Here is a 45435-nt window from a genome sequence, read left to right as displayed (position 1 = left end):
CGGAGACCTTCGACTCCGACGAATGACCTCGCCGCGGCGACACGCGCGGCGGCCGAGACGCCCCCTGGGTGACATCGCGGCCGACGGGGGTGACCTCTCGGCGGTCAGGCTTCGCGAAGCACGTCCATGGTGCGGTCGCCGAACTTGACCTTGTCGCCGTCGACGAGGGCCGCGGGGCGGCGGGCGCCGAGGGCTCGTGCGGCACCCTGGCGGATCAGGGTGGTGCCGTTGGTGGAACCACGGTCCATGACCACGAGGGTGCCGTCCGCCGCGATCTGGAACTGAGCGTGGGTCTTGGACAGGGACATGTCGCTCGAGGAGAGGGCCACCCGGTGGGCGACCTCCTCACCGGGACGCGGCTCGGGGCCGCGACCGACGATCGCGAGACCCTCCACGACGAAGCTCTGGCCGGTGTCGAACGTGACCCGCCAACGAGCCGTCGCCGCGGGCTGCGGGGCAGGCGCGGGAGGCGGCGGAGGGGCAGGCTGCGCCACCGGTTGCACGACCGGCGGTGCCGGGGGCGCAGGAGCGGGCGGGGGCGGCGGAGCGGGCGGCGCGGGCGTCGGCACGGGAGCCGGCGGCGTCTGACGGGCGACCAGCCCCCCGATCTGGGTCTGCGCGGCCTGTGCCTCCGCCAGGGCCTGAGCGGCGGCGCTCTGGGTCGCGGCGCTCTGGGTCGCGGCGCTCTGGGTCGGCGCGCTCTGGGTCGGCGCGCTCTGGGTCGGGGCTGCGGGGGTCTGCGGCCGCTCGGCCCGCTCGGGAGTCGCCTCGGCCTGCTTCAGGCGCATCGTGGTCAGGTTGACGATGCGGCGCGGTGCCGGGGCCTCTTCCTCGGCCTCGACGACCGCCGGAGGACGTACGTCGACCACGACCGAGCCCGCACGACGGTCGTGCCACCCCTGGCGCCGGCCGCGGTCGTCCATCGCGGCGACCCAGGCGAAGGTGGCGGTCCCGATGCCGAGCGTCGGGATCGTGCAGAGGCCGAGCAGGGCCTGGCGTACGAACGCCTTGCCGACGCCGATCGGGCGGCCCGCGGCCCCGGAGTCATCGCTGACCACGCGCAGCCCGAGGGCCATCTTCCCGGGGGTCTTGCCCCCGGAGCCGGTGAGTACGGTGCCGACCAGCCAGACCGCCAGCACGACGCCGGCGATCAGGCCGACGCCGGGAAGCAGGCTGTCGTTGCGGAAGAAGATCAGCCAGGCGGTGAACCCCGCCGCGGCGAAGATCGCCCACGCGATCACCCGGTCGATGGCGAAGGCGTAGAACCGACGATCCGGCTCCGCGATCGCAGCCTCGGCTGCCGGAGCCGGCAGGCCGGCCAAGCTCATGCCGCCGCCTCCGTACGAAGAAGCAAAGAATACGGACGCGGCGGCCTGAGGCCCATCGTCGCTCGCTGGCGCTCGCTCATGCCGCCGCCTCCCAGGGGGTCGACGGCATGAGCGAGAGCCGCTTGATCATGGGTTGGTCACCCGGATCGTCAGGCTGTCACCGAGGTCGATGACGGCACCCGGCATGAGCTGGACCGGTACGCCGGGACGCAGGTCCTCCGGGCCGAGGCCAGGCTGGACCAGCACGGTGCCGTTGGTCGAGCCGAGGTCGGTGACCACCGCTGCGCCGTGGTCGACCCCGGCACCGGGACGGATCTCGCAGTGGGTCGAGGAGATCTCCTGGTGAGGGCTCGGCACGGTCACCAGCATCGGCTGCTCGGTGGGCGTGAACCGGCTCGCCTCCGGCGCGCGGCCGACGAGGACGACTCGGTCGACCTCGACGCGGTCGCCGCTGGAGAACTCCAGGCGAGCGACCGGGTAGGCGGTCACCTTCGGGGCCTCGGGCTGGCCGGGGATCCCGGCGAGACCGGCGTTGAGATCCTCGCCGACGCCGATGCGGGTCAGACCGTCGTGGTCGTCCTCGTCGGGGTCGGGCTCCTCCCAGATCGGCTCGTCGTGGGTCTCCGGGACGGGAGCCACGGGCGGAGCCGGCGGCGCGGGCGGCGCCGGGAACGCGGGCGGAGCCGGGGGTGCCGGCGGGATCTCGGTCACCGGCGCGTCGACAGGGCTGTCGAAGGGCGGTGCCTCGATCGGGGCGTCGCCCGGCGCGGCATCGATCAGGCCCTCGGCCGGCGCCTCCTCATAAGGAGCGGGCGGCGCGTCCACCGGAGGCGGCGGAGGCGTCGTCAGCGGCGGCGGAGGCGGCATCGACGGCGGGCCGAAGCCGGGCGCCTGGGCAGACTCGGGCTCGTCGTAGGACTCGGGCTCGTCGTAGGACTCGGGCCCGTCGTAGGACTCGGGCCCGTCATAGGACTCAGGCCCGTCGTAGGGCCCCTCGTCGACGGCCTGGAGGACCTCGGTCTCGGCGTCGGGGGCGACGTCGTCCATCTCGGCCACGGGCTCCGGGGAGACCGCGGAGGGACCGAAGGAGGACGCGACGGCAGCGGCGTGCTCGTCGCTGGCGTAGTCGTCCTCGTAGCCGCCGGCAGCAGGCTCCGGGAAGTCCTGGTCGTCGGCGTCATCGGAGGCGGCCGGCATCTCGAACGCCTCGGTCGGCTCGGTCAGGTCGTCGTGACGCGGAGCGGAGGCCTCGCCGGACTCGTCGCCCCGGTTGACCGAGATCGGCTCGTCCTCGGAGTCCGCGTCGAAGTCGGGCTCCGGGCCGAGGTCCGCCTCCGCGTCGGAGTCCAGCTCCGAGTCGGCTTCGAGACCGGGGAGGTCACCCGAGATCGGGATCGGCGGAACGACCGAGAGCGAGGGCGGAGCCGCGACCGGCTCGTCCTCATCGAGAACCTGCTCCTCGGCGGAGTCCAGGTCGTCGGAGTCGGCGTAGGGCTCCTCGGGAAGAGGATCGGTGAGCGGGTCGGCCTGGGCCGGCTCGTCGACGCTGTCGTCGGAGCCCTCCTCGACCGCCACCGGGGCAGGTACGAACCCGGCGCGGCTCTCCGGCGAGTCGTCCTGGGTGGACTCCGGGGCCGGGGGCGGAACCTCCAGTCCCGAGACCCGCAGCAGGCCACCGAGCGCCGTCATCGGCTCACCGGTCGCGCCCTCCTCGCCGAGCGATACGGACATCCTGGTGACACCCTCGAGGGTGCGCTCGACCCACGTCTTCGACGACGAGCCGTCGACCTCGACGGCTCCCTCGCCGGCCTCGAACGAGACCACGGACGGGCCGCGCACGACCGTGCGTACGCTCCCGCCGTCAGGCGTCACGTCCCCGGAGATGAGGACGAAGCCCGGCAACGAACTCAAGCCGGTCGCGACGAGCGCGTCGAGCACCTCGTCGAACCCGGCACCGTCGTCGACGAGCGCCCACAGCGCGCCCGCGCGGCTCTTCTCCGAGGGCGGGAGCAGCACCGTGGCGCTCTCACCGATGATGCCGAACCATGTGCCCGGCATGTAGGACGTGCTTGCGATGGTTCCTTGCTCGCTCATGGCAGCACTCCTAGCTTCTGCTCCATACTCACCCTTTGTTGCTCCGAGTCATACGGGTTCTCCTCGGTCAATCCCATCACATCGACCACGATCGCGGTCGCGTTGTCCCGGCCACCCGCCTCGACCGCGGCGGCGACGAGCTTCTCGGCCGTGTCGCGGGCATCGGTGTCCTCCCCGGCGAGGATGTCGGCGATCTCACCATCCGAGATCATTCCGCTCACGCCGTCGGAGCACAGCATCAGCCGGGCGCCCACGGGCAGAGTCACCTGGAAGATGTCGGGGACTGCCGGGGCCATCCCGCCCAGCGCCCTGGTCACCACATTGCGCTCGGGGTGGTGCTCGGCTTGCTCGCGCGTGATCTGCCCCGAGTCGACCAGCTCCTGGACCAGGCTGTGGTCGCGGCTGAGCTGGCTCAGCGTGCCGTCGAAGTATCGGTAGATGCGCGAGTCGCCGACGTTGAGCAGGATCCACAACGGGCTGCTTCCGCCGTCGGCGATCAGAGCCGCTGCGCAGGTGGTGCCGGACTGGTAGTCCGAGGCCCCGCGCGAGCGCTGCTCGAGCGCGAAGGCCACGATCCGGTCCTGTGCCGCCTGCAGGGCCTCGACCATCGCCTGGCTGCCGGACTCGGACACGTAATGGGTGCCGCCGAGCTTGGCGAACTCCTGGATCACCATCTCGCTGGCGATGTCACCACCGTCGTGGCCGCCCATCCCGTCCGCGACGACGAAGACCGGTGGCTCGGCCACATGGGAGTCCTCGTTGACCTTCCGCACCTGACCGACGTCTGTCGCCGCCCCGTGCGCGATCACTACTTTCCTGGACATCTCGCCCCCTAGGCCTGCCGGGATAGCGTGATGCCGATGGACACAGGCTTCCGCTCGCTCGCAGACCAGTTGCGCTCTTGGCCCACAGAGCGCATCTCACGCCTGCTTCTTGCTCGTCCTGATCTCGCCACGCCGTCCCCTCATGACTCCGGCCAACTCGCCGCCCGAGCAGCCACTCGCACATCCTTGCACTACGCGATGGATGACCTTAACCATCTCGAGCTGATCGTGCTTGATGCCGTTGTCCTCGCGAATCAAACCACCAAAGCCCACTTATCTTCCATGGTGAATGCCGAAGTGGACGCCGCGACACGGGCACTTTCTCATCTGGAGGACACCTGCCTGGTGTGGCAGTCCCTCGATCGCCTGCGCGCGGTGACCGGTGTCGCGGCCCTGCTGCGAGGCTCGCCCGGCACCTCCGGGCTGCAGCCGTTCGCCGCTGACCAGGAAGAAGGCGTACGCAGCCTGCCTGCTGTGTCCGCCGAGGCGCGCGCGATGCTCGAGGCCGTCGACGCCGGCGGCGGCCAGGCCTCCTCCTCCCGCGCACGCCCAGGCGTCTCCGTGGCCGAGGCGGCCGGACCGGCGGAGGAGCTGATCGCCCACGGGCTGCTGGTGTCCTCGGGCGACGGCATGCTGACCTTGCCCGGCGAGGTCGGGATCACACTGCGGGGCGGGCGGACGACGCTCGCCCCCGTGGACGTCCCGCCGCCCCTGCCGACCTCGTCGCGGGCGTCCACGCTGGTCGACCGGGCGGCCGCGGGCGCCGCCTTCGAGCTCGTACGCAACCTCGAGCTGCTCCTCGACGCCTGGAGTGCCGCGCCACCCCGGTCGCTGCGTGGCGGGGCGGGGCTGACGGTCCGGGACCTGAAGACGACTGCCGAGCGACTCCACATCTCCGAACCGGCCGCGGCGTTGCTGGTCGAGGTCGCCTGGGCCTCGGGCCTGCTCGCGCTCGGCACCGACGAGGAGGGCGATCCGTCCTGGATGCCGACCGAGCTCTTCGACCAGTGGCTGCAGCAACCGCTCGCAGCCCGGTGGAGCCACGTGGCGGGCGCCTGGCTGGCCTCTCCACGGCTTCCCGGGCTCGTCGGCCAGCGCGACCCCGCCGGGAAGACCTGGAACGCGCTGGCGCCCGATCTGGCCGGGGCTTCGGCCGTGGGGACCCGGCGGCTGACCCTGGGCCTGCTCGCCGGGCTCCCGGACGGCGAGGTGCTCGCCGCGGGCACCGGTCCCGCCGCGATCGTCACCCGCCTCGCCTGGGAGCGGCCGCGCCGGCCCCGCACCCGCACCGAGTCCCGCGAGGCGCTGGTGGAGTGGACGCTCACCGAGGCGGAGGCCCTCGGGCTCGCCGCGTTCGGAGGGCTGGCTGCGTACGGTCGGCTGCTGGTGGCCGGCGAGGATCCGGTCCCGAGCCTGGCCGGGCTGCTGCCGGAGCCGGTCGACCACGTGCTGCTCCAGGGCGACCTGACCGCGGTCGCGCCGGGGCCGCTGGAGCCCGCGCTGGCCCGCACGCTGGCCGTGGTGGCCACGGTGGAGTCGCACGGCGGGGCGACGGTCTACCGGTTCACCAAGGAGTCGGTGCGCCGGGCCATGGACCGCGGTTGGACCGCCACCGAGATCCACGCGTTCCTCACCGCCGCCTCCCGCACCCCTGTCCCGCAGGCGCTGACCTACCTGGTCGACGACACCGCGCGTACGTTCGGGACGGTCCGGGTCGGGTTCGCCGCCGCCTATCTGCGCAGTGACGACGAGGCCGCGCTGGCCGAGCTGCTGGCACATCCGGCGGCCGATTCCCTGGGACTGCGGCGGCTGGCGCCGACGGTGGTCGTCAGCACCGTCGCGCTCGACTCGCTCCTCCCCCGCCTGCGCGAGCTGGGCCTGGCCCCGGTCGTGGAGGCCCCCGACGGATCCGTCCACGTGGCGCGCCCCGATGCCAAGCGGGCCAAGGCCCGCAACGCGCCGCGCCCCGCGGGCGCTCAGGAGGCCCACCTCACCGTGCGCGCGACCGCGGTGGCCGCACGAATCAAGGCCGGCGACGAGACCGCCGCCTCACGCCCGTTGCCGCCCGAGCCGGCCTCGACCATGGCGATCCTCCATGAGGCCATCGACGCCCGGGAGCAGGTCGTGATCTCCTACGTCGACGGCCGCGGGGTCGCCGGTGAGGCTCGCGTCGAGCCGCTGGGGATCGACGGCGGCTCGCTCGCGGCCCGGGTCGAGGAGGACGTACGTTCCTTCGCGCTGTCCCGGATCAGGAGTGTCCGGCCGGGGTCGTGACCTTCGACTCGGCCTCTGCGGGCTCCTCGGGCTCCCCGGACCTCCGGCGGCCGCGCCAGAGCATGCGGCCACGGGTCTCCCACTGGGAGAGCGCGACGGCAAGGATGAGTGCGACGCCGTAGAAGAGGTCGTTGACCCAGCGCGGCGAGCCGCCGAGCTGGAGGCCCTTGATGCCGACGGCGAGGACGTACATCGCCACCAGCGTGCCCCACACGTTGAACCGTCCGCCCCGGAACTGGGTCGACCCCAGGAACACCGCGGTCAGCGCCGGGAGCAGGAAGCTAGGGCCGACGGTCGGGTCTCCGGCGTTGAGACGGCTGGTCAGGAGGGCGCCGGCCAGCGCGGAGATCGCGCCGCCGGCCATCAGCGCGCCGGTCTGGATCCGGGTCACACCGACGCCGGCGAGCCGGGCGGAGTCGGGGTTGAACCCGGAGGCGTACATCCGGCGGCCGACGGGCGTGCGCTCGAGCACGTACCAGCTCACCAGGGCGACCGCGAACAGGATGTAGACCGGCACCGTCACGCCCGCCCACTGCGTCGTGGCCAGCGTCCGGTAGGACGGGCCGAGGTCGAGGATCTGCTGGCTGCCGGAGACCCACGCCATCCCGGCGAGCAGGATCGAGCTCATCGCCAGGGTCGCCACGATCGGCTCGACCCGCAGCCTGGTGATGACGACCGCGGTGACCCAGCCGATCAGCGCCCCGACCACCAGCACCAGCGGTAGCTGGACCACGATCGGCAGCCCTGCCTTGGCCAGCAGCCAGGCCGACAGGATCGCGGTGAAGCCGACCTGCGCCCCGATCGCCAGGTTGAGCGAGCCGGTGACCAGCGGGATCAGCGCGGCGAGAGCGGCCAGCCCGGTCAGCGCCTCGGCGTCGAGGATCGAGCGCCACACACCGACCTGGAGGAACCGGTCCGGGATCCAGATCGAGAAGACGACGAACATCACCACGAAGATGTAGACGGCGCTGATGTTGCGGAAGGAGAGTGCACGCAGGTTCACGATGGTCCTTGGTCCTTCTGGATCTCGGGGTTGTCGGGCGTCAGGCCGTAGCCCTCGACGAGCAGGCGATGCTCGGTGAGCGCCTCGCCGGCCAGCTCGGCGGCGAGACGGCCGTCTCGCAGGACGAGCACGCGGTCGCAGATCCGCAGCAGCTCCTTGGTGTCCGAGGAGCTCACCAGCACCGCGGTCCCGTTGGCCGCGGCCTGCCCGACCGCCTCGTAGATGGTGGTCTTGGCGCCGATGTCGACACCCTGGGTCGGCTCGTCGAGCAGCAGGACCAGCGGGTCGTCGCGCAACCACCTGGCCAGCACGATCTTCTGCTGGTTGCCCCCGCTGAACAGGCCGAACCGCTGCTCGGTGCGATGCGGACGCACGTCGTACGCCGCCAGCCGGCGCTCCGCCTCCGCCCGCTCCCGACGGGTGCTGATCGCCCCGCCCGCACCTCGGACGGTGCGCATCTGCGGTAGGGTGAGGTTCTCCCGGGCGCTCATCTGCGCGGTGGATCCGTGCCTGGCGCGGTCGCCCGGGACGAAGGCGACCTTGCGCCGGATGCTGGTCGCCGGAGTGGGCGCCAGGACGACCGCTCCGCCGACGGTGAAGCTCCCCGCGTGGGACGGCACCGCACCGAAGAGCAGCGACGGCACCGCCTCCCGGCCCGAGCCGAGCACACCGGCGACGCCGACCACCTCCCCGGCGTGCAGGTCGATGTCGAGGTGCTCGATGGCACCGCCCCGCAGGCCACGGACGCTCAGGACCGGGTCGGTGCTGCGTACGTCCTGGGGTTGGTGGGCCTCGATCTCCGCAGGGCTGGCGCCGGTGATGAGCTCGACGAGCCGGTCGTGGTCGAGGCCGTCGACCGGCTCGGCGGCGACGACTCGTCCGTCGCGCAGCACCACGACCCGGTCGGCGAGCGCCAGGACCTCGTCGAGACGGTGCGAGATGAACATGACCCCCGCCCCGTCGGCAGCGAGACGGCGGACCGCCGAGAAGAGGACCTCCACCTCGGCGCCGTGGAGCGACTCGGTGGGCTCGTCGAGGACGAGCACGTTGCGCGGGTGCGTCCAGCCGTCCAGGGCGCGGGCGATAGCGACGATCGCCCGCTGGCCGGGGGTCAGGGACGCGACCGGCACGGTGACGTCGAACGCCTCCCCGAAGCGGGAGACGAGCTTCGTGGCCCGGCGACGCTCGGCCCGACTGTCGTGGGGGCGCAGTCGGGCCGAGCCGATCAGGTTCAGGTTCTCGACCGCGGTCAGCGCGCCGACCAGCGCGAGATCCTGATGGATGAAGTGCAGCTCGGCTGCCTCCTCGCCGGCCGACGCGGGCAGCTCGACGGTGCCGCCGTCGGCGGCGTACCTGCCTGCGAGGACCTTCACCAAGGTCGACTTCCCGGAGCCGTTGTGGCCGAGCACGGCCACGATCTCGCCGCTGCGGACCTCGAGCGAGACGTCGTCGAGGGCCCGCAGGCCCGGGAAGTCCTTCACCACGGAGGTGACCCCCACCAGCGGGGGACCGCCCGACTTCTTGGCTGACATCACTCAGTCGACCAGCCAGGTCTTGGCGAAGAGCGTCTCGAGGTCCTCGACGGCCTGGTAGCCGACGGTGGCGTCCTCCGGGAGGTTCTCGGCGTCGGTCACCCGGGTCAGGGTCGAGGCGCGCACCTCGGTCGCGGGCCACTCGTACGCGTCGCCGTTCATCTCCCGCAGCAGCTGGTCCAGGACCGTCCACATCATCAGGTTGAGGTCGACCGAGAGGGTGGCGTCCTGGTCGCCGGCGCCGATCTGCTCGTAGTTGGGCGGCGAGGTCCACATGCCGATGCCCTTGGTCTCGATCCCCGCCAGCTTCAGCTTCTGCGGCAGGCCGATCTGCACCTCGTCGACGGCGGCGATGAAGTACTCCGTGTCCGGGTTCGCCTGCAGGTCGCTGACCACCCGGTCGGCCGCGGTGGAGCCCAGCTCGGCGATCGGGATGTCGACGGTGCGCAGCGTGCAGTCGGGGCAGAGCTCCTTCATCTTCGCCTTCGCACCCTCCAGCTCCAGCGGCGAGAACGGGAACTCGGGCACGTTGTAGAAGACGTACTCGCTCGCGCCCTCCGAGCGCACCACCGCGGCCGCGGCCAGCGCCGCGCCGTTGGCCTTCATCCAGTCCGGCCCGTTGAACGCCTCGGGCAGACCGTGCTCGACGGTGTTCATCACCGACCCGGAGGCGATCGGGATGCCCTTCTCCTCCAGCGCCTTGGTCTGCGACTCGAAGAAGACCGGGTCGAGGGTGATGTTGATGACGCCGTCGGGGTTCTTCTCGACCACCGTGTTCATCGCGGCGTTGATGCTCTGCGCGTCCCGGCCGACCTCGACCCGCTCCAGCTCCAGGCCGAGCAGTTTCGCCGGTGCCTGGAGGTTGCCCCACATCACCGCGCTCACCGGGGTGCCGACGTCGAGGTAGACGACCTTGGTGCCTTTGGCGATCGGTTTGGAGAGCGGCTCGTCGATCAGCAGGCCCTTCTCCCCCTCGCCGTTCCACGGCTCCAGGTAGGCCTTCGCGGCCTCGACGTCGGCGTCGGCATCCGCACCTCCGCCTCCGCTCTCGCTTCCGCAGCCGGCGAGCAGCAGCGCTCCCGCGGCCAGCGCCGCGTACATCCGTTTCGTTCTCATCATCCGTAGTCCTTGTCTCAGGTGGGTCTGTGTGGGGCCCGAGAGGCGTTCAGAAGGGGTACGCCTGGATCTGCGACTGCACCGTGACCCACTGGGTCTCGGTGAAGGCGTCGATGTTGGCCTCGTGGCCGCCGAACCGAGCACCGGTGCCGGAAGCGCCGATGCCCCCGAAGGGCGCCTGCGCCTCGTCGTCGACGGTCTGGTCGTTGACGTGCACGATCCCGCTGGGGATCCGGTCGGCGAGCTCGTAGCCCGCGAACGGGTCCGTGGTGAGGACCCCGACCGAGAGCCCGTACTCGCTGCGGCGGACCAGATCGATCGCCTCGTCCACGGTCTCGAACCGGGTCACCGGCGCGACCGGCCCGAAGATCTCCTCGGCGAACGCGGGATGCTCCGGGGTCACCGCGGACAGCACCGTCGGCTGGTAGAAGAGGCCCTGGTACGTCCCGCCCGTCTCCAGCCTCGCCCCGGCCGCGATCGACCCGGTGACCAGGGCGTGCACCTTGTCGCGCTGCCCCGCGTCGATGACCGGACCCAGAGGTACGCCGGTCGTGGGGTCGCCCACGGGGATGGCCGCGGCCTTGGCGGCCAGGGTCGCGACGTACTCGTCGTGGATGTCGGCGTGGACGAGGTGGCGGCCAGTGGTCATACAGATCTGGCCCTGGTGCAGGAAGGAGCCCCAGGCGCCGGCGGAGGCCGCGGCGGTGATGTCGACGCCGGGCAGCACGATCATGGCGTTGTTCCCGCCGAGCTCGAGATGGGCCCGTTTGAGAAGGCGTCCGGCGCGCTCGCCGATGATCCGTCCGGCCCCGGTCGAGCCGGTGAAGGAGATGACCGGGACGTCGGGGTGCTCGACCAGCGCCGAGCCTGCCTCGACCCGTCCCGGGACGACGGCGAAGAGCCCCGCCGGGAGCCCGGCCTCCTCCAGGAGCGCGGCGAGGAACAGCCCGCCACCGACGCTGGTGCGGGGGTCGGGCTTGAGGACCACGGCGTTGCCCAGCGCGAGCGCCGGGAAGACCGAGCGGGCGGCCAGGATCGCCGGGAAGTTGAACGGCGAGATGACGCCGACGACGCCGACCGGGCGCCGCCGGGCGACACTCAGCCGCGGGTGCGAGGACTGGAGCAGCCGGCCGTACGGCATCAGCGCGGTCGCGGCGGCCTGGTGCAGCTCGGCGGCGACCAGCCCGGCCTCGAAGGAGGCCTTGCCCTGCCCGGAGCCGGCCTCGCGGACGAGCCAGTCGACCAGCAGCTCCTGGTGCTCGGCCAGGATCGCGGCGGCCCGGCGCATCACCTCGGCGCGCACCTCGGCCGGTCGTGCCGCCCATTCTCGCTGTGCCTCGACCCCCAGGCTCACCGCCTGGTCCACGTCGGCGGCCTCCCCGGACGCGACCTCGGCGATCACCTCGCCGGTGGCCGGCGCGGACACCTCCAGCGTCCCGCTCAGTCTCACCCAGCCCCCGACGTACGCCCTGCCGGTCCACTGGTCCTGGTCGAAGAACCCCATCCCACTCCCTCGTCTACATCTGGCGACGACAGCCTCTGGTGGCCGTCGCCGCGTCGACGCTACGGTGGGTCGCCGCCGTCTGAACCGACGATTTGTGCACGGCGCCGGGCGGATACGAGCGTGACCGGCATCACGTTCCGTAGGCTCTTGTCAGGCCCTGGGAGGAGGATGAGATGAGCGCCGTGGTCGAAGTCGACAGCGCCGACGCCTGGCAGTCGGTCGTGAGCAACTGCTTCGTGCCTCTCGCCTGCAACGACGTCGAGCCCGGGTTCACCGGCCGGATGGAGCACACCCAGCTCGACGACGGCATCGCGGTCGCGCTCGCGACGTCCTCGGGCCACAGCTCGACCCGCACCGCCAGGCTCGCCCGCGGCGCTGGCGGGGACGACCTGCACCTGTCGCTGCAGCGTTCCAGCACCGGCACGGTCTCCTCCGGATCCCGGACCGTCGCCGTACGTCCCGGGTCGGTGTCGGTCTACCGGGTCGACGCCCCCTATCTCGTGGACTACTCCGCGCCCCACCAGCAGCAGCTGCTGGTCCAGGTCTCGCGATCGTCGATGCGGCTGCCGAGCGGGATGCTCGGCGAGGCCGCGGACCGGGTCGCGCTCCCCCGGGTCCAGGAGGCACCGGCGGCGCGTGCCCTCTTCTCCTATGCGGCCGCACTCCCCGAGGCGGAGAGCCCGGCCGAGGTGGCGACCGTGGTCCGTGACCTGGCCGCGGTGATGATCCACTCCGCCTTCACCAGCGCCCCGGTCACCCCGCACACGACCGCCGGGCTGCACCACACCGTGCGCCAGCACCTGCGCGACCATGCCGCTGACCGCACGCTGACCATGGACGAGGTCGCCCGCCGCCATGGTGTGTCCAGGCGGCGGCTCTACCAGGTCTTCGAGGAGTCCGGCAGCTCACCGGCGGCCTATCTCCGCTCCGTACGCCTCGCCGTCGCCGCCGAGATGCTCTCGGCAGCGCGTCAGCCTCCGGGCGGCATCGGCGCCGTCGCGTACGTCTGCGGGTTCAACGACCCGCTCACCTTCACCCGCGCCTTCCGGCGGGCCTACGGCGTCACTCCTCGGGAGTGGCGTGCCGGAGACCGCGCCGCCTAGATCCAGGGTCCTAGGCTGGTCCGGTGAACGACGGCCCCCTGATCGTCCAGTCGGACAAGACGCTGCTGCTCGAGGTCGACCATGCCCGGGCAGGTGAGTGCCGTAAGGCGATCGCACCGTTCGCCGAGCTCGAGCGGTCGCCGGAGCACATCCACACCTACCGGCTGACCCCGTTGGGACTGTGGAACGCGCGCGCCGCCGGGCACGACGCGGAGCAGGTGGTCGACACGCTGCTGGAGTTCTCCCGCTACCCGGTCCCGCACTCCCTGCTGGTCGACGTCGCCGAGACGATGGCCCGCTACGGCCGCCTCCGTCTCGAGAAGAACCCGGCCAACGGGCTGGTGCTGGTCTCCTCCGACCGGGCGGTGCTGGAGGAGGTCATCCGGGCGAAGAAGGTCGCCGGGATGCTCGGATCCCGGGTCGACGAGGACACCGTCGTCGTCCACCCCTCCGAGCGCGGCAACCTCAAGCAGGCGCTGCTCAAGCTCGGCTGGCCGGCCGAGGACTACGCGGGCTACGTCGACGGCGAGGCGCACTCGATCGCGCTGGACACCACCGACTGGACGCTGCGCCCCTACCAGTCGGAGGCGGCCGAGTCGTTCTGGCACGGCGGCTCCGGCGTCGTCGTGCTCCCCTGCGGCGCCGGCAAGACGCTGGTCGGAGCCGCCGCCATGGCGCACGCCCAGGCGACCACGCTGATCCTCGTCACCAACACCGTCTCGGCGCGGCAGTGGAAGGACGAGCTCGTACGCCGCACCTCACTGACACCGGACGAGATCGGCGAATACTCCGGGTCGGTCAAGGAGATCCGGCCGGTCACGATCGCCACCTATCAGGTGCTGACCACACGCCGGAAGGGCGCCTACCCGCACCTGGAGCTGCTCGACGCCCGCGACTGGGGGCTGGTCGTCTACGACGAGGTCCACCTCCTTCCCGCCCCGATCTTCCGGATGACCGCCAACCTGCAGGCCCGCCGCCGGCTCGGCCTGACCGCCACGCTGGTGCGCGAGGACGGGCGCGAGGGTGACGTGTTCTCCCTGATCGGGCCCAAGCGCTACGACGCGCCCTGGAAGGACATCGAGGCGCAGGGCTGGATCGCCCCGGCGGACTGCGTCGAGGTGCGGGTGACGCTGCCCGCCGACGAGCGACTCGTCTACGCCACCGCCGAGCCCGACGAGCGCTACCGGATCGCCTCCTGCACGCACCACAAGATCGACGTGGTCAAAGAGATCGTCGCGTCCCACGCCGGCAAGCCGACCCTGGTGATCGGGCAGTATCTCGAGCAGCTCGACGAGATCGCCGCCTCGCTGGACGCTCCGGTGATCGAGGGCAAGACGTCGGTCAAGGAGCGACAGCGGCTCTTCGACGCCTTCCGCTCCGGCGAGGTCGACCTGCTGGTCGTCTCCAAGGTCGCCAACTTCTCCGTCGACCTGCCCTCGGCCGAGGTCGCCATCCAGGTCTCCGGCGCCTACGGCTCCCGCCAGGAGGAGGCCCAGCGCCTCGGGCGGCTGCTGCGTCCAGGCGACGGCAACAAGACCGCGCACTTCTACACGATCGTCTCCCGCGACACCGTCGACGCCGACTTCGCCCAGAACCGTCAGCGCTTCCTGGCCGAGCAGGGCTATGCGTACCGGATCGTCGACGCCGACTCCCTCGACGACCTCACCTCCTGACCCTGGGTCGAATCGATGGCCATGGCCGGATGCGGCCAAGTCGGTGCACGCGGAATGTGACGCACGCCATACTCAGTGAAGCGTTTCAATTCCTCGATCTCAGGAGTCAGCGTGCGCCGACACATCGCCGGGCTGGTCACGGCCACCCTCGCCGTCGTCCTCTCCCCCGCACTACCCCCACTCGCCGCCAGCGCCGTCCCATCGACCGAAGACGTGGCGTCGGGCTCCGTCCCCGTCGTCGGCGAGCTGCGTACGAATGCGCTGGTCGATCCGCTCGGCATCGCGACGGCCGCCCCCACCCTGGGGTGGCAGCTCGACTCCGACCGCCGCGGGGTGACCCAGAAGGCGTACCAGATCCGGGTCGCGTCCTCGGAACGACGGCTCACCTCGCCGGATGTTTGGGACAGCCGGAAGGTGAGGTCCGGGCAGTCGGTCGACGTCCGGTACGCCGGGCGCGCGCTGAAGCCTCGCACGGACTACGTGTGGTCGGTGCGGGTCTGGGACGACGAGGGTGTCGCTTCCGCGTGGAGCGATCCGGCGACGTTCTCGACCGGCCTCGGCGAGCAAGCGTGGACGGCGGACTGGATCGGCGCGGAGACTCCGGAGCTGGGCGCGGAGTGGACCGACTACACGATCGAGTTCACCGCCTCCGACATCGGCGGAGCCCTCGGCGTCTACTTCCGTGGCGAGGACACCGAGAACGCCTACATGTGGCAGTTCAGCGAGTCCGACGACGCGCTTCGTCCGCACGTGAAGCGCAACGGCGGCTACTCCGTCCTTCCCGCGAAGCCGGTGCCGAACGGCTTCGACTTCGCCGCCGAGCACGACTATGCGATCACCGTCGCGGGCGACACGATCACGACCACGATCGACGGCCAGCAGCTCGACCAGCGCACCGACGCCACCTTCGCCGGGCCCGGGGTCATGGGCTTCCGCACCAGCGGCGCCGAGCACGGACTGGTCCATGACGTGACCGTCACCAGCGCCGGTGGCACCGCCCTCGTGGACACCGACTTCCCGACCGGCGACCGCACCTTCACCGCCGGCACCGTCACCGCCGACGGGCTCAAGGTCGACAGCGCCGGCGGCGAGGCGTGGCTGCGCGGCGACGACGCGGTGCCGCTGCTGCGCAAGGAGGTGGACCTGGGATCGAAGAAGGTCTCCCGCGCCCGGGTCTACGCCTCGGCACGCGGCGTCTACGAGCTGCGCCTCAACGGCAAGCGGGTCGGCGACGCCGAGCTGGCGCCCGGCTGGACGGCGTACGACAAGCGCATCGACTACCAGACCTATGACGTGACCGAGCTGGTGCGCTCGGGATCGAACGTGTTCGGGGCCGAGGTCGCGCCCGGCTGGTACTCCGGCAAGGTCGCGATGTTCGGCACCGACGTCTACGGCACCGCCGACTCAGTGATCGCCGAGCTCGTCGTCGACTACTCCGACGGAACCAGCGAGGTCGTGCGCACCGACGACAGCTGGCGTACGACGGGCGGGCCGACCCGCGAGGCCGACCTCCTCGACGGCGAGTGGTACGACGCCGGCCGCGCGGCCGAGGTCGACGGCTGGGACCGCGCCGGTTTCGATGACCAGGGCTGGAACCCCGTCGCCGTCAGGGACGAGCCGACCGACGTGCTCGAGCCCCAGACAGCCGTGGACGTACGCGTCACCGAGGAGCTCGAGACCGCGAAGCGGATCGACTCCCCCACCGACGGCGTCTACCTCTACGACCTCGGCCAGAACATGGTCGGTCACGTCCGCCTCACCGTGCAGGGCGAGAAGGGCCAGACGGTCACGATCCGCCACGGCGAGGTGCTCAACCCGGACGGCACCCTCTACACCGCCAACCTCCGCAGCGCGAAGGCCACCGACACCTACACCATCGGATCGGACGAGCCGGAGACGTACGAGCCGTCCTTCACCTTCCACGGCTTCCGCTACGTCGAGATCTCCGGACTCGAGGAGGCGCCCGACGCCTCCGACATCGTGGGCGTCGTGGTGGGCACCGACGGCGACCTGGCCAGCACCCTGGACACCAGCTCGGACCTGGTCGACCAGCTGCACCGCAACATCGTGTGGGGCATGCGCGGCAACTTCCTCTCCATCCCGACCGACACCCCGGCGCGCGACGAGCGGATGGGGTGGACCGGCGACATCAACGTGTTCGCCCGGACGGCGGTCTACAACATGGACTCCGAGTCGTTCCTGACCAAGTGGCTGCAGGACCTGCGCGACACCCAGCGGGCCAACGGATCGCTGCCCGGCGTCGCCCCGGTCGTCCCGGGCCGCTTCGACGGCGGCTACGAGTCGGCCGGCTGGATGGACGCGGGCGTGCACGTGCCGTGGACGCTGTGGCAGGCCTACGGCGACACCGGCGTCATCACGGAGAACTACGACATGATGAAACGCTACGTCGACTTCCTCGACGCCGACTCGACCGGGCACATCCGCTCCGCCGGCGGCTATCTGGACTGGCTCAACCTCGACGACCCGACGCCCGCGGACGTCCTGGACACGGCCTTCGTCGCGAAGAGCACCCGGGAGTTCGCGCAGATGGCGAAGGCCATCGGCAAGGACGCCGACGCCGACGCCTACCAGGCCCGTTTCGAGGCGATCCGGGCGGCGTACCAGCAGGCGTTCATCACCGCCGACGGCTCCGTCAAGGGCGACAGCCAGACCGCGTACATCCTCACCCTGACCAACGACCTCGAGCCCGAGGACCGTCGCGACGCGGTCTACGACCAGTTCGTGCAGACGCTCGAGCGGCGTGACTACCACCTCTCGACCGGGTTCCTGGGTGTCGACGGGCTGCTGCCCGCGCTGACCAAGGCCGGCCGCACCGACATCGCCTACCGGCTGTTGCAGCACGAGGACTACCCGTCGTGGGGCTACGAGATCGGCAAGGGTGCCACCACGATCTGGGAGCGCTGGAACTCGATCAACCCGGACGGCACGTTCAACGACGTCGGCATGAACTCCTTCAACCACTATGCCTACGGCGCCGTCGGCGAGTGGATGTATCGCACCATGGCCGGCATCTCGGCCGCCGAGCCCGGCTATCGCAAGGTGAGGATCGCGCCCGAGCCCGGAGACGGTGTCGACGACGTCGACTACAGCCTGCAGACCCCGTACGGCACGGTGAAGAGCGCCTGGGCGACCGACGACGGGCCGATGACCCTCGATGTGACCGTCCCGGCGAACACGACCGCCGAGGTCCGGATCCCGGCCGCCAACCGCTGGGCGGTCACCGAGAGTGGCTCGCCGATCGAGGACTCGTCAGACATCGAGTTCGTCCGTGAGGACGAGGGCGTGGTCGTTCTCGAGGTCGGATCCGGAGACTACGACTTCGCGGTCGCTCCCGTGCTCGGGGACCTCGGCGCCGCTCGGGCGGGGGCTGCCGCGACGGCTGCGCAGGTCTCCGCCTTGAACCTCGACGGCCCCGCTGGCCGTGCCGCCGAGCGCGACCTCACGAAGCGGACCGCGCTGCTGCGCGGCGAGATCGCCGGAGCGTGGGACCTCGCCGCTCGTGGCGCCGAGGAGGAGCGGGTCGCCGAGGAGGTCCATCGTGCGCTCGCGGCAGCCGCGAACCTGGACCGCGCCGTCCAGATGTACGCCGAGAACGGCATGCTCACCGACGCGACCGCGGCAGGTCTGCGCGATCGGCTGACGGCGATCGAGAAGAGCCTCTCGCGGGCTTCGGCCAGGCTGGTCGGCGCGGTCGCCACGCTGCAGGTCCCCGGCGACGAGGTCCTCCCCGGCGACGCCGTCGAGGTCACGGTGCGGGTCGACAACTCCGGCAAGCAGTCACTGAAGGAGGTGAGCTCGTCGCTCGAGGTGCCGGACGGGTGGACCGCGGCTCCGGTCGGTGACCCCGCGGAAACCGTCCCTGCCGGTGGCCAGGTCGAGCACACCTACGAGGTCACGGTGCCCGACGACGCATCGGCGGGTCCCGTCGAGCTGACCGGTGCACTGTCGTACAGCCGCTCCGGTGGCACCGCGACGCTCCCGCTCGGAGGCACCCTCCTGGTCGGGTCCGGCGTGCAGATCACCGCGACGTCGAGCGTCCCGGCGTCGATCGACGGCGGACAGACCGCGACCGTCACCACCACGCTGCACAACCGCAGCGATGTCACCCAGCGCGGCGAGCTGTCGCTGACCGGTCCCGCCGGCTGGTCGGCGGAACCGGTGGGCTACGAGATCCCGGCCGGCCAGGACGCCGACATCGACGTCGCGGTCGTCGTGCCGCAGACGGTCGTCGGCGGCCCGGTGTCCCTGACCGTCGCGACCGGAGCGACCCCGGCGGAGCAGGCGGCGGCCACCGTGACCGTCGGACTCGCGACGCCACCGTCGGACTCGACCGACCACGTCGACCTCGGCGAGGCGACCTCGGAGACGGCACACGGGCTGACCGCCTCCGAGCGGTCGGGGACCAACCAGGAGGCCGGACTGACCCGCCGCTACACGCACTCCTCCTACCCCGGCGGCTGGTTCGAATTCGACGCCGCAGTGCCGACGGACGGATCGTTCGTGGTTCGCATCGTGGAGACCTTCGACGGCGCGCGACGCAAGACCTACGACGTCGAGCTCGACGGTCAGGTCGCACACAGCGTCGACCTGACTCGCACCAGCGGCGGGCAGGGCACGATGACCCACCAGTTCCTGGTGGAGCCCTCGGCGCAGACCACGGACGGCTCGGTGCGGCTCCGGTTCCGGGACACCGGCGCCGACTACGACCCCTCGGTCGCCGACGTGTGGGTGGTGCCGGTGGCGTGAGCCTCATCCGAGCGCAATGACGCGCAGCTGGTGAGGTGGCGGACAGTTCTGCACCCATTGATCACGGCACTCCCGACACAACAGATAGGTGTGGGTGCACCGGTCATCGGGACAGAGCACGGTCACGGCGTACGCCGCCACCTCGCCACAAGGCTCCGCGTCGCTGTCCGGGCTGCCACAGCTGCACTCACAGGCAGGCCGCTCGCCGAGCTCCTCCTCGAGCCGCTCGATCTCCTCGTCGATGGTCGTGCTGATGGTCATGACATCTCCTCCGTCTGGATCGGATGTCGTCCTCACCACCACCTAAACAGAGACCACCGACAGTTCTGCCTCGTGGATCGTGGTCTCGAACCCGTGATCGGGCCGCGAGCCTCCGACCGGGCTCAGCTGCACGACGATCCCGGTCGCCACATCCAGCGCTATGTCGTACGCCTCGGGGTAGACCGTGCCCGCCTGCGGCTCCCACCCCGGGGCGCCGTCTCCGTACTCGAACCAGTCGGTGACCCGGGACCACAGCAGCGGACAACAACCGCACCGCGGCTCGTACTCCTCCCCGGGCGCCGCCCTCGCCCACCAGGTCTCCCGCCCTGCCCTCGGCTCCGAACGCAGGTCGCTCAGCGCCACATCGACCGAAAGCTCCTCGGGATCCAGCATCGAGACGAACAGGTAGTTGTTCCACATCGGGTCGTCGATGTCGTGGGTGCAGGCCCGCGGCCGGCTCTCCACGAGACCGTCGGCGCGCAGGACCGGCTCCGGATCGACCACCGGAGCCTCGCCCCTGACCACCCGATCCCCGGCGGCGTCGCGCACGCGGAGCCAGCCAGGTCTGCGCAACCAGCACTCGACGTCGCCGTCGTCCCGCGTCCGCCAGGTGAAGTGCAGAGCGGAGAAGCGCCACGGCGACGACCGGGCGAGCGCCCGGAAGGTGTCCTCGGTCAGCGGCACCTCAGCTTCCATCGGACCCACCCTCGTCGAGCCAGCGGCCGTTCCGCATCAGGTGGCGTCCCTCGAGCTCGTTCGACTCGCGCCAGGCCTGGATCTTGGTCGGCCGCACGCGGATCAGACTGTCCGCCCAGTCGCTCGGGTCGCCGCCCTGCTTCTCGGCGTAGATCTCCAGGACCCGCTGCGGCGTACGCTCCATCGGCTCGACCTCGGCGCGACCGTCGACGATCACGACGTCGCGCAGCTCGCCGAGGGCCAGCCGGACGACCGGGGAGGCGGTGAGATTCCGCTGGGTGCGCGCTCCGCCCATGCTCGCGATCCAGATCTCGCCCTCCCACCACACGAACGAGATCGGCACCAGCCACGGCTGGTCGTCGTGCGCGGAGGCGATCCACAGGTCGACGTCGTTCTCCAGACGGGTGCGGGTGTCGGAGAGTCTCTGGGCGAGGGAGCGAGGGTCAGCCATGGCCGCACCCTAACCGTCCGCCCTGCCGGTGGAACGGCCATTTTCCAGACACCGACCTGGAAGGATGAGCGCGTGGAGACCTGGGACTTCGAGGCCGAGCTGTGGCCGTGGAAGGACGAGACCGACGCCTGGATCTTCGTGACCGCGCCACCTGAGGTCACCGAGGAGATCCGCGAGGCGTCGATCGCGACCGGCCCGCCCCGCGGCTTCGGATCGGTGAGGGTCGAGGCACGGATCGGCACGACCACCTGGCGGACCTCGGTCTTCCCGGGTCAGGATGGCTATGCGCTGCCGATCAAGAAGGACGTACGCCGCCGCGAGGACCTCCAGGTCGGCGACCGCGCGCTCGTCTCGCTCACCCTCGTCTGACCCCGAAAATCATGCGCGCCTCCGGGCGCGGACATGGTTGGCTCAGCCACGATGAACGCCGCGATGCACGATGACGAGCTGATGATCGACGAGGACCTGATTCGGTCCCTGCTGAGGCGGGACGTCGCGGCCTACGCAGAGCTTCCCCTCCGCCCGCTGGACTCGACCGGGTCGACCAACCGGCTCTTCCGGCTGGGCGAGGAGCATCTCGTACGCCTCCCCCGCCAGCCCGGCGGGTCGGCCACGATCACGCAGGAGGCCCGCCGGCTGCCCGGGTTCGCGGCCAACCTTTCGGTGGCTGTGCCGGAGGTGGCGGCGGTCGGCGAGCCGGGCTTCGGCTACCCGGAGCGCTGGAGCGTGGTGCGCTGGCTCGACGGCGAGAAGCCGGGCCCCGGCGCCGGTGACGTGACCGCCGCCGACCTGGCCGGGGTCGTGACCGGGCTCCGGCGGACCGAGGTGCCACAGGAGGCGCTCGAGGATCCCGAGCTGCGCTGGTACCGCGGCGAGCCGATCGCCGGTTTCGACGCCGACGTGCGGTTCCGCCTGAAGGAGTGCCGCGAGCTTGCCGAGCTCGACCTGGACCTGGACGCGGTCGAGTCCGTCTGGGACCAGGTGATGGCCCTTCCCCCGGCCGCCGCCGAGCCGCGCTGGGTCCACGGAGACCTGCTCGCCGAGAACCTGCTGTCCCGCGACGGCCGCCTCACCGCCGTACTCGACTTCGGCGCCCTCTCCGTCGGTGACCCGACCGTCGACCTGATCTGCGCCTGGGAGCTCCTCGACGTCGACGGCCGCGACGAGTTCCGCGCGCTTCTCGACCTCGACGACGCCACCTGGCTCCGCTCTCGTGCGTGGGCTCTGTTCATCGCCGTGATGACCTTTCCGTACTACTGGAAGACCATGCCCGTACGCTGCGCCGACCGGCTTGTGATGGCGCGGGCTGCTCTGGGCGGCTGAGGCGGCTTGGGTTCCAGCGTGGGTGGGGCCGATACGTGGCTTGGGTTGGGAGATTTCAAGACAGGGTGTCTGGGTGGGGTGCCATTTACCTGTCTTGCGGGCTTCCAGCAGCGGTCTGGCTTTGGGTTTGGGATATCTGTCCCTGATTGGGTTTCGAGTCTTTTGCACGGCTTTGGCTTGCATCATGTGGTAGGCTCGGCGCAGGCGTAAACGTGATGGCCGACCACCTCTCAAAGAGGCGTGCCCCTTTCGTCCGAGACACAACGGGTGCGGGGTAATCCAGGGGAACCAGGGGCGTCGACGCTGAGCTGCGAGGGTAAGTAATAGCCCGTACTGCCGGGCCTCCGAGACCAGCGAACCAGAACACACCTGCATGTGCGGGTGTGAAGAGTTCGTACGTCGGGAGGTGACCGATTCGATGACCACGCTGCAACAGCCCCAGCATCCTGTGCTCGGGGCGGTGGTCGCGGTCACCAACGCACTGGGCGGGGTCGCGCAGGCGAGTCCGGCGTTCATGGCCACCGACCAGAAGGCCGCCACCCTGCTCGAGATCGCCCGCGCCAAGGCCCAGCTGGCCGAGCTCGAGCTGCGGGTGCTCGCCACCGCCGACGATGTGGCCGCCGACTCGGCCGCGCGGGATGTGGCGGCGTGGTTGCATCACCACACCCACCAGCGCCCCGAGATCCTGCGCGCCGACCTGCGCCTCGCCGATGCCCTGGACCGGACCTATCACCAGGTCGCCGCGGCGATGCGGGCCGGCGCCTGCAACCTTGCCCAGGCTCAGGTGATCGTCGCCGCTCTCGACGACCTCCCCAGAGACCTCGACCCCGAGATCAAGACGAAGGCGGAGGAGACGCTGGTCGGCTACGCCACCGAGTTCGACCCCACCCGGCTACGCCGCCTCGGACGCCGGATCCTGGACCTGATCGCCCCCGAGATCGCCGAGGCCGAAGAAGCCAAACGCCTCGCCGCGGAGGAGGCCCACGCCCGCAAGAAGACCCGACTGACCATGCGCCGGCTCGGGGACGGCACCACCCGGATCACGACGGTCGTCCCGGATGCGGCCGCGGACCGGTTGGCCACCAACCTGGAAGCCTTCGCCTCACCTCGCCGCGATGACGGCACCCGCACCGAGACCGGCGAGTACCTGCCCTACGACCGCCGCCTGGGTCGTGCGTTCTGCCAGCTGCTCGAGACCCTCGACCCGGCCCGGCTCCCGATCCACGGCGGGGACGCGACCACGGTGATCGTGACCATCGATATCGATCAGCTCCGCAGGGAAACCGGGGTCGCCGAGATCCTCGGCGGCACCCCGATCACGGCAGCCGAGGCCCGCCGCCTGGCTTGCACCGCCGGCCTCATCCCCGCCGTCCTCGACGGCGATTCCGAAGTCCTCGACCTGGGCCGCAAGGAACGGTTCTTCACCGCCGCCCAACGCCGCGCGCTTCTGCTGCGGTCGGCGACCTGCGAGGCCGAGGGCTGCGACATCCCGGGCACCTGGGCCGAAGCCCACCACTGGCTCGCCTGGTCCCAAGACGGCGCGACCGACCTCGACAACGCCGCCCTCCTCTGCAGCCATCACCACCACCGCGCCCACGACACCACCTACCTCCACGAACGCCTCCCCAACGGCGACATCCGCTTCACCAGACGGACATGAAATGGCGCTAACCGCGGCCTTTGAGCCGCGAGCGAAGGACGAGCCGGGCCGCGGGCCCGAGATCCTCGATAACCTCGACGAGCGCACCGAGCTGCTCGAGGGAGGCGAAGGCCGACTCGGCTCCGGGGCGGTCGACGCCGTCATACATGAGGAGGCCGATGAACGCCGAGCTGATCGCGCGGGACAGACCCGGCGCGTCCACGACGCCCTCGACAGGGCTCCCCTGCAACGCACGGGCGACCGCCGTCTCGATCTCCTCGTTCCACCGGCCCAACGCGTAGCGCGCTGTCTCGGCCAGCGTCTTGTCCCGCTGCGCGCCGGCCAGGAGCTGAGCCATCACCGTGATGTTGCCGGCGGCTCGCTCCCGCTCGTGAAGCCCCCGCCCGAGCTGCAGTAGCTCGCTCAGCGAAGTCACCTCCGCGAACTCGTCCCGATAGGACGCCGCCGCCTCGTCCGTCGCCGCGCGGCACGCTTGGTCGACCAGGTCCACGACTGTGCCGAAGTGGTAGAAGACCAGCGCCTGGTTGACCCCCGCCCGGTCGGCGATCGCCCGCGCCGAGAGACCGGCGATCCCCTCCTGCTTGAGCAGGTCGGTGACCGCCGACATCAGCTTGGCCTTGGTGGGGTTCATTCTGTGGCGGGCTCCTTGGTGACGAGCAGGTTGTAGCCGATCAGGGCGAGACCGAGTATGCCGCCACCGACGAATCCTACGAACGCGCAGAGCAGGACCATCCCGGGCCCGTCGTGGATCCACCCTTCCAGCGTCACGAATCGAGCGGTCGAGAGCAGCGTTCCCGCCAACGCAAAGAAAATGAAGGTCTCAGGAGTACGCAGCGCCCGGATCCGCGCACGACGGGTGATCGCACGACCGAAGAGCCCCGCGACCAGACCGGCAGCGGCAGCCAGGCCGACGAAGATGGCGAGGTCCTCCGAAGCATCCAGGTTCGCCCCCGAGAACATGACCTTGCCGACCAGCACGAACGACAGTCCTGCGGCAACGATCGCCGGCCAGGCCCGGTCAGCGACCGGCGAGGGTGGAAGCAGCGACACGGGAGCCATCAGAACTGCAAAGGGCAGCCCTGTGATCGCGCCCATGATGGCTCCGATCACTCCGCCGAGGAGCGTCCCCAGGACCGGCATTAGGAGCGTCCCGAACGCGCCACCGATCACCAGCCCGAGCATGACGCCGAACAGCCATGCCCGGACGAACGCCCAGAGCAGAGCCCACACCCAACCAGCCACGTACGCCTCCTCGAGTCAATTTGAGCGATTGCTCAAATCTAAGGTAGCGCAGATCTTGAGCGATCGCTCAAATAGGTTCTATGGTCGCTGCCATGAAGATCGTCATCGCCGGAGGGACCGGCCAGGTCGGAGGCATCCTGCGGCGCGCCTGGAGCGCGCGCGAGCATGAGGTGGTGGTGCTGTCCCGCCAACCCGAACAGCTCGAGGAGGGCGTACGTCATCGGGTCTGGGACGGGCGGACGATCGGTCCGTGGGCCGAGGAGATCGACGGTGCGGACGTGGTGGTGAACCTCGCGGGACGGACGGTCAGCTGCCGTTACACCGATGCCAACCTGAAGCAGATGATGGACTCGCGGGTCGAGTCGACCCGGGTCGTCGGCGAGGCGATCGCGGCGGCGGCCAACCCACCGATCACCTGGCTGCAGATGAGCACCGCGACGATCTACGCCCACCGCTTCGACGCACCCAACGACGAGGCCACCGGCATCATCGGCGGCAGCGAGCCGGACGCCCCCGCCTACTGGGAGTTCTCGACCCGCATCGCCAAGAACTGGGAGGCGGAGCAGGCCGCAGCGCAGACACCGCACACCCGCAAGGTCGCGCTCCGCTCGGCGATGGTGATGAGCCCCGACAAGGGCGGCGTCCTCGACGTACTCCTGGCCATGGCGCGCCTGGGCCTCGGCGGGCCCGTCGCCGGCGGCGACCAGTTCGTCTCCTGGATCCATGAGGCCGACTTCGTACGCGCCTGCGATCTGCTCATCGAGCGCGATGACATCGCCGGACCGGTGAATCTGGCAGCCCCGGAGCCGCTGCCCCAGCGTGACCTGATGCGCGCGCTGCGCACGGAGGCGGGCATGCCGATCGCACTCCCGGCCACCCGCTGGATGGCGGAGATCGGGGCGTGGGCACTGCGTACGGACACCGAGCTGCTCCTCAAGAGCCGCCGTGTCACCCCCGGGAGGCTGCTGGAGGCGGGCTTCGAGTTCGAGTACGCCGACTGGGCCTCCGCCGCCCGCGACCTCGTGTCCCGCGCACGACGGGGCGGCAGAGAAACCAGTCGCATCGCCCAGCCGGATCGGCCACGATGAAAAGGTGACCCGCGCGACCTGGCAGCCCCGACCCGACGACGCCGAGACCTTGAGACGGTTCTTCGGCAAGGACGGGCGGCTGATGACGATCCCGTCGAAGCACGTCAAGAAGCTGGTGGTGCTCAACGAGCTCGCGCAGTCCTTCGAGCTCGGGAAGGTCTACCCCGAGCGCGAGGTCAACGAGATCCTCGGGCGATTCCACGAGGACGTCGCCGCACTGCGCCGCTACCTCCACGAGGAGGGCTTCATGATGCGCGAGGGCGGCTTCTACTGGCGCGACGGCGGGAGCGTCGACATCTGACTCTGCGGATCGGGCATGATTCGCGCATGACGATGCCGGAACAGACGGGCCAGCCAGTGCCCGGACACCCGCCCGCGGGGTGGATCGACCTGACCATCCAGGGCAGCCACATGACCTCGAACCTGATCGTGCCGACGGTGCTGCTCAACGGTCACCAGATGCCGACGCAGTACGGCCGGAACGTCTTCCCTGTGCCGCCGGGACGCTGGAATGTCGACATGTACACCCAGTGGACGTGGAAGTTCGGCAAGGCATCACTGAGCTTCGACGTCGCCGAGGGCCAGACCGTTCCGGTCTTCTACGCCTCGCCGCTGACCGGGTTCAGCAAGGGTGCGATCGGGCACGAGAAGCAGCGCAAGCCAGGAGTCCTCGGATTCGTCCTCATCATGGCCGCCCTGCTGCTCTTCATCGTCGGCATCGTGGCTCTGGGCGTGGCGTCGGGCTAGGTCCGCCCGCAGGGACACCCGGTCCGGACTGTCGGTGCTCACCGATACCGTCAGCCTTGTGACCACCACCGATTCACGCGGCCGAAGCGAAGCCCGGCGCCATCGACAGGGCTACGCGGTCCTCGACGTCGAGACGACCGGGCTCGACCCCTACCGCGACCGCGTGATCCAGGTGGCGATCCGCCAGATCGCCGCCGACGGCACCGCCGAGTCGGAATGGGAGACGCTGGTCAATCCCGGCGCCGGCGTCGACCCGGGCCCGGTCGAGGTCCACGGCCTGACCAGTGCCGACCTCGCCGGCGCCCCGACCTTCCGGGACGTCGCCGCCACGATCGCCCAGCGCCTCTCCGGCCGGGTCTTCGTGGCCCACAACGCCCCGTTCGACTGGACGTTCGTGGCCGTGGAGTCGGACCGTGCCGGCGTGCGCCTCGAGGTCCTGGAGTGGCTGTGCACGATGCGGTTCGCGAAGGCGCTCGCGCTGGAGGTGCCGGACAAGTCGCTGGCCACCATCGCGGCCTACTACGCGGTCGAGCAGCTGAAGGCCCACGACGCGGGCGACGACACCCGGGTGGCCGCGGAGATCCTGCTGCGTGAACTGGCCGACGCCGACCGGGTCGGTCTCACCCTGCCGCTGGTGGAGTGCAACACCTCGCGACAGCGGCTGAAGCGGACCGTCCGCCGCTGGTTCAGCCGCGTCCGGCGCCCCTCTCGCTGAGAGATCGTCCCATCATCCGGGACGCTTCCCGCAGAAATGCAACCGGAGGACCCGGTTCGGACATCACTATGTCGTCAGGCCCGCGTTACTTGAAGTAACAGCACCTTGGGGGCCCTGGTCCGAAGCGAGGCGATGAACATGGTCATGCGGGGATTGATCGCCGGGGCGCTCGCCGCCCTCCTGGCAACGACGCTCGCGGCCTGCGCCGTGGAGCCCGCCACCGCGCCTGCGCCCGAGGCGACCGCCTCGCCGGCCGCGGGCTCCTCCACCAGCCCCTCGGCATCGCCGAGCGCCACGCCGACACCAACGCCCAGCGCGAAGCCGAAGCCCGAGCCGAAGCCGTCCCCTACCTCCGGCCCGCGGCTCTTCGGCAAGGGTGACAGCGGTGACGACGTACGTGACCTGCAGGCGCGCCTGAAGCAGATCGGCTGGTTCAACGCGGGCGTGACCGGGTTCTACGGCAACGTCACCACCGAGGCCGTCTCCGGCTTCCAGGGCAAGCGCGGCATCGCGGTCACCGGCTTCGTGGACCAGACCACGCTCGACCGTCTGCACGCGATGACCCGCGAGCCGACCGAGGCCGAGCTGATCGACGCGCCGCCGCCGGTGCCCGCCGGCAAGCTCGACCCGCGCTGCCTGACCGGCCGGGTGATGTGCATCGACAAGTCCACCTCGGTGCTGCGCTGGGTCGTCGGCGGGACCGTACAGACGAGCGTCGAGGTCCGGTTCGGCTCGCAGGAGCTGCCCACACGGGAGGGTCAGTTCTCGGTCTTCGCCAAGAGCCGCGACCACGTCTCCTCCATCTACAAGACCCCGATGCCGTTCGCGATGTTCTTCTCCGGTGGCCAGGCGGTCCACTTCTCCCCCGACTTCGCCGCCAACGGCTACAACGGTGCCTCCCACGGCTGCGTCAACGTGCGCGACTACGCCGCCATCACCTCGCTCTACGACCAAGTGAACATCGGCGACGGGGTCGTCATCTACTGGTCCTGAGGATCGTCCTGATCCTGCTCCCGCGGCACCCGCCGGCCGTTGAGCAGCAGGTTCAGCGCGATCGCGGTGATCGCCCCGGCGGAGATGCCCGAGTGGAAGATCGTCTGGAACCAGTCGGGGAAGCGGGCGTAGAGGTCGAGGACGACATTGGTTCCATCGGCCGAGTAGGAGATCTTCGCCTCGGTGAGCATCGCGACCCCGAGGGAGATCGCGACGACCAGGATATTGGCGTTGTCGAGCCTGACCTTCGACAGCGTGCGGATGCCAGTGGCCGCGACCATGCCGAACAGCGCGATCCCGGCGCCACCGAGCACCGGCTGAGGTACGCCCTCGATGACCGCAGCCAGCTTCGGCACCAGGCCCAGACCGACGAGCATCACCCCGGCACAGGTGGCGACGTGACGAGAGCGCACGCCGGTCATCGCGACGAGCCCCACGTTCTGCGCAAACGCGGTGTAGGGGAAGGTGTTCATGATCCCGCCCAGGAGCGTGCCGGCGCCGTCGGCACGGAGCCCGTCGGCGAGGCCGCGCGGAGTCACCGGCCGGTCCACGATCTCGCCGACAGCGATCATGTCGCCGGTCGTCTCGGTCATCACCACGATGGCGACGATGATCATCGCGATCACCGCGGAGATCTCGAAGGTGGGCATCCCGAACTGGAACGGCGTGACCACCCCGACCCAGTCCGCCGAGGCGACGCCGGACCAGTCGGTCATCCCGAGCGGGATCGCGACCACGGTGCCGAGGAACAGCGCGCACAGCACCGAGATCCGCCGGATCGCCGGCGGCGCGAACCGCTCCAGCAGCACCACGATCAGGAGCGTCCCGAACGCCATCGCGATCGCCTTCGGGGCTCCGAAGTCGGGACCGAGCGCGGTGCCACCGCCGAACCAGCCGGCCGCGACCCGCATCAGGGAGACCCCGATGATGAGGATGATCGTGCCGGTCACCAGCGGCGGGAAGAACCTGATCAGCCTCCCGAAGAACGGCGCGGCCAGGATCATGAAGACGCCGGAGGCGATCACCGAGCCGTAGATCGCGGTGATCCCGTGCGCGGTCCCGATCGAGATCATCGGCCCCACGGCTGCGAAGGTCACGCCCTGCATCAGCGGGAGGCGTACGCCGAAGGGGCCCGCTCCCACGGCCTGCAGGATCGTCGCGATGCCGGCGACCAGGAGGTCGGCCATGATCAGGTGGACGATGTCGCCCCGCTCGAGCTGGCCGGCACCGACCATCGCGCCACCGACGATCAGCGGCACGGCCACCGCGCCGGCGTACATCGCCAGGACGTGCTGGAGGCCGAGGGGCACCAGCTGCGCCAGCGGAGGTACGTCGTCGACCGGATGGGTTCCCTTCCTTCCGGTCCGGAACGTGTCGATGAGGGACATGGCGCCTCCTGGGGCTGCCGGCACCGTCACCGGCTCGTGGGGGAACCTCAGGATGGCTGGCCTCGGTTTCGGGGCTCCGTCGCGTGGATTGCACGTCTGTTTCAAGGCTGCAACGGATGTTTCACGGCGCCGTCCGACCTGTGGCGGCGATTCCGGGCACATCCGCCGACGACTTACCCTTGAGCCATGAAGGCGCTGCTCCTGGAGAACATCCATCCCGTCGCTGTCGAGAACCTCGAGAAGGCCGGCTTCGAGGTCGAGCTGCGCAGCAAGTCCCTCTCCGAGGACGAGCTGATCGAGGCCCTGCCCGGCGTCACGCTGCTCGGCATCCGCTCCAACACCCACATCACCCCGGCGGTGCTGGACGCGGCCACCGACCTCAAGGCGATCGGCTGCTTCTGCATCGGCACCAACCAGGTCGACCTGGCCGCGGCCGCGGAGCGCGGCGTGGCCGTCTTCAACGCCCCCTACTCCAACACCCGCTCGGTCGTCGAGCTGGTCATCGGCTACATCATCTCCCTGGCCCGACGGCTGCCGGAGAAGACCGAGAAGATGCACGCCGGCGTCTGGGACAAGTCCGCGAAGGGCTCCCACGAGGTCCGCGGCCGCACGCTCGGCATCATCGGCTACGGCAACATCGGCACCCAGCTGTCCAACGTCGCCGAGGCGCTCGGGTTCTACGTCATCTTCTACGACATCGCCGACCGGCTGGCCCACGGCAACGCGCGCCGGATGAAGTCTCTCGACGCGCTCCTGGCCGAGGCCGACGTGGTCTCCATCCACATCGACGGACGCCCGGGCAACCTGGGCATGTTCGGCGAGGAGGAGTTCGCCAAGATGAAGCCGAGGAGCCTGTTCATCAACGCCGCGCGCGGCTTCCTGGTCGACAACGACGCGCTGCGCAAGCACATCGAGTCCGGCCACATCGCCGGCGCCGCGCTCGACGTCTTCCCGATCGAGCCCAAGGCTCAGGGCGACGCCTTCGAGAGCCCGCTGCAGGGCCTCGACAACGTCATCCTGACTCCGCACGTGGGCGGTTCCACGCAGGAGGCCCAGGAGGAGATCGGCTGGTTCGTCTCCGGCAAGCTGCGCGACTTCGTCGGCTCCGGATCGACCGCGCTGAGCGTCAATCTGCCCGCGGTCCAGCCGCCGCCGCTGGCCGAGGGCGCGCGCCTCGCGTTGCTGCACGACAGCGTCCCGGGCGTGCTCGCCGAGCTCAACGCCCTGCTCGCCGCCGAGGGCGTCAACGTGACCGGCCAATACCTGGCCACCGCCGGCGAGACCGGCTTCGTCGTCACCGACGTGACCGACGTACCAGCGACGACGCTGGAGAAGATCACGGCCAACCCGCACACCAGGTGGGTGCGCGCCTACCACGCCTGACGCTAGCGTTCTGGCTCATGGAGCTCCCTCAACATTGGCCGCTGCCAGCGGCGACCGACCTTCTCGGTGACGTCCTGGCAGCGTACGACGACCCGACCCGCCGCTATCACGACCGCCGGCACCTCACCGAGGTGCTGGACCGGATCGAGGAACTGCGGGCGGAGGGAGAGCGCTTCGACCCGCTGACGGTCACCCTGGCGGCGTTCTTCCACGACTCCGTCTACGACGGGGAGCGGGACGCCGAGGAGCGTTCGGCCACCTGGGCCGAGGACGCGCTGGCGGCCCACCTGGACGCCGACGCGGTCGCCGAGGTCGTCCGGCTGGTGCGGCTGACCGAGACCCACGACCCTGCGCCCGATGACCGCGGCGGCCGGGTGCTCTGCGACGCAGACCTGGCGATCCTGGCCGCTCCGGAGGAGCGCTATGCGGAGTACGCCGCGACCGTCCGCGAGGAGTATCAGCACCTGTCCGACGAGGAGTTCCGCCCCGGACGCGCCCAGGTCCTGGAGCGGCTGCTGGAGAAGGAGTCGCTCTTCTCGACACCCTTCGCCAGGATCAGCTGGGAGGCCGCCGCGCGGGCCAACATCTCGGCCGAGCTGGAGACCCTCAACACATACCTGTCAAACGATCAATAACGATTCGTTCGGAACCCCGCTTCGGTGACAGAATTCGTCGGTGAGTTTCCAGACGTACGCCGACCTGTGGCGGCTTCCCGACGTTCGCCGCATCCTCGTGCTGGGTCTGTTCCTACGCATTCCGATGCCGGCCTCGGCTGTCATCGTGACCCTTCACGTGGTCGGCCCGCTGGACCGCTCCTACGCCGAGGCCGGACTCGTCTCGACGGTCCTCGCGATCGCGATGGCGATCTCCGCTCCCTGGCTCGGCCGGCTCCTCGACCGCCTCGGCCTGCGGCGTACCCTCCTGCTGCCGCTGGCCGTTCTCCCCATCGCCTGGTCGATCGCCCCCTGGGTCGGATATCTTCCGCTGCTCGCACTGGTCGCCATCGCGGGGCTCTTCACCGTCCCGTCGTTCTCGATCGTGCGTCAGGTGATGCTCCGCTCGGTCGGGCCCGGGCAGCGCACCGCCGCGCTCAGCGCCGACGCGATCATGACCGAGCTCGGGTTCATGGTCGGTCCGGTCATCGGCGTCCTCGGCGCCAGCTACTTCGGCACATCCTGGGCGATGCTGCTGATCCAGTGGCTCGGCATCGCCGCGGCGGTGGTGCTGTGGCTGTTCAACCCGATGATCACCGAGGGCGAGCCGACCGTCCCGAGCGACGCGGTCCCCACTGACACCGGCTCGCCGAGGCGACGCTTCGGCCTCCCCTCATGGGTGAACCCGGGCGTCACGCTCCTGCTCGCCGGCACCTTCACCGCCTCGCTCATCCTCATCGCCGAGGACCTCGGCACCGTCGCCGCGATGCGCGACTTCGAGCGCACCGCGCTGCTCGGGCTCGTCATGGCGATGTGGGCGCTCGGCTCGCTGCTCGGCGCACTCATCTACGGCGCCCTCAACAGCCACCCCTCGACCGCGGTGATGCTCGTCCTGCTGGGTGCGACGACGGTGCTGACCGCGTTCGCCTGGGACCCGATCTCGTTCACCGTGCTGCTCCTGCTGAGCGGCTTCTTCTGCGCACCGACCCTGACCGCCGCACTCGAGGCGATCACCAGCAGCGTCCCCTCGACCGTACGCGGCGAGGTGATGGGCTGGCACGGCTCGGCCATCACGCTCGGCAGCGCCGTCGGAGCCCCCACCGCCGGCTTCGCCATCGACCTGATCGGCTGGCAGGGCGGCTTCGTCCTCGGCGGCGGCCTCGGCCTGCTGATCGCGGCGGCCATCTGGCTCACCACCCGGCGGATGTCCACGCCGGCCGAGACGTCACTCCCGCCGGGCGAGAAGTCACCCGCGCCGGCCGAGTAGTCACCCCCGTCGGCCGAGACGTCACCGCGGTGCCACTTCGGCCGACGTACGTGACGCCTCGGCTAACGGGGTTTGCGACGGCGCAGACCGGCGGCGAGGAGAGCAGAGACCAGGACCCGGGAGGTGACCTCGACGGCACCCGCCGCGACCATGTCGTCGTAGGCCTCGGCCGGCACGTCGTAGTGGTCCCGGTCGAAGCCCCGGGCCGGGATGCCCAGCCGACTCGCGAAGTCGTGCAGCTCCTCGTAGGAGGTGTCGCTGGCGAGGTGCGACCACATCCGGCCGCGGCTGGGTACGTTCGGCGGGTCGATGAGGATCACGGACCATTCCTACCGTGTCCAGCCTTGACCGGTCGGCAAGAATGGTCCGTGATGAACACGACAGTGCTGTTCGAGGCTCGGGCGAGGGTGCTCCATGACCTCGACGCCCGAGGACTCGCCGGTGCCGCAGCCGTCTCCGCCCTCGAGGACGCGATGACCGAGCGCGGCTGGTGGGTCGAGCAGTGGCCGGAGGGCAAGGCGTACGTCGCCGGCCTGGTCGCCCAGGACGTGCAGGACCTGCTCTTCGACGGCGAGGCTTCCGCGCGCTGGCCGGTGTGCACCTCGTGCCCGCCCGAGTCGCCGGTGCACTCGCTCCACATCACTCCCGATCTGGGAGGTCCGGACCCGATCTGGGTCTGCGAGGAGAGCGGCGACGTGGTCGCGCCGCTCGGCCACCTCTGAGCGATCCCTCAGGACGGGCCGAGCTGCAGGTGCAGCGCATAGCGGTCGGCACGGTAGACCGAGCGGCACACCTCGACGTATCGGTCCCCCGCGACCGACTTCCGCTGCCTGCGGAGCACCGGGACGCCGACCGAGAGACCGAGCAGGGTGGCCTCCTCGATGTTGGCCACATCGGCACGGAAGGTGTCGTCGACCCACGACGGTCGCATGTGGCGAGTGGCCAGCTCGGCGTAGAGACTGGTCGGCGCGGTGCGCTCGAGCATCCCGGGCACGATCGCCTCGTCGAGGTAGACGTCCTCGATGCAGATCGGCACCCCGTCGCCGCGGCGCAGGCGCCGCCAGTGGACGACGGCCGCACCCTCCTTGATGCCCAGCGCGCGAGCGATGGTGGGCCCGGCCTTCTCCCGGCCGAGCAGCAGCGTCTCGGAGGATGCCTGCATGCCCCGGCGAGCCATCTCCTCGCTGAACCCGAGCACCGGGCTCGCCGCCCGCGGCGGGCGCGCGACGAAGGTGCCTCGGCCCGGGATCCGGACCAGCAGACCGTCGGCGACGAGCGCATCGAGCGCCTGCCGCACGGTGGCCCGGGCGACGCTGAACTTCTGGACCAGCTCACGCTCCGAGGGCGCGGAGGCGCCTGGGCTCTCGCCGACGACCAGCTCCCGGACGTACTCCCGGATCTGGACGTGCTTGAGCGACCGCTCACCCTCGACCGACCGGACCATGACCAGAGCGTAGGTGTACACCTCGCGTACGTCCCGAATTTCGTCAAGTTGTGACATTGCAACGAGATGAGGCAGATCTTCTGCAACGAAATACGACGGCAAGATTTCACTAGAACAAGTGTTCGATCACGAGGTACGCTACAGGGGTGGACTTCCAGGGAACCCTCTTCGCTCCTACAGACGACGAGACCACCGAGACGGCCTACGAGCGGACCCATCTGGACCGCGGGGCCTGGGTGGACATCGCCCGCGGCTGGCTGCCCGATCCCGACGACGTCTTCGCGGCCCTCGTCAACGACGTCCCGTGGCACGAGGAGCGCCGGCAGATGTACGACCGGATGGTCGACGTACCGAGACTCCTGCACACCTACCTGCAGGGCGACCCGCTCCCCCACCCCCGTCTCGCCGAGGCCCGCGGCCGCCTCACCGCTCACTACCTGCCCGAGCTGGGCGAGCCCTTCGTGACCGCCGGCTGCTGCTATTACCGCAACGGCCACGACTCGGTCGCCTGGCACGGCGACAAGATCGGCCGCGGCCGCACCGACGACACGATGGTCGCGATCGTCTCCGTCGGTGACCCCCGCCGCCTCGCCCTCCGCCCCCACGGAGGACGAGGCGGCAAGGGGATGAGCATCGAGATGGGCCACGGCGACCTCGTCGTCATGGGCGGCTCCTGCCAGCGCACCTGGGAGCACGCCATCCCCAAGGTCTCCTCCGCCGGCCCCCGGATCTCGGTCCAGTTCCGCCCCCGCAACGTCTTCTGAGGCGGCCCCCAGATGCGTTCCGTACGCTGGTAGGAAAGGATGGGACCGACAGCCGACGCCTCTGGAGCCGCCTTGACCACCACCGCACCACCCCTCGCCCCGCCGTCCGCTGAGGAGATCGCCAGGGCGAAGGAGATCGTCGGGCGGATCAGCACCGCCTTCAGCAGCCGTGTGGTCGGCCAGGAGCGCCTCAGGACGGCGCTGCTGATCGCGCTCCTCTCCGAGGGTCACGTGCTGCTCGAGAGCGTGCCCGGACTGGCCAAGACGCTTGCCGCGAGCACGCTGAGCCAGACCGTCAAGGCGCAGTTCTCCCGGATCCAGTGCACCCCCGACCTGCTGCCGAGCGACATCATCGGCACCCAGGTCTACGACCAGCGCAACCACGAGTTCGAGACCCAGCTCGGCCCGGTGCACGCCAACTTCGTGCTGCTCGACGAGATCAACCGCTCCTCCGCCAAGACCCAGAGCGCCATGCTCGAGGCGATGCAGGAGCGCCAGACGTCGATCGCCGGCCACATCCATCCGCTGCCGCGCCCGTTCATGGTGCTCGCCACGCAGAACCCGATCGAGGAGGAGGGCACCTACGTCCTCCCGCACGCGCAGATGGACCGGTTCCTGCTCAAGGAGATCGTCAACTACCCCAGCGAGGGCGAGGAGCTCGTCGTCCTGGAGCGCATCGAGGCCGGCACGCTCGGCCCCGACCACGAGGAGACCCGCCCGGTCGCCGACCCCGACGACGTGGTCTGGCTCCAGGAGCTGACCAAGCGCGTCTACGTCGACCCGGCGATCAAGCGCTACATCGTCGCCCTCGTCCAGGCCACCCGCAACGCCCACCAGCTCCTCGGGCCGGAGACGGGTTCCTACGTCGAGATCGGCGCGTCCCCGCGTGCCTCGATCGCGTTCCTGCAGGCCTCGCGTGCGGCGGCGCTGCTGCTCGGTCGTTCCTACGTGACTCCCGAGGACGTGCGCGAGCTGCGCCACAGCATCCTGCGCCACCGGCTCCACCTCAGCTTCGAGGCGCTGGCCGAGAAGGTCCAGCCCGAGATGCTGGTCGACGCGCTGGTCCGCGCTGTCCCGAGCCCCTGAGTGGCGCCAGGAAATCAGGCACAGAATGGCAACGTACCTTCCCCGGATCCGCACGCGGTTGATGATCCATGCCCACCGCAAGGTCCTGGGCCTGCTCGACGGGGAGTACGCGAGCGTCCAGACCGGGCGCAGCATGGACTTCCACGACCTGCGGGAGTACGTCCCCGGAGACGATGTGAAGGACATCGACTGGAAGGCGACGGCGCGGTCCCGGAGCCTGCTGGTCAAGCGGTTCACCGCCGAGCGGCAGCACCTGGTGCTGCTGGCGATCTCCACCGGCCGGAGCATGGCGGCCCAGGCGACCGGCACCACGACCAAGCGCGATCTGGCGATCTTCACCGCCGGCCTGGTCGGCTGGCTGGGCGTACGCCACGGCGACAAGGTCGCCGTCGCCTACGGCGACTCCGAGACCCAGAAGCTCACCAAGTCCGCCGACACCGAGATCGCGCTCGAGCGGGCGCTGGGGCAGGCCCACGACGCGATCACCCCCGATGCCGCCGAGGCCGACATCGTCGCGGTGCTGCGCCACATCGCCACCAACGTACGCCGCCGGGCGATCCTGCTCGTCGTCACCGACGAGCACTCGGTCAGCGACGAGATGGCCGCGGTCCTGCGCCGTCTCACCGTTCAGCACGAGGTCCTGGTCGCCGGCATCGACGACCTCGACCCCACCACCGCGGTGGCCGGCGGCGCCCCGACCGTCGACGTCGACACCGTCTCCGCCCTGCCGGGATGGCTGACCGGCGACGCGGTCCTTCAGTCCCAGTACGCAGAGCTGGCCGCCGCCGAGGAGCACGGCCTGCGCGGCACCCTGGACCGCCTGGGCATCGCCTACCAGCGCGTCCGGGACGACACCACCGCCATCGGCGCGGTCTTCCATCTCCTGGAGAGGCACCGGCATGCGCGGCGGTAGCGTCCCGGAGGAGTTCCAGCAGCCCATCGCCCACTCGGGCTGGTGGCTGGTGCTCGCACTCGCGCTTCTCGCCGCGGTGGCGGTCTACTACCTCGTGGTCATCCTGCTGACCCGTAAGCGCAAGCCGGTCGTCGAGGTCGAGACGCCCTGGGTGCCCGAGCCGCGTGACCTCCGTGCCGAGCACCTGGCCGAGATCGACCGGATCGAGCGGGCGGTGCACCGCGGCGACGTCCCGGCGCGGGTCGGCCACCAGCACCTGAGCCGCACCGTGCGCGACTACGTCGCCGAGGTCAGCCAGATCCCGGCCGACAAGATGGTCCTCGCCGACCTGAAGGCGACCGTACGCAGCGATCCCCGCACCCGCCCGCTGGCGATGGCCGTCGAGGTGATGTACCCGCCCGCCTTCGCCTCCGAGGAGGAGGGCAAGGCTGCCGAACGCTTCCCCGAAGCGCTGAGCCGGGCCCGTCAGGTGGTGACGACATGGACCTGAGATGGCCCGTTCTCGGCGCGATCGTGCTGGTCCTCACGATCGCCGCGATCGCCGCGATCGTCGTGTTCGCCGCCCGGGTGCATCGCCGCCCGGCCGACGCGGTGCTCGTCGCCCACACCGCTCGGCTCAAGCGGCTCCCCCGGTTCCGCGAGCTCGCGAGCCAACAGCGGTGGCTGTCCTGGTGGCAGACCGCGGGGATCGCGCTCGCGGTGATCGGCTGCATCTGGCTGATCGCCCGGCCACAGACCACCGACATCACCCAGAACCGCTACTCCACCCGCGACATCGTGCTCTGCCTGGACGCCTCGACCTCGATGTTCGACGAGGACACCCAGGTCACGCAGGCCTACTCCCAGCTCGTCGCCGGTCTCAACGGCGAGCGGGTCAGCCTGGTCCTGTGGAGCGACGCCGCGGTGACCGTCTTCCCGCTCACCGACGACTACGGCTGGGTGCAGGACGAGCTCGCGCGGGCCGGCCGGGCATTCGCCCTCGGCGACCAGGAGTACGTCGCCGGGACGTACCTCGGCAAGGAGCGCGCCTCCTTGATCAGCGACGGCATCGTCTCCTGCGTCAAGCGCTTCGACCTGTCCAACTCCGAGCGCGGCCGGGCGGTCATCGTCGCCTCCGACAACGACCCGCAGGGCGGCCCGCCGGTCTACTCGCTGCCCGAGGCCACGAAGTTCGCCAAGGAGCGCGACGTCCAGCTCTACGGCATCGGCTCGGCCGACCTCAGCTTCCAGGAGGACAAGCGGGCCACCTTCGACAAGGCGATGACCGACACCGGCGGCACCTTCTCGCTGCTCGGTGACGACGGTTCCATCGACTCCATCCTGGCCGGCATCGACCGGCTCTCCGCCGACGAGGTCGTCGAGCCGCCGAAGTACCAGATCCGCGACGCTCCCGGCTGGCCGATCGCGATGATCGTGCTCGGGGTCCTCATGCTGGTCGCCGGCTGGGTCTACGCCCTGGTTCGCTCCGGAAGGCTCTCCTCGGGCTCGTCGTTCCGCCCGGCACCGGCCACCGGTCGGTCGCCCGAACAGGCTCGCCCACCGAGTGGGGTGGCCCGATGAGCGCCCTCGGATGGCAGATCCTCACGCTCGTACGCCGCGTGCTGATCGTCCTGCTCACCGTCGTCGTCCTGGTGCGCCCGACCTGGGGCGCGGCACCGGCGGAGATGCGTACGGCCGACCTCGACGTCCTCGTCGTCGTCGACCGGACCCGGTCGATGGTCGCCGAGGACGCTCCCGGTGGCGAGGCCCGGATGACGCAGCTCAAGAAGGACCTCAAGGCGCTCTCGAAGGCGCTGCCCTCGGTGCGGTTCGGCGCGATCACCTTCGGTGGCGAGGTCGTCCGCACCGAGATGCCGTTCACCTACGACACCACCGCCTTCGACGCCTGGGTCGACGGGCTCTACGCCGAACGGGCCTTCGACGGGTCCGGCTCGATGGTCGATGCCCCGCGCGACCAGATCATCGAGACCCTGGAGCGTGACCAGGAGCGCTTCCCCGAGCGGCGCCGGATCGTGGTGTTCGCCTCCGACGGCGAGAACACCCGCGTGGGCATCGACCAGCAGTCGTTCGCCGAGGTCGACGATTTCTCGGCCGGCGGCGTGGTGCTCGGCTACGGCACCGAGGAGGGCGGCCGGATGCCCTGGGACGACGAACGTCCCCAGGACGGCTATCTCAAGGACGGCGAGGGCCAGGACGCCCGCTCCCGGATCGATCTCGGCAACCTGCGCGAGATCGCAGGTCAGATGGGTCTTCAGACGCTTCACCGCACGACGAAGCAGACCAAGGAGATCGCCACTGAGGCCTCCACCTGGGACTCCGAGATGCTCACCGAGGAGACCTCCGCCGGCGGCGAGGTCTCCCGCGCCTGGATCTTCGGCTTCCCCCTGCTGGCACTCTTGCTGTGGGAGCTGTGGGGCCATCGTCGCCGTGGACACGAGGCCGAGGAGGTGCTGTCGTGACCCTCACCGAGACGCCTGTCGACCCGACCGCACCGCCGGGTCCGGTGCGCACGCCCCGCGAGCAGGTGCGGCGCGCACTGCTGCTGGCGGGGATCGTCCCGGTGGTGATCGGGCTCGTCTTCCTGGCGAAGGTGGTCCTGATGGGTCACCACGACCGCAGCGGCCGGGACGCCTGGGACGTACGCGACGCCGCGACCGCGATGGAGCACTACTCGGCCAACCGCGACCTCAACTTCCTGCAGCCGTGGATCGCTCACTTCGACGCCGGCAACGCAGCCTTCCTCCTCGGCGAGAACGCCCGCGCGGTCGCCTACTACGGCGAGGCGCTCGAGCGGGTGCCCGAGGACCACGAGTGCACCGTACGCATCAACCTGTCGCTGACCCAGGAGGCGATCGGCGACCGCGCCCGCGACGCCGGCGACCAGGCCGGGGCGAAGGCGGCGTACGAGGAGGCGCTGGCCACGCTGCGGGAGGGCGACTGCCCCACCGACGCCGGCCAGGGCCCCGAGCAGTCGAAGCAGGGCGAGTCCGTCGAGGACCGCCTGAAGGAGAAGCTGACCCCGAAGACGCCGATCAAGCCCAACCAAGAGGACGATCCGCCCGAGCCGCCACCCAACGGCGACAAGAAGGAAGACAAGCTCGACCAGCGCAACGGCGACGGCGAGAAGTACCGCCGCGACGATGCCGACCTCGACGACTACGGCGGGTTCAGCGACGAGCCGCAGTGGTGAGGTGTCGTCGGCCTCCTAGCGGAACCGGATGTACGTCCACGGCCCGATCCCCGCAGCATTCGTCGCATCGCCTGCGAACCGGGCGGCGATACGGAACCGCGCGCCACTCGCATGTGAGCGGTTGAACGTCCATCGGGCCTTGCCGTAACGGTCGGTGGCCCGGCAGGTCGTCGTCGCGACAGTGCGCCATGCCGCGTCCCGGTACCGTTGAACCGTCATCCGCACGCAGAGGCCGGACCGGACCGGGCGAACCGAGGTGACGAGGGTGGGGTCGGCGGACGGCCGATACACGGCGTACGCCCCGACCCGCCGCAGCGGGTTCAGCGCCTTCGTGGCGAGCCCGAGGCGTACGGACCGCTTGAGCGTTGCCTTGGCGGCCGTGCTCCGTGAGTCGGCAGGGTGGCTGGCCACGATCGTCGAGTTCCGCCACATCGTGCGGTTGAGAGTCAGGCCCGTCGACGGAACGTTGCCGTCGTAGAGCACCTTGGCGCTGCCGCCGGCCTCCTGCGCCGTCACCCTCACCCGCCGACTGTCGGACTTGGTGAGGTTGACCCGGAAGGTGGCCGTCTCGCCTGCGGAGTACGACGTCTTGTTGGCTGTCAGCGTCACAGCCGGCGTCTGCGGCTGCACCGTCACCGTCTGGGCCGGGTGACTGGTGTAGCTGTAGCGATCGTCACCCGGGACCCAGACGTCGTAGATGATGGACCCGGCGACGTTCGGCGTGTGGACGAACTCGAACGCGCCGTCCGAACCGGTTGTCGTCTGGTATCTGTGCTCGACTCCCGACTCGGTGGCTTGGACGACCACCGCAACCCCCTCGTTCCGACCGTCGGCCCGGGCGAGGCTCCCTCGAATGGTGACAGGCTTGCCGACGAGCACCGCCGACACGAGCGGCGAGACGCTGAGATCTGTCGCGACCCGGGACACGGGCACCGTGACGGACCGCTCGGCCGCCATGGTGTCGTCTGTGGCGTCCATGGTCGCGTAGATGTTCCAGTTGCCGGGTTCGGCCGCCTTGATCGGGATCACGGCGACACCGTCCGGGCCCGATACGACGTCCAGGTAGGTCGGCCCTGCACTCGGTGCGAAGTAACGGATGTGGACGGTGCGGTTCGGAGCCGGCACGCCGTCGACGAGCACAGTGACGCTGGTGTCCAGGTCGTCGTTGACAAAGGCGGATGCCGGAGCGTGGATCTTGAGGTCCGACCGATGCCACGCGGTCGGCTCTCTCGCCCAACTCTTGACCGGCTGATAGTCCTGGTCGCCGTCCCACCAAGCAATGAGTGCGTATTCAGGACACGGGAACTGCTGGTCGTACGTCACGGTGAACGTACCGGCGGCTGACGTGGTGCTGTCCGTGATGCGGCCGACTGAGACCGGGCTAGTCTCGGAATACCAACACTGAAGATCCCAGTGAACGACACGATCAGCCAGTCCTGCGCCGTCGGCGGACAGGAGCACGTCAAAAGAGATCTGCTCGTCGGTTTGACGGAGACCGTTGTTGGAGAACGTGAACGTCGTCGGGTGCCGGGAAACGGTGAAGTTTGTCCAGGACTCGTAGGTTCCGGTGGCGCCGACATAACTCGCCTGCAGCGTGTAGCGGCTCGCGACGGGCGGCGTGAACCGGTAGGTCCAACGCCCGGTGGCGTCGGTGACGACGGTGGCGAGTGATGCAGCACTCGGGTTGATCTGCGCGAGCTCGACGCTCGCGCCGACAACCGGCGCGCCGTTCTCCGTCACCGTGCCTTCGAGGTCCATCGGCTCGCCCCACATGAACGGCCCGTCCGCGGTGGGGAAGATGGTCACGCCATCGGCCTCGGCAGCCTCAGCAACCGCCGAGGCAAAGGTGAGAAGTGGTGCGATGAGCAAGATGGCGATCGCGCTCGCGATTCGGGCCACGGTTGTCCTCCAGATCGGCCGCCTCACGCGAGGCATGGGGGGCAACCTAACCAACAACGGCCCGGGCCGCCACTTCAATCGGCCGCGTTCACCCTCAACGCATGAGCGTCTGAGACGGGAGCTCCTGGAACTGCGCCCGGTACGCCTGGGAGAAGCGGCCGAGGTGGAAGAAGCCCCACTGGGCGGCGATCTGGGTGACCGAGGTGGCGGTGGCATCGGCGGTGAGGAGGTCGGTGTGGGCCCGGTCGAGCCGGGTCCGCCGCCAGTACTCGAGCGGGGTGGTGTCGAGGTCGCGCTGGAACGCCTCCTGCAGCGTGCGGGTGGAGACTCCGACCGCCAGAGCCAGCTCGGCGACCTTCCAGGGGCGCTCGGGGTGGGCCTCGAGGAGGTCCACGGCCATGCGTACGGCTCGGGAGATCGTGGGCGTGACGTTCTCGGAGACGATCTCGAGGGACGTGTTCGCCTGGACCGTCAGCAGTCCCCCGATGAGTGCCTGCTCGTAGGGCGCGGCCACCAGTGGCGAGCTCATCAGCGAGCCGCCGGCCTCGACGTTGTCGTAGGCCAGCCGCACCATCTTCAGCCAGTCGCGCACCTCGGGCCGGCCGAGGTCGAGTGTGGGGTCGAAGACCACCGGACCGGAGCCGCCGATGCCGGCGGCCGCCTCCTCGACGGCGCTGCGCCGGATGTAGACCTGCAGCTTCTCGCAGCCGTCGGACCAGAGCATGTCGACCGCCTCGGTCGGCGAGCCGATCGAGGCGCGGGTGCGGTCGGCGAGCACGACCTGCTCCCCCACCTTGACCTTGGCGGTCCCGGCCAGCGGGAGCTGGATCAGGTAGAAGTCGTCGAAGGTGCCGGGAGTGATCCGCACCTCGTCGCCGTAGCGCATGTAGTTGAGCATCACGTCCTCGCCCAACGGCGCCGCGTTGTGCACCATGTCGAGGTGGGAACCGGCCTTGGTCAGCGCCAGGTAATGGGCACAGAATCGTTCGGCTACGGCTTCTCTGGCCTGGTCCACGTCAGTGGTGGCGACAACGGTGTGGCGACCCAGCAGGGGACGGGGCAAGGCAGGCTCCTGGCGCGCGGCTCGATTGACCGAAGAGCGTAGCGGAGCCGCCGCCGCGTCAACGCGAACCCGGCGCAATCACTGTCTAAGGTCCCGCTCGGCGGGCTCGCCCGAGCGAGATGCCGGTCCCACCCAGGAGTACCGGCATCTCGCCGTACTAGCTCCTCGCTGCCAGCTTCTCCACGAGTCTGGGAGTGATGGAGGCGTACGCCTTCGGGTTGATCGGCAGCAACCACTGCACCGCCTTGACCCGCTTGCTGACGTCGAGGCCGACGTCACCGAGAACCTCGTCGATGTTGTGCATCGAGAACGGGATGATGTTGGTGCCCCGGGCATGGTGGCCGTCGGTGCGCTCCCGCATCCAGGCCAGGCGCTCGGTGACGTGGGCCTCCATCTCCTCCACCGGCGGGACCTCGTGGCCGCCACCGAGGTGCGAGCCGATCCAGACGGCGCTCATCTCGGCCGAGAGCGGCGAGAAGAACGAGGAGTTGTAGCCGGCGAAGGTCAGGTCCTTGACGCCCAGCGGGAGGATCTGGCGGTAGAGCTGGTAGTCGCCGTTGTCGTCCGTGAGCTGGTCACAGATCTCCTCGGAGAAGAACGGGAGCTCCTGCTTGAACCCGGTCGCGGTCACCACGACGTCGGCAGGCACCGCGCGACCATTGGCGAGCTCGGCGTACGGCTTGCCGTCCTTCGTCACGAAAGCGGCGATCTCGGTGTCACGCTCGACGACGATGTCACCAGCCTCGACGCCCTCGAAGAAGCCCTCGGTGGCCAGCGAGACCGTCGAGCGGGCGATGTCGGTGAACTGGCCCTTGGGCAGCAGCCCCAGTTTCTTCAGCTTGAGCTGGCCGCTGGTGACCGACTCGACGCTGCCGACCATCGAGCCGGCCATCTTCGAGCCGCCCGCGTGCAGGACCTTCTCGGCCCCTCGGATGCTCTGGTAGGGGAAGAGCCCCTCCCCCATACGAGTGAGCAGCAGCACCTTGTAGTTGAGGACGCCCTTGATCTTGCGGGGCATCTTCCACAGCAGCTGGCGCGCGACGACGGTGGTCGAGGCCGCTTCCTTGGCGATCTCGACAGCCACGTCGCAGGCCGACTTCCCGTAGCCGACGACCACGACGTCCTTGCCCTTGACGGTCTCCAGGTCGAGCAGCTCGCTGGCCGCGAGGATCCGGCCACCGGCCGCCTCCAGCTCCTCGACCCCGTCGTACGCGGGCGCGAACGGCTCCGAGAAGACCCCGCTGGCCACGATCAGGTGGTCGTAGTCCTCGGTCGTCTCGCCGTCGGCGCCCGCAGAGGTGATGGCCCAGCCGCCCCCTCCAGCCGGCTGGGCCCTACGCACCTCGGTCGAGAGCCTGATCATCGAGGCGAGGTCGAACTTCTCGACGTACATCTCGAGGTAGCTCTGCACCTGCTCCCCGCTGAGCCACTCGGGGAACACCTTGGGCATCCTCAGGTGCGAGAGCGTGTAGGAGTCCTTGTTGTTCTGAGTCGTCAGGCCCGGGTAGCGACGGGTCCGGCTCCAGACACCGCCGACGTCAGGCGTCTTCTCGAAGACGGTGATGTCGTGCCCGAGCTCGGTGAGCACCTTGGCCGAGGCAACGCCTGCGAACCCGGCACCGATGACCGCGATCTTCACTTTTTCTTTTTCCTCTCGCAGCGGGGTTCTGCGTACGGAAAACGCTAGAGAGGTCGCACCGCGCTCCGCTATCCCCGTTGCGCGAGCGGTATCCGGTTTGCGCGACGGGTTCGTCACGCAATCCGGTCTCAGCCGCGCAGGAGCTTGTAGCCGATCACCACCGCGGCGATCACGGCCACCCCGATGGCGATCTTCTTGCCGTAGTTCTTGATCAGCACCGGTACGACCGTGGCACCCAGGTCGATGGCGTCCGTACCCCCGCTGGTCGAGCCGCCGGAGCCGCTGGGCGGAGGCGTGTCGAGACCAACACGGTCCTCTCCAGCGCTCGATGTGGCCGTGTTGGTCTCGACAC

At 70.1% G+C, this 45435-nt stretch carries 41 protein-coding genes and 1 pseudogene; 23 read left to right on the top strand and 19 right to left on the bottom strand.

Features of this window, described 5'->3' with window-relative positions; genetic code table 11:
* Positions 1–104: 104 nt before the first annotated feature.
* The 3 genes from ACFU7D_RS09045 to ACFU7D_RS09035 all read right to left on the bottom strand — a co-directional run bounded on the left by ACFU7D_RS09045 (position 105) and on the right by ACFU7D_RS09035 (position 4246).
* Positions 105–1328, bottom strand: a complete 1224-nt coding sequence (locus tag ACFU7D_RS09045; protein ID WP_378865977.1) for an RDD family protein — start codon at positions 1326–1328, stop codon at positions 105–107.
* A gap of 126 nt (positions 1329–1454) precedes the next feature.
* Positions 1455–3422, bottom strand: coding sequence for an FHA domain-containing protein (locus ACFU7D_RS09040; RefSeq protein WP_378865974.1), 1968 nt, complete (start codon positions 3420–3422; stop codon positions 1455–1457).
* The gene (locus tag ACFU7D_RS09035) at positions 3419–4246 is read right to left on the bottom strand and encodes a PP2C family protein-serine/threonine phosphatase (protein WP_378865971.1); all 828 of its coding nucleotides are present in this window, start codon (positions 4244–4246) and stop codon (positions 3419–3421) included. The genes ACFU7D_RS09040 and ACFU7D_RS09035 overlap by 4 nt, the downstream gene beginning before the upstream one ends.
* 297 nt (positions 4247–4543) lie before the next feature.
* On the opposite strand from ACFU7D_RS09035, the gene ACFU7D_RS09030 reads away from it, so the two are divergent.
* Complete coding sequence (locus ACFU7D_RS09030) at positions 4544–6520, top strand: helicase-associated domain-containing protein (protein WP_378865968.1); 1977 nt, start codon at positions 4544–4546, stop codon at positions 6518–6520.
* On the opposite strand, the gene ACFU7D_RS09025 is transcribed toward ACFU7D_RS09030, so the two are convergent.
* From ACFU7D_RS09025 to ACFU7D_RS09010, 4 genes are read right to left on the bottom strand one after another with little or no spacing between them, the layout of a single operon-like run.
* A complete protein-coding gene (locus tag ACFU7D_RS09025) occupies positions 6495–7523 on the bottom strand; it encodes an ABC transporter permease (protein ID WP_378865965.1) in 1029 nt (342 codons plus the stop codon). The two genes, ACFU7D_RS09030 and ACFU7D_RS09025, sit on opposite strands and share 26 nt — an antisense overlap.
* Complete coding sequence (locus ACFU7D_RS09020; protein ID WP_378865962.1) at positions 7520–9055, bottom strand: sugar ABC transporter ATP-binding protein; 1536 nt, start codon at positions 9053–9055, stop codon at positions 7520–7522. The genes ACFU7D_RS09025 and ACFU7D_RS09020 overlap by 4 nt, the downstream gene beginning before the upstream one ends.
* Positions 9056–9058: 3 nt before the next feature.
* Positions 9059–10171, bottom strand: coding sequence for a sugar ABC transporter substrate-binding protein (locus ACFU7D_RS09015; protein ID WP_378865959.1), 1113 nt, complete (start codon positions 10169–10171; stop codon positions 9059–9061).
* 49 nt (positions 10172–10220) lie between these two features.
* Positions 10221–11675 (bottom strand): aldehyde dehydrogenase family protein, encoded by a 1455-nt coding sequence (locus ACFU7D_RS09010; RefSeq protein ID WP_378865957.1) that lies wholly within the window; start codon positions 11673–11675, stop codon positions 10221–10223.
* A gap of 173 nt (positions 11676–11848) precedes the next feature.
* Between ACFU7D_RS09010 and ACFU7D_RS09005 the strand changes: the two genes are divergently transcribed.
* The 3 genes from ACFU7D_RS09005 (at position 11849) to ACFU7D_RS08995 (ending at position 19218) form a co-directional block, all read left to right on the top strand.
* On the top strand, positions 11849–12778 hold the full coding sequence (locus tag ACFU7D_RS09005) for an AraC family transcriptional regulator (protein ID WP_378724786.1): 930 nt from the start codon (positions 11849–11851) through the stop codon (positions 12776–12778).
* Positions 12779–12801: 23 nt separating this feature from the next.
* On the top strand, positions 12802–14451 hold the full coding sequence (locus ACFU7D_RS09000) for a DNA repair helicase XPB (RefSeq protein WP_378724784.1): 1650 nt from the start codon (positions 12802–12804) through the stop codon (positions 14449–14451).
* Between the two features lie 111 nt (positions 14452–14562).
* On the top strand, positions 14563–19218 hold the full coding sequence (locus ACFU7D_RS08995; RefSeq protein ID WP_378865954.1) for a family 78 glycoside hydrolase catalytic domain: 4656 nt from the start codon (positions 14563–14565) through the stop codon (positions 19216–19218).
* Between the two features lie 3 nt (positions 19219–19221).
* Here the strand turns inward: ACFU7D_RS08995 and ACFU7D_RS08990 are convergent, their stop codons facing one another.
* From ACFU7D_RS08990 to ACFU7D_RS08980, 3 genes are read right to left on the bottom strand one after another with little or no spacing between them, the layout of a single operon-like run.
* Positions 19222–19479 carry a hypothetical protein gene (locus ACFU7D_RS08990; RefSeq protein WP_378724781.1) on the bottom strand — a complete coding sequence of 86 codons (258 nt, stop codon included), beginning with the start codon at positions 19477–19479 and terminating at the stop codon, positions 19222–19224.
* Between the two features lie 42 nt (positions 19480–19521).
* Positions 19522–20175 (bottom strand): hypothetical protein, encoded by a 654-nt coding sequence (locus tag ACFU7D_RS08985; protein ID WP_378865951.1) that lies wholly within the window; start codon positions 20173–20175, stop codon positions 19522–19524.
* The gene (locus ACFU7D_RS08980) at positions 20165–20626 is read right to left on the bottom strand and encodes a pyridoxamine 5'-phosphate oxidase family protein (RefSeq protein ID WP_378865948.1); all 462 of its coding nucleotides are present in this window, start codon (positions 20624–20626) and stop codon (positions 20165–20167) included. Before ACFU7D_RS08980 ends, ACFU7D_RS08985 begins: the two co-directional genes overlap by 11 nt.
* A 72-nt stretch (positions 20627–20698) precedes the next feature.
* Between ACFU7D_RS08980 and ACFU7D_RS08975 the strand changes: the two genes are divergently transcribed.
* The 3 genes from ACFU7D_RS08975 (at position 20699) to ACFU7D_RS08965 (ending at position 23609) form a co-directional block, all read left to right on the top strand.
* Positions 20699–20995, top strand: a complete 297-nt coding sequence (locus ACFU7D_RS08975) for a DUF1905 domain-containing protein (RefSeq protein WP_378724775.1) — start codon at positions 20699–20701, stop codon at positions 20993–20995.
* A 33-nt stretch (positions 20996–21028) separates the two neighbouring features.
* Positions 21029–21949: an aminoglycoside phosphotransferase family protein gene (locus ACFU7D_RS08970; protein ID WP_378865945.1), complete on the top strand. Its 921-nt coding sequence runs from the start codon at positions 21029–21031 to the stop codon at positions 21947–21949.
* Between the two features lie 418 nt (positions 21950–22367).
* Positions 22368–23609, top strand: coding sequence for a DUF222 domain-containing protein (locus ACFU7D_RS08965; RefSeq protein WP_378865942.1), 1242 nt, complete (start codon positions 22368–22370; stop codon positions 23607–23609).
* 7 nt (positions 23610–23616) lie between these two features.
* Here the strand turns inward: ACFU7D_RS08965 and ACFU7D_RS08960 are convergent, their stop codons facing one another.
* Both ACFU7D_RS08960 and ACFU7D_RS08955 read right to left on the bottom strand, forming a co-directional pair.
* Entirely contained in the window at positions 23617–24240 is a 624-nt protein-coding gene (locus ACFU7D_RS08960) for a TetR/AcrR family transcriptional regulator (protein ID WP_378865939.1), read from the bottom strand.
* Positions 24237–24851: a hypothetical protein gene (locus tag ACFU7D_RS08955; protein ID WP_378865936.1), complete on the bottom strand. Its 615-nt coding sequence runs from the start codon at positions 24849–24851 to the stop codon at positions 24237–24239. The genes ACFU7D_RS08960 and ACFU7D_RS08955 overlap by 4 nt, the downstream gene beginning before the upstream one ends.
* Positions 24852–24943: 92 nt before the next feature.
* On the opposite strand from ACFU7D_RS08955, the gene ACFU7D_RS08950 reads away from it, so the two are divergent.
* From ACFU7D_RS08950 to ACFU7D_RS08930, 5 genes are all read left to right on the top strand, one after another.
* Entirely contained in the window at positions 24944–25939 is a 996-nt protein-coding gene (locus ACFU7D_RS08950; RefSeq protein ID WP_378865933.1) for a TIGR01777 family oxidoreductase, read from the top strand.
* A gap of 4 nt (positions 25940–25943) precedes the next feature.
* Positions 25944–26240, top strand: a complete 297-nt coding sequence (locus tag ACFU7D_RS08945) for a DUF2087 domain-containing protein (RefSeq protein ID WP_378865930.1) — start codon at positions 25944–25946, stop codon at positions 26238–26240.
* Between the two features lie 26 nt (positions 26241–26266).
* Entirely contained in the window at positions 26267–26686 is a 420-nt protein-coding gene (locus ACFU7D_RS08940; protein ID WP_378865927.1) for a hypothetical protein, read from the top strand.
* A 58-nt stretch (positions 26687–26744) separates the two neighbouring features.
* Complete coding sequence (locus tag ACFU7D_RS08935; RefSeq protein WP_378724764.1) at positions 26745–27401, top strand: exonuclease domain-containing protein; 657 nt, start codon at positions 26745–26747, stop codon at positions 27399–27401.
* Between the two features lie 138 nt (positions 27402–27539).
* On the top strand, positions 27540–28394 hold the full coding sequence (locus ACFU7D_RS08930; RefSeq protein ID WP_378865924.1) for a peptidoglycan-binding protein: 855 nt from the start codon (positions 27540–27542) through the stop codon (positions 28392–28394).
* On the opposite strand, the gene ACFU7D_RS08925 is transcribed toward ACFU7D_RS08930, so the two are convergent.
* Positions 28382–29782, bottom strand: coding sequence for a nucleobase:cation symporter-2 family protein (locus ACFU7D_RS08925; protein WP_378865921.1), 1401 nt, complete (start codon positions 29780–29782; stop codon positions 28382–28384). The genes ACFU7D_RS08930 and ACFU7D_RS08925 overlap by 13 nt on opposite strands.
* A 186-nt stretch (positions 29783–29968) precedes the next feature.
* Here ACFU7D_RS08925 and serA point away from each other — a divergent pair, with 186 nt between their 5' ends.
* From serA to ACFU7D_RS08910, 3 genes are read left to right on the top strand one after another with little or no spacing between them, the layout of a single operon-like run.
* Positions 29969–31165, top strand: a complete 1197-nt coding sequence (gene serA, locus ACFU7D_RS08920) for a phosphoglycerate dehydrogenase (RefSeq protein WP_378724758.1) — start codon at positions 29969–29971, stop codon at positions 31163–31165.
* 17 nt (positions 31166–31182) lie between these two features.
* Positions 31183–31800 carry a hypothetical protein gene (locus tag ACFU7D_RS08915; RefSeq protein WP_378865917.1) on the top strand — a complete coding sequence of 206 codons (618 nt, stop codon included), beginning with the start codon at positions 31183–31185 and terminating at the stop codon, positions 31798–31800.
* A gap of 40 nt (positions 31801–31840) precedes the next feature.
* Complete coding sequence (locus ACFU7D_RS08910; RefSeq protein ID WP_378865914.1) at positions 31841–33085, top strand: MFS transporter; 1245 nt, start codon at positions 31841–31843, stop codon at positions 33083–33085.
* Positions 33086–33147: 62 nt separating this feature from the next.
* Here the strand turns inward: ACFU7D_RS08910 and ACFU7D_RS08905 are convergent, their stop codons facing one another.
* Positions 33148–33405 carry a DUF4031 domain-containing protein gene (locus tag ACFU7D_RS08905; protein WP_378724753.1) on the bottom strand — a complete coding sequence of 86 codons (258 nt, stop codon included), beginning with the start codon at positions 33403–33405 and terminating at the stop codon, positions 33148–33150.
* Between the two features lie 51 nt (positions 33406–33456).
* Here ACFU7D_RS08905 and ACFU7D_RS08900 point away from each other — a divergent pair, with 51 nt between their 5' ends.
* Positions 33457–33807: a hypothetical protein gene (locus ACFU7D_RS08900; protein ID WP_378724751.1), complete on the top strand. Its 351-nt coding sequence runs from the start codon at positions 33457–33459 to the stop codon at positions 33805–33807.
* Positions 33808–33815: 8 nt separating this feature from the next.
* On the opposite strand, the gene ACFU7D_RS08895 is transcribed toward ACFU7D_RS08900, so the two are convergent.
* A complete protein-coding gene (locus tag ACFU7D_RS08895; protein WP_378724750.1) occupies positions 33816–34550 on the bottom strand; it encodes a GntR family transcriptional regulator in 735 nt (244 codons plus the stop codon).
* A 125-nt stretch (positions 34551–34675) separates the two neighbouring features.
* On the opposite strand from ACFU7D_RS08895, the gene ACFU7D_RS08890 reads away from it, so the two are divergent.
* From ACFU7D_RS08890 to ACFU7D_RS08860, 7 genes are all read left to right on the top strand, one after another.
* Complete coding sequence (locus ACFU7D_RS08890; RefSeq protein ID WP_378724748.1) at positions 34676–35293, top strand: alpha-ketoglutarate-dependent dioxygenase AlkB; 618 nt, start codon at positions 34676–34678, stop codon at positions 35291–35293.
* 72 nt (positions 35294–35365) lie between these two features.
* A complete protein-coding gene (locus ACFU7D_RS08885; RefSeq protein WP_378724746.1) occupies positions 35366–36379 on the top strand; it encodes an AAA family ATPase in 1014 nt (337 codons plus the stop codon).
* A gap of 25 nt (positions 36380–36404) precedes the next feature.
* Positions 36405–37292 (top strand): DUF58 domain-containing protein, encoded by an 888-nt coding sequence (locus tag ACFU7D_RS08880; protein WP_378724744.1) that lies wholly within the window; start codon positions 36405–36407, stop codon positions 37290–37292.
* Positions 37279–37782 carry a hypothetical protein gene (locus ACFU7D_RS08875; protein ID WP_378865911.1) on the top strand — a complete coding sequence of 168 codons (504 nt, stop codon included), beginning with the start codon at positions 37279–37281 and terminating at the stop codon, positions 37780–37782. The genes ACFU7D_RS08880 and ACFU7D_RS08875 overlap by 14 nt, the downstream gene beginning before the upstream one ends.
* Positions 37773–38852 (top strand): VWA domain-containing protein, encoded by a 1080-nt coding sequence (locus tag ACFU7D_RS08870; RefSeq protein ID WP_378865908.1) that lies wholly within the window; start codon positions 37773–37775, stop codon positions 38850–38852. The genes ACFU7D_RS08875 and ACFU7D_RS08870 overlap by 10 nt, the downstream gene beginning before the upstream one ends.
* A complete protein-coding gene (locus ACFU7D_RS08865) occupies positions 38849–39751 on the top strand; it encodes a VWA domain-containing protein (RefSeq protein WP_378724738.1) in 903 nt (300 codons plus the stop codon). Before ACFU7D_RS08870 ends, ACFU7D_RS08865 begins: the two co-directional genes overlap by 4 nt.
* Positions 39748–40482: a hypothetical protein gene (locus ACFU7D_RS08860; RefSeq protein WP_378865905.1), complete on the top strand. Its 735-nt coding sequence runs from the start codon at positions 39748–39750 to the stop codon at positions 40480–40482. The genes ACFU7D_RS08865 and ACFU7D_RS08860 overlap by 4 nt, the downstream gene beginning before the upstream one ends.
* Before the next feature lie 15 nt (positions 40483–40497).
* Here ACFU7D_RS08860 and ACFU7D_RS08855 read toward each other — a convergent pair whose 3' ends face one another.
* From ACFU7D_RS08855 to ACFU7D_RS08840, 4 genes and pseudogenes are all read right to left on the bottom strand, one after another.
* The gene (locus ACFU7D_RS08855) at positions 40498–42381 is read right to left on the bottom strand and encodes a carboxypeptidase regulatory-like domain-containing protein (RefSeq protein ID WP_378865902.1); all 1884 of its coding nucleotides are present in this window, start codon (positions 42379–42381) and stop codon (positions 40498–40500) included.
* Between the two features lie 94 nt (positions 42382–42475).
* Entirely contained in the window at positions 42476–43444 is a 969-nt protein-coding gene (locus ACFU7D_RS08850; RefSeq protein ID WP_378724733.1) for an AraC family transcriptional regulator, read from the bottom strand.
* 157 nt (positions 43445–43601) lie between these two features.
* Positions 43602–45083, bottom strand: a complete 1482-nt coding sequence (locus ACFU7D_RS08845) for a flavin-containing monooxygenase (RefSeq protein WP_378865899.1) — start codon at positions 45081–45083, stop codon at positions 43602–43604.
* 128 nt (positions 45084–45211) lie between these two features.
* A pseudogene (locus ACFU7D_RS08840) lies at positions 45212–45435 on the bottom strand (carbon monoxide dehydrogenase); the annotation flags it as partial.

This window comes from Nocardioides sp. NPDC057577 (assembly GCF_042801335.1).
In the GTDB taxonomy this organism is placed as follows: Bacteria; Actinomycetota; Actinomycetes; order Propionibacteriales; family Nocardioidaceae; genus Nocardioides.
The sequence above is the reverse complement of the archived record's forward strand: the minus strand, read 5'-3'. Positions and strand labels throughout refer to the sequence as shown.

What these genes read in the sequence shown, in the direction of transcription:
- ACFU7D_RS09045 (WP_378865977.1), bottom strand. Translation starts at nt 1,328, where the DNA reads ATGAGCTTGGCCGGCCTGCCGGCTCCGGCAGCCGAGGCTGCGATCGCG.
- ACFU7D_RS09040 (WP_378865974.1), bottom strand. Translation starts at nt 3,422, where the DNA reads ATGAGCGAGCAAGGAACCATCGCAAGCACGTCCTACATGCCGGGCACA.
- ACFU7D_RS09035 (WP_378865971.1), bottom strand. Translation starts at nt 4,246, where the DNA reads ATGTCCAGGAAAGTAGTGATCGCGCACGGGGCGGCGACAGACGTCGGT.
- ACFU7D_RS09020 (WP_378865962.1), bottom strand. Translation starts at nt 9,055, where the DNA reads ATGTCAGCCAAGAAGTCGGGCGGTCCCCCGCTGGTGGGGGTCACCTCC.
- ACFU7D_RS09015 (WP_378865959.1), bottom strand. Translation starts at nt 10,171, where the DNA reads ATGAGAACGAAACGGATGTACGCGGCGCTGGCCGCGGGAGCGCTGCTG.
- ACFU7D_RS09010 (WP_378865957.1), bottom strand. Translation starts at nt 11,675, where the DNA reads ATGGGGTTCTTCGACCAGGACCAGTGGACCGGCAGGGCGTACGTCGGG.
- ACFU7D_RS09005 (WP_378724786.1), top strand. Translation starts at nt 11,849, where the DNA reads ATGAGCGCCGTGGTCGAAGTCGACAGCGCCGACGCCTGGCAGTCGGTC.
- ACFU7D_RS08990 (WP_378724781.1), bottom strand. Translation starts at nt 19,479, where the DNA reads ATGACCATCAGCACGACCATCGACGAGGAGATCGAGCGGCTCGAGGAG.
- ACFU7D_RS08985 (WP_378865951.1), bottom strand. Translation starts at nt 20,175, where the DNA reads ATGGAAGCTGAGGTGCCGCTGACCGAGGACACCTTCCGGGCGCTCGCC.
- ACFU7D_RS08980 (WP_378865948.1), bottom strand. Translation starts at nt 20,626, where the DNA reads ATGGCTGACCCTCGCTCCCTCGCCCAGAGACTCTCCGACACCCGCACC.
- ACFU7D_RS08970 (WP_378865945.1), top strand. Translation starts at nt 21,029, where the DNA reads ATGGTTGGCTCAGCCACGATGAACGCCGCGATGCACGATGACGAGCTG.
- ACFU7D_RS08965 (WP_378865942.1), top strand. Translation starts at nt 22,368, where the DNA reads ATGACCACGCTGCAACAGCCCCAGCATCCTGTGCTCGGGGCGGTGGTC.
- ACFU7D_RS08960 (WP_378865939.1), bottom strand. Translation starts at nt 24,240, where the DNA reads ATGAACCCCACCAAGGCCAAGCTGATGTCGGCGGTCACCGACCTGCTC.
- ACFU7D_RS08950 (WP_378865933.1), top strand. Translation starts at nt 24,944, where the DNA reads ATGAAGATCGTCATCGCCGGAGGGACCGGCCAGGTCGGAGGCATCCTG.
- ACFU7D_RS08940 (WP_378865927.1), top strand. Translation starts at nt 26,267, where the DNA reads ATGACGATGCCGGAACAGACGGGCCAGCCAGTGCCCGGACACCCGCCC.
- ACFU7D_RS08930 (WP_378865924.1), top strand. Translation starts at nt 27,540, where the DNA reads ATGGTCATGCGGGGATTGATCGCCGGGGCGCTCGCCGCCCTCCTGGCA.
- ACFU7D_RS08925 (WP_378865921.1), bottom strand. Translation starts at nt 29,782, where the DNA reads ATGTCCCTCATCGACACGTTCCGGACCGGAAGGAAGGGAACCCATCCG.
- serA (WP_378724758.1), top strand. Translation starts at nt 29,969, where the DNA reads ATGAAGGCGCTGCTCCTGGAGAACATCCATCCCGTCGCTGTCGAGAAC.
- ACFU7D_RS08915 (WP_378865917.1), top strand. Translation starts at nt 31,183, where the DNA reads ATGGAGCTCCCTCAACATTGGCCGCTGCCAGCGGCGACCGACCTTCTC.
- ACFU7D_RS08900 (WP_378724751.1), top strand. Translation starts at nt 33,457, where the DNA reads ATGAACACGACAGTGCTGTTCGAGGCTCGGGCGAGGGTGCTCCATGAC.
- ACFU7D_RS08880 (WP_378724744.1), top strand. Translation starts at nt 36,405, where the DNA reads ATGGCAACGTACCTTCCCCGGATCCGCACGCGGTTGATGATCCATGCC.
- ACFU7D_RS08875 (WP_378865911.1), top strand. Translation starts at nt 37,279, where the DNA reads ATGCGCGGCGGTAGCGTCCCGGAGGAGTTCCAGCAGCCCATCGCCCAC.
- ACFU7D_RS08870 (WP_378865908.1), top strand. Translation starts at nt 37,773, where the DNA reads ATGGACCTGAGATGGCCCGTTCTCGGCGCGATCGTGCTGGTCCTCACG.
- ACFU7D_RS08865 (WP_378724738.1), top strand. Translation starts at nt 38,849, where the DNA reads ATGAGCGCCCTCGGATGGCAGATCCTCACGCTCGTACGCCGCGTGCTG.